Here is a 57,671-nt window from a genome sequence, read left to right as displayed (position 1 = left end):
AGATCATGGCCGAAATTAGTCGCGTTGCCCTGTTTGGTAAGCTCAACAGCCTGTGTTACCGTGCAATAGAAAGCAGTACCGTGTTTTGCAAGCTGCGAGGCAATCCCTATGTGGAGCTGGTGCACTGGCTGCATCAGGTGATGCAGCTGCAGGATTCCGATCTGGCGCGTCTCATCAAGCATTTCGGCCTGGATCCTGCCGGCCTGGCGCGCGACATGACCGAAGCGCTGGACCGTCTGCCGCGCGGCTCCACTTCCGTCACTGACCTGTCTTCGCAAGTGGAAGAGGCAGTAGAGCGGGCCTGGGTATTCGGCACGCTGATGTTTGGCGAATCGCAGGTGCGTACCGGTCACCTGATCGTCGGCATCCTGAAAACATCCTCCTTGCGCAACAGCCTGTATGCGATGTCGCGCCAGTTTGAAAAAATCAAGGTTGATGCGCTGGCAGAAGATTTCGCTGGCTTGCTGGGCGATTCGCCGGAAGCGCAGATGCGCGCCAGCGACGGCTTCCAGGTTGGCGGCGGCGCAGCGCCGGGCGAGGCCAGCGGCGCAGTCGCCCCGGCTGCGATGGGCAAGCAGGAGGCATTGAAACGCTACACGGTGGACCTGACCGAGCAGGCGCGTAGCGGCAAGCTGGACCCCATCGTGGGCCGGGATGATGAAATCCGCCAGGTCATCGATATCCTGATGCGACGCCGTCAAAATAATCCTATCCTGACCGGTGAAGCCGGCGTGGGCAAAACCGCTGTGGTAGAAGGTTTTGCGCAACGCATCGTGGCCGGCGACGTGCCGCCTTCACTGAAGGATGTGGTCTTGCGTACGCTGGATGTCGGTCTGCTGCAGGCCGGCGCCAGCATGAAGGGCGAGTTTGAAAACCGTCTGCGCCAGGTGATAGAAGAAGTGCAGGCATCGGAAAAACCTGTGATCCTGTTCATCGATGAGGCACATACGCTGGTCGGCGCGGGCGGCGCTGCCGGTACCGGCGATGCGGCCAACCTGCTGAAGCCGGCACTGGCGCGCGGTACATTGCGCACCGTTGCCGCCACTACCTGGGCCGAATACAAGAAGCATATAGAAAAAGACCCCGCGCTGACCCGCCGTTTCCAGGTCGTGCAGGTGCCGGAACCGACGGAAGAAAAGGCCATCCTGATGATGCGCGGCATCGCCTCGACGATGGAAAAACACCATCAGGTACAGGTGCTGGATGAGGCGCTGGAAGCAGCCGTCAAGTTGTCGCACCGCTATATCCCGGCGCGCCAGTTACCCGACAAGTCTGTCAGCCTGCTGGACACAACCTGCGCCCGCGTTGCCGTGAGCCAGCATGCAACACCGCCGGCAGTGGACGACAGCCGCAAGCGCATCATCGCGCTGGAAACCGAACTGGAAATCATTGCGCGCGAAACTGCCGTCGGTGTGGACACCAGCGCGCGCCATAGCGTTGCACAAGACAAGCTGGGTATAGAAAAAGCCCGGCTGGACGAACTGGAAACCCGCTGGAATGCAGAAAAAGTGCTGGTCACCAAGATACTGGAGTTGCGCGGCAAGCTGCGCGCAGTGACCGGCAAGGTAGAGGGGGCCGCCGATGCCGCCGTGCCTGCGGACAATGCAGCAGAACGCGATGCCTGGCTGACCGAACTGAAAGGCTTGCAGGCAGAGCTGGCCAGCCACCAGGGCGAAACGCCGCTGATCCTGCCAACCGTGGATCACCAGGCGGTGGCTTCCGTGGTGCAGGACTGGACTGGCATCCCGGTCGGCCGCATGGTCAAGAACGAGATCGAAAACGTGCTGAAGCTGGCCGATACGCTGAGCAAACGCATCATCGGCCAGCGCCATGCGCTGGAGATGATCACCAAGCGTATCCAGACATCGCGCGCCGGGCTCGACAATCCGAGCAAGCCTATCGGCGTGTTCATGCTGGCCGGTACCTCCGGCGTCGGCAAGACCGAAACCGCGCTGGCATTGGCCGAAGCGCTGTATGGCGGCGAGCAGAATATCATCACCATCAACATGAGCGAATACCAGGAAGCGCATACCGTTTCCACGCTGAAGGGCGCGCCTCCGGGCTACGTCGGTTACGGCGAAGGCGGCGTGCTGACCGAAGCGGTACGCCGCAGGCCTTACAGCGTCGTACTGCTGGACGAGGTTGAAAAGGCCCATCCGGACGTGCACGAGATTTTCTTCCAGGTCTTCGACAAGGGATGGATGGAGGACGGCGAAGGCCGCGTCATCGACTTCAAGAACACGCTGATTTTGCTGACCACCAATGCCGGCACCGACATGATCATGAACCTGTGCAAGGATCCTGAATTAATGCCGGAACCGGAAGGCATCGCCAAGGCGCTGCGCGAACCGCTGCTGAAAATTTTCCCGCCAGCCCTGCTTGGCCGCGTGGTGACGATTCCTTATTATCCGCTCAACGACGAGATGATAGGTGCGATCATCCGCCTGCAACTGGGCAGGATTGCGAAGCGGGTAGGCGAGAGCCACAAGATCCCGTTCACTTATACGGATGAAGTAGTGAAACTGATCGCCAGCCGCTGTACCGAACTGGAAAGCGGTGGCCGCATGATCGATGCGATCTTGACTAATTCGGTATTGCCGACAATTAGTGGCGAATTTTTGCAGCGCATGATGGAAGGACGGCCGGTTGTCAAAGTGCACGTAAGTACTATCGACGGAGAATTTTCATACAGCTTTGAATGAATCAGAGCATAGCTGAGATGACTCAAATTTTTTGAGAGAATGACATGCCCCAAAATTTTACTTCCTGGAAAACGATCTATGCCTTGAGCAGGCATAGGGTTGCGAAGTATAAGCAACGCCGCCAACTGAATACCCGGCCGCACCTGAAGGTGTTGGAAAATGTCCAGATTGGCGGCTGCACGGGCTTGTCATTTACGTGGGTGCAGAGACATCAGAAAAATCCGGGGGAGACTCCGTCCCAGCGGATTGAGTATCTGAATACGGATCAGGCCTGGACCAACATTGATTACTTTGCCGGATTTTTCAATAACATCCCCGCCGGAAGCTATGCGGAAAGGATAGAAATCGTTGCACCTGCCAGCGTGGGGATGCAGCGACAGGGTTCTGTGTCGGAACGGGACTACGAAAGTTTTGCCACCGCGCTGGAGCATATTATTGCCAACCCTGGTTATCATTTTGTGATGATGTGCCTCAAAGAGGTGCCGACAAACCATATTTGCGCGCTTTGGTCGGGAGTGAATGGCGTCGTATTCTTTGATCCGAATTCGGGAGAGTACAAAGTAAGCAAAGGAAAGATACAAGCTTTGCTCAAAGCACTTACCGCGCAATATGCAACTTATGTGTCTTCGACTGGCGTCAAGACAAAACTGACCTTCCGGGAAATACAATTCCATCACGTCGGTTGATATCCCGCATTTCATTGAAATCCTCCGTTTGAGGATAAAACTTACATTTAATTTTGAACTCTGATCATGGCTGAAATCATTGCCCCTTTAGCAGATTATCCTGGCATCGCCTGCAAATACGACACGTCGGCCAATCCCTTTTTCGTCCCTATCGTGCGGGAGGCTCTTGGCAAGATTGCAGAGTCTGCCACCGGAGTGAAGTTACTGGATCTGATTGCGAAGGCATCGCCCCGGCAGCGCGCGGACTTTGCGCCATCCATCAATGTAATGGTAGTGCCAGAAGCCATGACCTTTGTCCAGAATGGTCATAAGGCGGTCTTCTTTTCCGGCGGCGGAATGAAAAAAAACCTGGTGCCATCGAATGACCCTCGGCATCAGGCCCCGGCGGAAGCACCCGACGGATGTCAGTTCTACAAGCTGGGAGGCAGCAAAAATGCGGCCAAGGATGCGAATGCGTCTACCACCCAGGGGCAAGGGTCTGTGTGCACCATGTACTTTACCAATGTCGAAGTGATGACGAGCAAAGGAGAGTCAGCTCGGCCTTATATCGTTCTTGCCCACGAATTAATCCATTCCTATCACTGCTTGTACGGAATTAAAAAAGACGGTAAGGACGAGGAATTGTGCACTACCGGCATTGAAGGCTTCGAAGACCAGGATATTACGGAAAACAAGATCAGGGAAGAATTGAAAATTCAAAAACGCATCGCCTACTTTTGATCAGGGGCGGTTCGGTAGATAGACAGTGAATGGATTCTATTTTTTAATTTATGGCACTAAGCATGCCACTCAGGGAGTCACCAAATGCCTCACCATGCAATCCCCTCAGCGCCGCAGGGCGATGACGACAGCAAGCACAAAATCCCGGCGCCACCTTCGGGCATGGCTATCAACAAGCACACCCAGCTTGCCAAGAGGGTCATCAAGGGCGGTGCCAGCGTCGCTGGTGCAGGCATACAAGTAGCCCAGATTGCTACCAGCACCAGTTCGCTGACGGTAGTGGCGGCTGCCGTTGCCGGCGGTTTTGCCGCTACCGGGGTGGGCTTGGTGGTGGCGGGTGGGGTGCTGACCATTGCATCGTCGATTTCTTCCGGGCGCGCTGCGTATAAAACGAAGCAGCATCTGAATGGCTTGGGCGAAATCATGGCGAAGAGGGCTGACTACATATTCAAATGCGCAAGCGCCGATGCCAGTGATTCACAGAATGCACGCCAGATCAGCCACGACGTTATTTCGAAGTCAGTGCTGCCTTACATCATCAGCAAAAAGACAGCCAAGCTGTACCGCAAGGGTGCCAGTGCAATACCCGGCGTGGGCTTGCTGGAGACGATACGCGCAGTCGGCAAGAAGGGATATAAATACGCGTCCGGCAGTCTGGGCGTGCAAAGGGAACGTGCCGCCGCCCATCTGGCCAGGCATCTGCACGAATGCAACTGCAGCCTGGTCGAGGATATTATTGCCGAGCTGTACAGTGTGGAAGAAATGCAGTGGCTCAAATATCACACCACGCACGCCGTGGCGGTGGAATTTTTGATGACAAAGCTGAAATCCACCTGAGCCGCCGTGGCGAAAGCCGGTTTCATTGGAGCCGCTGGAATACTAAGGGGTACTGTTCCCCAAATAGGCAGGCGGCACCCGTTTTTCAGCCAGCCGTTAAGCAGCTTGTGACGATCAAGCCGGAAACCGGAACGCCACCTTCGTTGCGCAGTGTGCCGTATTCCATCCTATATTTCTTCAGGCCGGCTTGTTCCAGGCTGGCGCGTACATAGTCTTCCGAATGGGCGTAGCGGCCATGTATACCGAGCACGTAGTCTGCCGGCTGTGTGGCGAGTTCCAGCGTAAAGACCAGGCAGGCTCCGGGTTTGAGCGCCTGGGCTGCCGCGCCGAATGCGGTATCCAGCCTGCCGAAGTAGCAGAAGGTGTCGGCAGCCGCGATGAGATCGAAGCTTTGATGCTGCGACGCCAGGTAGGCAACCAGTTCGGCCTCCTCCAGCTTGTCATACACATGCAACCGGTCCGCCAGTTTCAGCATCGCGGGTGACAAATCCATACCCGTCAGCGAAGCCGCGTAGGGTCGCAGTAGCGGCCCGCATAATCCGGTGCCGCAGCCGGCGTCCAGGACCTGCAGATCTGCATGGGCCTCGCCGTAATGCCGGAAAACGGCTTGCTGCACCAGTTGCGGCGCCTGGTATTGTAGTTTTTCCAGCGTCGTATCGAAATTTCCGGCAAAACGGTCAAAGGTCTCGCGTACATATCCCTCGCTGGCGGCATCAGGCGTTTCAGCGGCGCCCAATGCTGCCAGCATGTGCGTTGCCACCGGCTGGCCGGGTTCCAGTTCCAGCCATGTCCGCAAGGACTGGACGGCGGCATCGTGCCGGCCCGCGGCTTCCAGCGAGCGGGCCAGCGCTTCCCTGGCGGCCGGCGACGCTGCTTCGATCGCGAGCGAGCGGCTGTAGCTGTTAGCCGCTTCGTCGGGTCTTTGCAGCGTCTCCAGCACCTTGCCGAGATGGAAGTGGGCGAAAGCATCGGTGGGCGCAATGTCCGTCACTTTGCGGTATGCCGCCAGCGATTGCGGCAGCAGACCAAGTTCAAAAAAGACGTCGCCCAGCACCGCGTTTGGTCCAGGAACGGACGGCATCAGTTCGGTGGCTTTCATCAGCACCGCGATGGATTGTTCGAATTGCCGGGTATCCTGCAGCAACCGGCCCAGGTTGAAATAGGCATCGGCAAAATCCGGTTGCAGCTGGATCGCCAGAAAATAGTGGTGCTCCGCTTCTTTATGCGAGCCCTGCTTATGCAGCAGGCGGCCGAGATTATGTTGTATCGGCGCCTCATCGGGAGCGATGGCCAGCGCATTGCGGAAGGCCAGTTCAGCCTGTTCCCATTGCTGGAGTTCGTCTTCGCAGGCGCCCAGGTTGTTATAGGCGCGAAAATGGCCGGGGTCTTGTTCGGTTATCTGGCGGTAAAGGGTGGCGGCGTCTGAAAATCGTCCGGCGTGATGGAGGGTGCGGGCTTGCTCAAACAGGTCGGCGCTCATGTGTTCATAGAAGATATTCGGGTGAAGCGCAAAAGATAGCAGTATTTGCGGTAGCTGCCTATTGCGTCCTCAGCATCGCTGAGGTATTTGACTGGGGCGCTCCTCAATTATTGCTCCGTTGCAATCCGGCTGAACTGCTCTTGCTGGCTGCCGCATGGAAGCGGATTGCTGCGTGGCGGCTGTTACACATCCATGCAAAAAAGGCCGGGCTGCCATAGGGTAAGTTGATTGTCGGTATGGTCGAAATATGCGATGATGCGACAGCTTTGCGGAGCGTACGGCGATGCAAAATGCCGGGCATGGATTTTGCAGATTAGCGGTAGCGGATGCAAGCAGGCGGAGCTGGTGTAAAACCAGGTGTAAAACCCGTGTAAAGCAGACGCGCTGCATGCCTACACCTGCGGCCGATTGACAGGGCCGGGCTTTACACCTACATGTGACGTTGGTACGCAAATCAGCGCGCGAAAGCAGTACGCAAAAGCAGCACGCAGCGACATTACACAACAACGGCGCGTAACAATTGTGCGGCAGCAGCGAACCGGGACAAAACGACAGGACAAAAAAGCATGCCAAACCAAGTTTCCATGGGCGCCCTGCTGCAATGTACCTTTGGCGCCGCGCCGTCTTCGCTGGTTGTCCTGCCCAAGAATAAAGTCATGGGAGAGGGGCCGCCAGCCGCCAATATCATGGATCATATCCCCATGGTGAATATCATGCCTTTCGGTATGTGCAATTCCCCCGCGAACCCCATGGTGGCGGCAGCGACCGCGGCGGCGTTAGGCGTATTGACGCCGATGCCGTGCATTCCTGCGACGTCCGTTCCCTGGGTTCCCGGCGCGGCAACAGTGATGATAGGTTTCATGCCGGCGCTGGATAACATATCCAAATGCATGTGCAACTGGGGCGGCGTCATCAGCATCAATAATCCGGCGACGACCAAGACCATGATTCCGTGAACAGGCCGCGGACTGCCAGCGCAAGCACTTACCCACTGACCAGATAGAAGCCACACATGCCAGCCATCCAGGATAATAGAAGAGTCGTCATCACCAGCGCGCTGGGGGCGAACGTATTGCTGTTCCACCGCATGCGCGGTATGGATGGGCTGGGCAGCCTGGGCGAATACCACCTCGACCTGCTCAGCGAAAAATCCGACATCAAGGCCGACGACATCCTGGGCAAGGACTTGTCGATCGCGCTGGACCGGCCCGACGGAGAACAGAGGGAGTTCAACGGCCTGGTGACGCGCTTCACGATGACGGGCAGGCAGGGGCGCTACGCAACCTACCAGGCGACAGTGCGGCCCTGGCTGTGGTTCCTGACGCGCGCGGCCGACTGCTGCATCTTCCAGGACAAGACCGCAGTCGAGATCATCAAGGCAATTTTCGATAAATACATGGTTGCCGATTTCGACTTCAGTGCGCTGACGGCCACCTATCCGAAGCTGCCCTACTGTGTGCAGTATCGTGAAAGCGATTTCAATTTTGTCAGCCGGCTGATGGAGCGCTTCGGCATCTATTATTATTTCAAGCACGACAGCGGCCGGCATACGATGGTGCTGGCCGATTCCTACTCCGCACATTCGACCATTCCCGGCTATGCGGAACTGGCGTATGTGCCCGACGACGAAGCGGCAATGCGTAATGGCGAGGTCGTCTACAAGTGGCTGATGGGCGGCGAGATCCAGACCGACGCCTATTCATTGAAGGCCTTCGATTTTGAAAAACCGGCCGGCAACCTGCTGGTGAAATCCAAGATCATGCGCACGCATGACCAGAATAACCACGAAGTCTATGATTACCCTGGCCAGTTTGTGGAGCGGGCTGACGGTGAAACTTCGGCGCAGGTCAACGTTGAAGCATTGCAGTCCAATTATGAGACGGTCAGCGCCAGCACCACGGCGCGCGGCGTTTTCCCGGGCGGCATGTTCAAGCTGACCGAACATTCCCGTGCCGACCAGAACGCGGAATTCCTGGTCGTCAGCGCAGAATATGAACTGGCGTCGGATGCCTACCAGAGTTTGCCTGCTGGGGAAAAAGCGCTGTTCCTGGATTGCCGTTTTACTGCCATCGGCAAGGATCACGCCTACCGTTCCGGCATGCGCACACGCAAGCCGGTGATACAGGGCCCGCAGACCGCCATCGTCGTCGGCAAGGCCGGCGAAGAGATCTGGACCGACAAATACGGCCGCATCAAGGTGCAGTTCCATTGGGACAGGATAGGCAAGGATGATGAAACCAGTTCCTGCTGGGTGCGGGTATCGCAGGCGTGGGCCGGCAAGCGCTGGGGCCATCTGTTCATCCCGCGCATAGGCCAGGAGGTTATCGTCAGTTTCCTGGAAGGCGATCCGGACCAGCCGCTGGTGACGGGCAGCGTTTACAATGCCGATACGATGCCGCCTTACAAGCTGCCCGACCAGGCCAGCCGCTCCACCATCATGAGCAACTCGACCAAGGGCGGCGAAGGCTACAATGAAATCCGTTTCGACGATAAAAAAGGCAGCGAACAGCTGTTCCTGCACGCGGAAAAAAACCAGGATAATTACATCAAGAACGACTTGCTGGAATGGATAGGCAATAACCGCCACCTGATGGTGGAAAAAGACGAGATGGAGCAGGTGGGCGGCGACAAGAGCCTGACCGTCAAGGGCGATTTGAATGAAAAGGTCACCGGCACCACGTCGATGGATGCGGGCCAGGACCTGCAAAGCAAGGCCGGCATGAAGTACGGCCTGGAGGCAGGCACCGACATCCATATCAAGGCGGGCATGAATGTGGTGATCGAGGCCGGCATGAGCATCACGCTGAAGGCCGGCGGCGGTTTTATTGTCATCGGCCCGGCCAGTGTGGCAATATCCGGCACGCCGATATTATTGAACAGCGGAGGCTCCGCGGGCAGCGGGGCAGGCGCGGCGCCGAAAGCGCCGACCGCTCCGGACAAAGCAGACGACGGAAGCAAATAGCAAAAAATATGAAGCACACCTTTTTTTCACGACTATTTTCCGGATTGCTGCTGTCAGCGGTGCTGGCGGCGCCGGCTATGGCGTTGGCAGCCTCCTCCAGCGCCAATATCTCGGTGGCGGACAAGCCGGTGCGCATCATCCGCGGCACCGCTGTCTACAAGGCGGGTGTCGGCGTGCTGGCGCAAAAAGAGGATATCGTCGAGACCGGTGCGGCAGGCGCGCAGCTGGAAGTGTCGCCGGACCTGATCCTGGAGTTGGGGCCCGATACCCGCATCTACCTGAACAGCATCGGCGCCGACGGCCCGGTCCGTACCGAACTGGCGCTGCTGAAAGGCTGGGTCAAAGTGATGGCCAAGGGCAGCGGCGCGGCCAAGCGCCTGATCGTCACTTCAGGCTCGATGAAGGTGGCGCTGGACAGCGGCTCCAGCATTGTCCACAGCACAGCCGAAAAGAGCGAGATGTTTGCCGAGGAAGGCACGCAGATCGTCAATGAAATAGACGAGCGCGGCAAGGCCGGCGCGGACACCAAGGTCAATCGCGAGCAGTTCGCGATCAACATCGTGGGGCAGGGGCTGAAAGTGCTGCCGCGGCCGGGCCGGGATTTCCTGTCCGATATGCCGGTTGCCTTCCGTGACCCGGTGACACCCGCGCCCGACCGCCTCAAGGGTGCGCGCTCACCGGCGACCAAGGAACGCGAAGCCGATTTTGCCGATGTAGAGCCCTGGCTGAACAATAACCTGCCGATGAAAAAAGCTTTCGTGGGCCGCTTCATGCCGCGCATCAAGGATCCGGCTTTCCGCAAGCAACTTGATGAGCAGCTGGGGCAGTCGGCAGAATGGAAAACCATCCTGCATCCACCTCCGCCGCCAGCCAAATAATCCGGCATCAGCGGTTCGCAGCAAAATTGAAAAAGTCGTACTGAATCAACTAAAAAAACGCCCGTCCGCCTCCATGCGGCAGCCAGCTCTTAATCTGAAGGAAACAGCATGAAAATGTCCATCGCCACCAAGTTCAACCTTGTGTTCATCTCCATTTTTGCGATAGGTTTCGTCGCTGCGGGCCTGATCGCCAATGCTCTGCTGAAAGAAAGCGCACGCGAAGAAACGCTGCAAAACGCGCGCTTCCTGCTGGAGTCTGCGCTGGCGGTGCGCACCTACACATCCAAGCAGATCGCCCCCTTGCTGCAAACCCAGATGAAATACCAGTTCCATCCGCAGTCCGTGCCTTCCTATTCAGCCACCGAGAACCTGAATACGGTGCTGAAATCCTACCCGGATTTCACCTATAAGGAGGCAACGCTGAACCCGACCAACCTGCGCGACAAGGCGTCTGACTGGGAGGCCGATGTGGTGCACAAGCTACGCAGCGAACCGACGATGAAGGAATACGTCGGCGAGCGCGACACGCCGATAGGGCGTGCGCTGTATATCGCCCGCCCTTTGCAGATCAAGGATCCGGCCTGCCTGGCTTGCCACAGCACAGCGGATGCCGCGCCTAAAACCATGACCGACATCTATGGCCCCAACAACGGTTTCGGCTGGAACCTGAATGAAATTATCGGCGCCCAGGTAATTTCCGTGCCGATGGCAGTGCCGCTGCAGCGCGCCAATTCCATCTTCAAGACTTTCATGCTGTCGCTGCTGGGCGTATTCGTGTTCGTTTTCATCGCATTGAACATCATGGTGCATTACTTCGTGACCCGCCGCATTACCAATCTGGCCAATACCGCGGACCAGGTCAGCATGGGCAAATTCGATGTGGAGGAGTTCGACGTCAAGGGTAACGACGAGCTGTCAGCACTGGCCCAATCCTTCGGGCGCATGCGCACCAGCCTGTCCAGTGCGCTGAAGATGCTGGAGGAATAAGCCGGGATTGTCTTTTTGGATACATACCGGGTGCATTCCGGTACGTATCCTCAGGGAAAATCTGGGATAATAAGGACTTGTTTCGTCGCGACGGATGACGTGGGTCCTTATTGAGATGTAAATGGCAATGATAGAGCAGCTAGGCAAGTACAGAATCGACAGCGTCCTGGGTACCGGCGCGATGGGTGTCGTCTATAAAGCCTACGATTCGAATATTGCGCGGGTCGTGGCGCTGAAAACCATACGCGCCGAACTGTTCGGCGACCATCAGGAAGAAGAGCTGGTCGCCCGTTTCAAGAATGAAGCCCAGGCTTCGGGACGCCTGACCCATCCCAATATCGTCGCTGTCTACGACTACGGCGAAACCCCGGAAACGACCTACATTGCAATGGAGTTCGTCGAGGGCACGTCACTCAGCGCGCTGCTGGTGGCGGGCACGCCGATGGACCTCAATGCGACCATCACCTGCATGAGCCAGTTGCTGAAGGCGCTGGAATATGCGCATGCGCGCGGTGTTGTGCACCGCGATATCAAACCTGCCAACCTGCTGATTACCTCCGATGCCCAGGTCAAGATCACGGATTTCGGCATTGCCAGGATAGAATCCTCCACGTTGACCCAGACCGGCTCCGTCATCGGCACGCCCAGCTATATGTCGCCCGAACAGTTCCGCGGTGAAACCGTGGACGGCCGCACCGACGTATTCGCTGCCGGCATCGTGCTGTACCAGCTGCTGACAGGCTCGCGGCCTTTTGTCGGTTCTGCGTCCACGGTCATGCACCAAATCATGAATGAAATGCCGGTGAACCCCACCGAGCGCAACCCGGCATTGGGCAAAACCTTCGATCGGATCATCATCCGCGCGCTGGCCAAGCGCCCCGAAGACCGTTTTCCGTCCGCGCAAGCCTTCCTGGAGGCCTTGACTGAAGCGCACCTTGAACATACGGGCGGCGCGCCGCTGACCGAAGAAGACAATGAAAGAACCATCCTGGCCTTCCAGCGCCCGCGCGCCAAGGAAGTGCCGGAAGCTTCACAGCGGCCAGCCCATGCTTCCCAGCCGGGAATGACATCAGCGCGGCCGGCCGACCCCGCGGTGCGTACACAGCCGACCACGTTTTCGGCCGCCACCGTCACGCCGTGGAAGCTGGAAGTGCTGCCGGAATTGCAGGTTGCCCTGTCTACCCAGGTCGGCCCCATGGCCAAACTGCTGCTGAAGAATGCTGCGGCGCAGGCGGTGGACGTGGATGACCTGTGCAACAAACTGCTGCCGCATATCCCTTCCGAGAAGGGGCGCACGCAGTTCCTGGACAGTGCCCGCGCGATCAAGAAAAAACTGGGCATTTCCACGATCAGCTCCTTTACCAGCACCAAGCCGCCCACCGGCGGCACGAGCATGCAGAGTGCGCTCGGCGCTACCCAGACGGCGACATCGGCCAGCCAGTTGCCGCTGGACCAGGCCATTATGGACACGGCCGAACAAAAATTGACCCCTTATATCGGGCCTATTGCCAAGGTCATGGTCAAGCGGGCGGCCAAGGCTACCGGCAACCGCCATGAGTTTTTCCGTATTCTGGCCGACAGCCTGGGGACTGAGCAGGAGCGTTTGAAGTTCTTGCGCGAAGTCGGCGAATAAGCCGGCAAATTAACCTGCCAGCAAGCGCGCGGCGGCCATAAACAGCCGCGCTTTTATTGCATTTCGCCCATAGCCTTTATTGCAGTAAAAAAAATGCCAACATTGCCTGTCTGGCAGGGGTTTGCGGCAGCCATAGCCCTTAAAGTGAAGGTATAATCCGCGAGGGCCTACGCTCCTCAACTACGCCCCACAATTGCTGATTCCCAGGCGATAAACAACCCTGAAGATACGATGCCGATTACCCTGCGCGTTCAAACCTATCGCAATGAAGCTTTGCCGCAGCAGGTGGCCAAGCGTTTTGACCAGTTGGGCGGCGCGATCGGCCGCGCGGTGGGCAATGACCTTGTGCTGGAAGATCCCAGCAAATATATCTCCCGTGTGCATGCCAAAATCGATTTCCGCGATGGCGGCTACTACCTGACAGATGTCGGCAGCAACCCCAGCCTGATTAACGACCGCCCCGTGGGTAGCGGCAGGCAGATGCTGCTCGCCGATGGCGACAGGCTTAATGTCGGTGAATATCAGCTGCAGGTCAGCGTCAGCCCCGAAGCCGTTGCGTTGCCGCCGTCGCCATTGCAGGCAGCGCCGGTTGAACCTGTAATAGCGCCTGGGCTGTCGGTGGGAATAGACGACTCGCTGTCTGGCGCGAAAATCCTCGATGTGGGCGGCAGTTTCGACAACGCCAGCTTCGATCCGCTGGGCGTTAACCTGTTTGATGCTCCCGCGCCGGCTCAGGCTGCCGCATCCAGACCCGGTCTCGATGATGCTGCTTTCTGGGCTCCTGCACAGCAGCCGGCAGCGCCGGCATTCCGCGGCGCGGAGAGCGACCATATCTCACCGGAGATCGAAGCCTTCCAGATGCCGGTGATGACGCCTGCTACGCCCATCATTCCGGCAACGCCCGCCTTGCCGACGGCACCATTGATGCCATCGGCATCGTCGGGAATGGCTATTCCGGATGACTATGATCCGCTGGCCGATTATTTGCCGCCGCGCCTATCGGCAGCACCGGCGCCTATGCCCGCTGCACCTGCCTTTACTACTGTTGCTGCTGTTGCTCCGGCTGCCCCGGTTGAGCCCGTTGTCCATGCCGCGCCGGTTTTCATTCCCGAGTTTTCCTTGGAGCCTGCGCCACCGGCAGCAGATCCGGCAAGCCGCACCATGCTGCCACCCGCAGCGCAGGCCGAACCGCCCTCATTGCGGGAGCAACCGGAACATCCAACCGAATTGCAGACACAGATTGATGCGGCTGCCACCAGGATTTCCGCACAGCCTGTCCTGGCGCCGGCCCCGACTGAGCCGCTTGCAGCTACACCCGTAGTCCAAGCTGCTGCCGTCATGCCGGAGCTGGCGGCACCGCCGTCGCCTGCCGGACCAGCAAATGCCCCGTCTATAGCCGCGGCCGCAGCTGTTGCACCCTTTGCAGTCGCGCCTGCGTCCGACAGCGAAGTTATACAGGCGTTGCTGCGCGGCCTCGGCATGCCGGAGCTGAAGACCAACCGCTCGGCGGTGGAGCTGGCGGAGCTGGCCGGCGCGATGCTGCGTGAAGCCACCAGCGGCACCATGGGCGTACTGATGGCGCGCGCGATGACCAAGCGCGAGAGCCGTCTGGAAATGACGATGATCGCCAGCCAGGCAAACAACCCGCTGAAATTTTTCCCCGATGCCGACAGTGCGCTGAGCCAGATGCTGTCCAATGCACTGGCGGGTTATATGACGCCGGTGCGTTCTTATGCCAATGCGTTTGACGACCTGAAAGCGCATGAGCTCGCGATCATGGCGGGCATGCGTGCGGCCCTGTCCGGCGTGCTGCAAAGATTTGACCCGACCGCGATCGAAGAGCGCCTGCAAGTGCCCACCGTGATGGACAAGATGCTGGCGGCCAACCGCAAGGCCAAGATGTGGGATAGGCTGGTGGAGCTGTACAAGGAAATTTCCAACGAAGCGGACGACGACTTCCAGCGCCTGTTCGGCGAGAAGTTTGCGGTCGCGTACGAAGAACAGATACAAAGACTGCGTCAGAGCCGGAGATAGGTCCGGGCGGGCTGGCGCATGCATACTGCAGCAGCATAATCTAAAAAATGGCGAGGCAAAATGTCGTGGAATAGTAAAGTAATCTGGTCTGAAGGCATGCTGTTGCAGCCTCAGCATTTACAGCAGCATGACCGTTACCTGCACACCTTGCTGGAATCGCGTATTGCCGGATTGCGCCCCTATCCATGGGGCTTCTCCAGCATCAGGATCGATGAGCAGCAATTGGCCATGGGCAAGCTCGCGCTGCAATCGTGCAGCGCCGTCCTGCCGGACGGCACTCCCTTCAACCTGCCTGCCGACGATGAGCTGCCGCTGCCTTTGAACATTCCCGAAGATGCGCGCAATGTGCTGGTGATGCTGGCACTGCCTGCGCGCCGCCCCGGCATTGCCGAGGTTGGCGACGACGACGGGCAGGACAACTTCGCGCGGCACCGTAGCGCTGAATATGAAGCGTGGGACAGCAACGGGCTGGACAACAGCGCACTGATGCAGGTTGGCAAAATGCGCCTGCGCCTGGCGATAGAGAGCGACGTTGCGAATGCGTATACCGGCCTGGGCGTAGCGCGCGTACTGGAACGGCGCGCCGACAACCGCGTGGTGCTGGACCCCGACTATTGCCCGCCTTGCCTGGATTTCCGCGCCGCCCCGCGGCTGGGTGCGTTTGCCGATGAACTGCAGGGGCTGCTGCACCAGCGTGGAGAGTCGCTGGCCAGCCGCCTGAGCCAGCCCGGTGCCGCCGGTGCTGCCGAGATCGCCGATTTCCTGCTGCTGCAACTGGTCAACCGCGCCGAGCCGCTGGTCGCCCATCTGGCCAGCATGACCGGTCTGCATCCGGAAAGCCTATATACGGAACTGGTGCAGCTGGCCGGCGAACTGGCGACGTTTACGCGCGCCGACAAGCGCCGTGTGGATTTCCCCGTGTATAAGCATGACAAGCTGCGCGAGACTTTTTTCCCGGTCATTGATGAACTGCGCAAGTCGCTGTCGATGGTGATGGATTCCCATGCCGTGCCTATCCCGCTGGAAGAGCGCCAGTTCGGCATCCGGGTAGCCGTCGTGCCTGATCCGGAACTGATCAAATCCGCCACCTTCGTCCTGGCCGTCAACGCGCAGATGCCGGCAGAGACGATACGCAGTGGTTTCCCCGCCAAGGTCAAGATAGGTTCCGTGGAAAAAATCCGCGATCTGGTCAATCTGCAGTTGCCTGGCATTGCACTGCGGCCCTTGCCGGTTGCGCCGCGCCAGCTGCCTTTCCACGCGGGCTTTACGTATTTTGAACTGGACAAGAATAGCGAGTACTGGAAGCCGCTGCTGACGTCGGCGGGGTTTGCCATGCACGTGCCGGGGGAATTTCCCGGGCTGCAAATGCAATTCTGGGCTATCAGGAAGTAACAGGATTCTGGTTGTGGTTAGATATTAGCGAAGGGCTCCGCTGACGGGCTTATTCGATGTTTTTGAAAATAGAACAAAGGTAATCATCGTGAGTGGAAATGAGCCGCTAGATCCTTTCCAGGATCCCGACCGTACTGTCCTGGTTCCCGCGCCGGGAGGCAAACGTGCCGCACCTCCTGCCGGTCCGGCGTCTGCGCCGGCGGAAGACCGCACGGTGATGGCGCCTGCTGCTGCGCCGGCCGTTTCTACCCCTGCCCCCGCCGCCAGGGCGCCAGCGCCGGCAAAAATTCCCGCCACGCTGCATGGCGCTGCGCTGAACCCGCTGGTGCGCGCGGCCAATCCGCTGCTGGATCTGGTCACGCCGCTGCGCCACATGACGTCGTATCCCAATGTGGAAGAGCTGCGCGTCCAGCTGATAGGTGCGATCAAAACGTTTGAGACTGAGGCCAAAGCCGCCCAGGTGCCGCATGAGGCTATCGCTGCTGCCCGTTATTCACTGTGCACCTTCCTCGATGAGACCATTTCCTCTACACCATGGGGCGGTGGCGGCGTGTGGGCCAGCCGCAGCCTGCTGGTAACTTTCCATAACGAAGCCTTCGGCGGCGAAAAATTCTTCCTGATCCTGCAAAAGCTGGGACAGGATGCGCGCGCCAATCTGCATATCCTGGAGCTGATGTACCTGTGCCTGGCGCTGGGACTGGAAGGCCGCTATCGCGTGATAGAGGGCGGCCGCGCGCAGCTGGAGATATTGCGTGAACGCCTGCAGCAGCTGATACAGAAGCAGCGCGGCGCTTTCGAGACCGAATTGTCGGTGCACTGGAAAGGCGCTACCGGCAAGGGCGAGCCATTGTGGCGTGTAATCCCGGTATGGGTGCTGGCCGCCATTGCTGCGGTGGTGCTCATCATCGTGCAGCTGTTTTTCAGCTACCGCCTGAACCAGGCTTCCGATCCTGTATTCGCCGGCTTGCACCAGATCAAGGTACAGGCTCCTTTGCCTCCCGCCCAGCCTGCACCCGCGCCTGTGGCGGCCAAGCCGGTGCGCGTGGCTGGCTTCCTGGCGCCTGAAATCGAGCGCGGCCTGGTCAGCGTCAATGAAACGGCGGACCGCTCCGTCGTTACCTTGCGCGGCGACGGCGTGTTCGCATCCGGCAGCGCCGAAGTGACGCGCGACTTTATCCCCCTGCTGCAACGCATCGGCGACGCATTGAAACCGGTGCCGGGCAAGGTCATCGTCATCGGCCATACCGACAATGTAAAAGGCGGCATCTCGGCAAAATTCCCGTCCAACTGGGACCTGTCAAAGGGGCGCGCGGAATCGGTCAGGAAGCTGCTGGCCGAAAGGGCCGGACCGCCGGACAGGTACACGGTGGAAGGGCGGGGCGATACAGAGCCGCTGGTGCCGAACGACAGCGCTGCCAACCGCGCCCGCAACCGGCGCGTGGACATCATCGTGCTGACGCCGCCGGTGCAACCGTGAACGACTGCTGTAACGAGGCAGGTGCATGCACCAACAGAACACATTAAAAGCTTATTGACACCGGCGGGCACATCCCTATGAGCTCCAATATCAATTACCGAATTCCTGGAATCCTATGAAGCGAATCTTCTCCTGGCTGCTGAAACTCTGGGTGCTATCCCTGCTCGGCGTCATCCTGCTATCGCTGATACTGTGGTTTGAAGGCCCGCTGCTGGCGTTTAACGGCAGCGAACCGTTCGCTTCCGAAGGCGTGCGCTGGACCTTCATCCTTCTCTTCTTTGCGGTCTGGGCCATCTACTTCATCTGGAAATTTGTTGCCGCAAAAATCGCCAACGCCAAGCTGATGAAAAGCGTGGCAGGCGAGGACCAGCCTGCCCCGGCGCCCGGCGCCAAGGAAAGCGCGGCTGAACTGGCGGCATTGGGGAAACGCCTGCAGGAAGCCATGGCGGTATTGAAGAAAGCCAAGCTCGGCGGCAAGCAGGGCGGCCTGTATCAGCTGCCATGGTATATGTTCGTTGGCGCGCCGGGCACCGGCAAGACGACGGCGCTGGTACAGTCCGGCCTGAAATTCCCGCTGGCGGAAAGCATGGGCAAGAACGCCATCAGCGGCGTCGGCGGCACCCGCAATTGCGACTGGTGGTTTACCGATGAAGCCGTGCTGCTGGATACCGCCGGCAGGTACACCACGCAGGACAGCTATACCGAAGTGGACAAGGCTGCCTGGGGCGGGTTCCTGCAACTGCTGCGCAAGCATCGCCGCCGTCGGCCTGTCAATGGCGTGATCATCGCACTCAGCGTGGCGGACCTGCTGCAGCAGAACGAGGCTGCGCGCCAGGCGCAGGCGCTGGCCATACGCGAGCGCATCAAGGAGCTGCATGAAAAACTGGGCATACGTTTCCCTATTTATGTGATGGTCACCAAGTGCGACCTGCTGGCCGGCTTTGTCGAATTTTTCGACAACCTGGGCCGCGAGGAAAGGGCGCAGGTTTGGGGCATGACCTTCCCGCTGGCGGACGCCAACCAGGTAGACAGCGCGCTGGCAGCCTTTCCGGAAGAATTCCAGCTGCTGGAGCAGCAATTGCAGGCCAGGGTGCTGGATCGCGTGCAGCAGGAGCGCGACCTGCAAAGGCGTGCGCTGATCTATAGTTTCCCGCAGCAGTTTGCCGGCGTCGGCGACGTGCTCGGCCGTTTCCTGAATGATGTATTCCAGTCCAGCCGCTATGAAGAAAAGGCCTTGCTGCGCGGCGTGTATTTCAGCAGCGGCACGCAGGAAGGCAGCCCGATAGACCGTGTGATGGGCGCGATGGCCGCCGCCTTCGGCCTGGATCGCCAGATATTGCCACCCAATGCTTCCAGCGGCCGCAGCTACTTCATCACCCGGCTGCTGCAGGAAGTGATTTTTCCCGAGGCGAACCTGGCCGGCGTCAACCTGTCGCTGGAACGCAAACGGCGCTGGGCGCAATGGGGCGCATCGATTGCCATTGCCGTGGTATTCGTGCTGCTATGCGCCGGCCTGCTGACCAGCTATTTCCGCAACCAGAGCTACGTGGCCGACGTCAACCAGAAGGTGGCCGACATCAGCAAGCTGGCCGCGGCCTTGCCGGCCCAGGGCAGCGAGTTGCAGACCCTGCCTTTGCTGAATGCCATTCGCGACCTGCCGGGCGGTTATAACGAGCGCGACAAGGGTGCACCGCTGCTGATGCGCTTCGGCCTGTACCAGGGCGACAAGCTGGGCGCGGGCGCACAGGCTGTTTATCAGAAAATGCTGAGGGAAACCCTGCTGCCGCGCATCATCAACCGCATGGAAGAACAGCTGCGCCGCGACAGCGCCAACAATACGGACTACCTGTATGAAACCTTGCGTGTGTACCTGATGCTGGGCGATGCCACGCATTTCGATGCGACATCGGTCGGTGTTTGGCTCGACTATTACTGGTCGCGTAATCTGAAAGACGCCAGCGATGCTCAGAAGCAGGCGCTGTCCGACCATGTACAGGCGCTGCTGGAGCAATACAACCGCGGCGCCGATGAGCCACCCAGGCTGGATGCTGCACTGATCAGCGACACGCGGCTGACGCTGGCCAAGGTGCCGGTGCAACAGCGTGTCTATAACCGCTTGAAGCGAGAACTGTCGCGCAGCAAGCTGCCGGAATTCAGCGTGACCAATGTCGGCGGCCGCGATGCGCCTCAAGTGTTTATCCGGCGTAGCGGTGAACCGCTGACGCGCGGCATCAACGGCATGTTCTCGGTTGCAGGCTATGGCAAATTTCTGGAACAAAACGAGCAGGCAATCACCGATGTAGCTAAGGACAGCTGGGTATTGGCGCAGCAGGAACAGGTCGCCAGCGCCGGCAGCACCGAGCAGATCAAGGCGGCCGTGCTGCAGCTGTACTTCAATGACTACATCGCGCAATGGGATGGCCTACTGGCAGATGTCGGTATCACGCCGTTCTCGACACTGGACCAGGGCGCCAGGATCACCAATATCCTGTCCGGTGCAGAGTCTCCGCTACGCAAATTCCTGATAGCAGCTGCCAAGGAAACGACGCTGGAGGGCGCAAAAAGCAAGCTCAGCACCGCTTCAGTCAGCGATGCTGTTAAAGGCAAGCTGGATTCGTACAAGAAAAAACTGGAAAGCGCGATGGGCTCCGGCGCGGACGATGCGCCTGCACCTGTCAAGACGCTGAATCCGGTTGATGCCCATTTCGAAGATTTGCACAAAATGGCCGGAGCAGGTGTGGGGGCAAACGCGGGAGCCCCCGCCGGCGCGCCGGTGCCGCTGGACGCGGTACTGTCCATGCTGAAAGATGTCGCCACCTACCTGGACGCTGCCGGTGCGGCAAAACGTACCGGCACTCCGCCACCGGCCGGCGAAGCGCTGAGCAAGCTGAAAATGGAAGCCGACGGCAAACCCGCGCCCCTGGCCACGATGTTGAAAAACATCGACAGCAGTGGCGCCGGGCTGACCTCCGGCAGCGAGAGGGAGAGACTGAATTCGCTGTGGATAGGCAGCGGCGGCCAGTTCTGCCGCGATGCGATCGCCGGCCGTTATCCGCTGGTGCGCAATGCCACCAAGGAAGTGACTGCTGACGATTTCGGCAAGTTCTTCGCTCCGGGCGGCCTGATGGATGATTTTTTCCAGAAAAATCTGCTGCAGTATGTGGACATGGGCGGCAGCCAGTGGCGCTGGCGCGCAACGGCGAACAATGCGTCGCTAGGCATACCGCAGGAAGTGCTGAATGGCTTCCAGCGCGCTGCGCGCATCCGGGATGCCTTCTTTGGCGCAGGCGGTAGACAGGTATCGATGCGCTTTGACCTGAAACCGGCCATCGTGGATCCCGCCTTGACCAAACTGGTGCTCGATATCGACGGCCAGCAACTGAACTACACGCCCGGTACGACCGCCTCCATGTCCTTCCAGCTGCCCAGCGGCAAGGGCAACGGCCAGGTGCATGTGGAAGCAAGCCCCGCCAGCGCGCATTCCAGCCTGCGCACGGATGGCAGCTGGGCTTGGTTCCACATGATAGACAAGGGCGTGTTGGAACCGAGCGCACAAGGCGAACGCTATAAGCTGAGCTTCGATTTCGACGGCAAGAAAGCCGCATTCGACTTGACTGCCAGCAGCGTCATCAATCCGTTCAAACGGGACACGCTGGAACAGTTCCGCTGCATGGACAGGCTGTAATGAGCCAGCCGGATACCGCACCCGGTTTTTTCGGCAAGGTCACCAGCCATGGCGATTTTGTGTCGCGGCGGCTGCCGCCGGCGTTCCTGGAAGTGTGGGACAGCTGGCTGCAGCACAGCATGCACGCGAGCAAAACCCAGCTCGGCGCGACCTGGCTGGAAACCTACCTGACCAGCCCTATCTGGCGCTTTGCCTTGTCCAATGGCGTCGTGGACGGCAATTCTTGGGCCGGTGTGCTGATGCCCAGCGTGGACCGGGTAGGGCGCCACTTTCCGCTGATGATCGCAGCCGGCACCTCTTCGCAAGCGCCGCTGTTGCAGTGGCTAGAGCAGGGCAAGACCTGGTACGACGCACTGGAAGACCTGGCGCTGTCCTCGCTGGAGGGCAATTTCCTGCTGGATGATTTTGATGCAGCATTACGGGAGAAGACCATGCTGCCGGGTTCCGCGATGTCCGATTTTGCCGCGGTCGGGCCGGCTGTGGGCTGGTGTTTTCCTAGCGATGAGCTGGAGCAGATGCAGGCCGGCATGCCGGCCTTGACTACTTCTATTGCAGAGAATTTGCTGGCTGGGCACAGCCTGTGGTGGACCGATGGTTCGCAGCGGATATTGCCTTCTGTGCTGGTGTGCAAGGGCTTGCCTGAGCATGCGGGGTTTGCGGCTATGCTGGATGGGAGTTGGGGGCGGGATGGGTGGCGGGTGCCGTCGGCTGTTACCCTCTGAGCGGGTTGATTTCCAGGCTTTTGTTTTTTTTTGATTGCTGGCCGCGGGTAGCACCGACCGGCAATAACAAAGCTACCTGATTGTCAGACGAATCAGACAGTAAAAATCACGGATTGCAAATCACCAGCACCGCTGTAATATTATCCCGGCTGCCATGTTCCTTGGCGAGCTCAATCAAATCCAGGCAAGACTGCTCCAGGCTTTGCGGATGCGTACGCCGCATGATTTCTTCTATGCCGGAATGTGGCGTGTTGCCGTACAGGCCGTCGGTGCAGAGCAGAAACAGGTCGCCTGGCTGGTACGAGTGGGATTTCACATCAGGCTTGATGGTTTCGGTCGGGCCGATGGCTTGCAACAGCAGGTTGCGTGCCGGCAGGTTGTCGACGATGCCTTCTTCTATCGCCTGCTGGTACAACGTCTGGTCGCGGGTCAGGATGCTGAGCTCGCCGGCGCGGTAGCGGTACAGGCGGCTGTCGCCAACGTGGAATACGACCAGCAGGCCCTTGTCCAGGTATTGCCAGATGCCAGTCAGTGTCGTGCCCATGCCGTGGCCGCCGCCGTTGTTGTTGGCGAGGTTTTGCGAATACAGCAGCGCGTTGGCTGATTCCACAGCATCAAACAGGGTTATCACTGCCGGCATGGTTTCGTCGGACCAGGTGGCGTCCGGATCATGTTCTGCTGCCACCGGCGCATTGCCGTCATTCTTGGACTGGATAAAGGCACGGATGTAATCGCGCATCGCGAGGATGGCGTTGGCGCTGGCAATTTCTCCGCCTTCATGGCCACCCATGCCGTCGCCGACGACCACCAGGCCGAGCTCTTCGTCGACCAGGAAATTGTCTTCGTTGGATTTGCGCACGAGGCCGACATCGGTCACGCCATAGGCCTGGCCTAGTGCAAGTTGATGGTACAGGCTGGGGGAAAGTTGCTTCCAGTTGCTCAAGATGGCTCCGGTGTGTGCCTGCCAGGATTTTGGCAGTGGATGCATGTCATTATGGTAGCATGGAAGGAAATGACATCAGTGCAAATTCAGCATTTCAGCACGACTTTAATATCTGGAATTTGCTCAAAATTACCGCTATGATGCATCGCAATAATAGCTGTCTGCACAGGCTGATACGCAGCCGGGGATGAGAACAAACATGAATGAAGGTCCGGACACGATAGAGTCTGCCAGCCTGTCTTTGGACGGGCAGCAGTTTGCCGGGCTTCACGCAGATTATGTGCCAACCGTGCACGCTGAAAACACGGCAAGACCGGACATTTCTTCTTCGCCTGCCGGTATTGCTCCTGATAATGCGGCGGATACCTTTACGCTGGAAAAGCGGGTACGCGCGCTGGAGACGGTGGTGGAACTGGAACGCAAGCTGCGCCGCGTCAAGGAAATGGAAGTACAGGAACTGCTGGGCAAGTCGCAGGCAGTTGCTGCGCCGGCAGAAACTGTTTCATCGGAAGCGCGGGTTTTGGTCCCCGCCGCGCCCGAAGCTATGTTTGACGACGACATGACTGTGCTGCATGTTCCGTCGGCTGTTCCGGCTGTCTTGCCTGCCTCCGGCCCTGCTACCGAGCCGTCCACGACGACGTCAGGCATTTCCCACCTGCTGGCGCCGGCTGTTCCGGGTGTGGATGACATCCTGCCGCCAGCAGGTCCGGCCGAAAGCGGCACCGACATGCTGGCGCTGCCGCTGGGCTTCCACCTGCTGGAATACCGTATTGACAGCGTGCTGGGACGCGGCGGTTTCGGCATCACGTATCTGGCGACCGATATCCACCTGAACGTCAAGGTGGCGATCAAGGAATATCTGCCGGGGGATTTTGCCTATCGCGCTTCCGATAAATCGGTGACGCCGCGCTGGCCCGAGGACCGGGAGTTTTACCAGCACGGACTGGAGAGTTTCCTGGTCGAGGCGCGCACGCTGGCGACTTTCCGCCATCCGAACATCGTCCGTGTGGCCCGCTTTTTCGAGGCGCATCGCACCGCCTACATGGTGCTGGAATACGAACGCGGCAAGCCGCTGAAGGAATGGTGGCCGCGTCACAAGACCATGCAGGAAGCGGACCTGTTATTGTTGTTGCAGCCTTTGCTGGAAGGGCTGGCGGTAGTGCACGGCACCGGTTACCTGCACCGTGACATCAAGCCCGATAATATCTATGTGCGGCATGAAGACGGCAGCCTGGTGCTGCTTGATTTCGGCGCTGCGCGCCAGGCCAGCGGCGAGCGCGGCAAGCTCGCCAACGTGGTCACGCCCGGCTACGCTCCCTGCGAGCAATACGAGGGAGGCGATGAAGGCCCCGCGACCGATATCTATGCGCTGGGCGCAAGCTTGTACTGGATGATTACCGGCGCCAAGCCCATGCCCGCGCCGGAGCGCCGCATACAAGACGGCATGCTGCCGGCGGTGCAGGCCGGCAGCGGCCGCTACAGTACAGAGTTTTTGCAGGCGATAGACTGGGCGCTGAAGCTGGATGCCAAGGACAGGCCGCAAGATCTGGCGGCATTCCGGCAGGCACTGTTTGCCGCCCACGCCGGCAGCCTCAGCTGGCAGGACGCCTTGCGCTCCGGGGATAACGAAAGCCTGGTCGGCGAGAGCTGGCGTACGCTGCTGGAGTCTCCCAAGCTGCTGAAGTCCTGGCTGTCCCGCGCCGCGCACGCGGCGGTGCGTCCGGCCTCGTGGCCCATGGTCGTGAAGATGACGCTGGCGATGGTGCTGGCGGCGCTGCTGCCGATGCTGATCGTTGCCTACTACAACCTGAACGCCACGATGGAGACGGTATCTGCCAGTGAACTGCGCAACCTGGAACAGCATGCGCAAAGCTCAGCCGGACGGCTTTCCCAGTTGATCAACGACAGCCGCAACCTCGCCACCTATCTGGGCACGGACCAGGATTTCGTCAGCTTCCTTGAACATCCGGGCGATGCCGGCAAGGCGTCGCTCGACAGCAAGCTGGCGGGGCTGGCCAAATCCAACCCTGACGTGCACCCGCTGATCGTCATGGACAAGGACGGCAATGCGCTGGTGTCCAATGACGTCGGCGTCACCGGCCGAAATTTCAAGTTCCGCGAATATTTCAAGGAGGCAATGGCGGGCCGCAAATACATGACCGGCATGGTGGTCGGCGCCACTGCCGGCGCAGCCGGCGTGTATTACTCCAACCCGGTTGTCGGCGCCGACGGCACGGTGATAGGCGCGGTGGTGCTGCGCATCAAGGGCTCCAGCATTGCCAGCATACTGGCCGACGTGCACCGCGCGAACCTGGTGCCTTTCCTGGTGGACGGCGACGGCGTGCTGATCTACCACCCGGACCAGAACCTGCTGTACCGCAGCCTCATGCCGGTGCCGCCGGCCACGCTAAAGCAGATCGTTGCCGACCAGCGTTTCCGGCGCGACAGCATACAAAGCCTGAACATGCCGGACCTGGCCAAGGCAATGACAGGGGCAAAGGAAGCGGGCAATATCAGCTATTTTTCGAGTATTTCCAAAGCGGGCGAGATCGCCGGCTACGCGCCGGTCAGGGGACACAACTGGGTGGTCGGCATGACCGAGAAGCAGGACTCCTTCGAGCAGCCGTTGAACCGCTTGTTTACCAATGTGCTGTACAGCGTCATTGTCGTCGGCGTGGTATTCATGCTGCTGGCGGTATGGTTTGCACGCAGCATCGTCAGGCCGATAGAAAGGCTGACCGTTGCCGCGCATGCGCTGAAGAGCGGCGACTATGAAAAAGCCAATATCAAGGTGACGTCCAACGATGAACTGGGACGCCTGGCCCGCACCTTCAATGTGATGATAGATGTGCTGCGGCAGCGGGATCGGGAACAGCAGCGCAGGAAGACAGGGCAGCGCGGCGATGATGCCGGCGTGGACAAAGAAGCCGGCTGAGTGTCGGCCTGGACTCGACTGAGCTCTGGTGTAGTTACGGCTTTAGACCGGATAGCCGTAATGCAATTGCCAGCGATTGCCGCTCTGCGAGCATGCGTACGCCGTTTGGCCAACGGCTAACGCGGCCTGGTTTGCTGCCCTGTCGTTGGTATCGATCTTTTGCTCCAGCGACCAGGCCGGCATCGCATCGTTTAAATCCCTTTTTAGCACCAGGCGCGCCAGGCCGCCGTACAGCATCGCAAAATTCGTCACCAGGAACCTGGATTCCAGCAGGCCGCGCAGGCTGGCGATATTTTCCGGGGATACGGTAGCGCCTATCAGGCTGCGCCCCACGGTTCGAGCATGATCCAGCCGCGCCTGGATAGACGCGCGATGCAGGCCGTAACCACGCCAGTCAGGCAGCGCTGCCACGCCGTCCAGTATCGCAAAGCGGGCCCGGTCTGCCGGCGCAACGCATAGCAGTTCAGCCATGTGCGAGCTTGTGGATGAGTCCGTTCCCAGCACGCCGTACGCAAGCATTTGCTCATTTCCATCCACTTCGGCAAAGCAGCCCACGATGGCGCCGGCTGCGCCGGTATGGGCGATGAAATGGGGCAGTTCGTCAGGACGCACCAGGCCGAAAGCCTGGTCGGCAATGGCGGCCAGATGGATGCAGTGCGCCGCCTGTGCTTCATGCGGCTGCAGCATGCGCCAGCTGAACCGGTCGCCGATGTCTTCATCCATCAGATCATCTCCGCATAGTTGATGACCTTCAACGGCGGATAGACGTCCAGGCTGGCGGCAATCGACATATTCACCAGATAGGAGAAGCGGGCCAGGGTTTCAATCGGTATATCTTGCGGGCGCATTTTTTTCACCAGTATCTGTTCTGCCATACGTGCCGTCAGCCGGCCTACCGCTTCATAGCGCGACACCAGGCCAAACAGGGCCTTGCCGTTGCGCAGTGCAATTTCAGTTGCAGAAAAACAGGGAAGCCGGAACTTCAGCGCTGTTTCGGTGATCACTCCACAATTGGCGCCGATAAAGCTGTCTGGGCCAAGATACAGCAATTGCGGATCGCGCTGCGACAGGTTTTCCACCAGTTGAGGCAATGCCGCAACAACGGCCTGGCCTTTATCATCCAGGGGCACGGGCTGCTCGAACAATGGAAAACGGCCACGTACCGAGGCAGCGCGCAATTCTTCCACATTCAGGCGCGAATTGGGTTCCGCCGGATTATAAATCACCGCCAGCTTCTTGAGTGGGCGGTAGGCGCGAATCGCACCTAGCTGCTGGTCCAGCGGCACCACGTGGCTGGCGCCAGTGATATTGCGGCCTGAAGACTGCCGTGAATCGACCAGGTTCGCTGTTTCAGGCGAGGCCACCATTGTAAATACCAGCGGAATGTCGGTAATGTTTTTGGCGGGATCGACGGCGCGCCTGGCCCCTGCCACGGCCAGCGTGACCGGCGTACCCCACGTATACACAAGATCTGCCCGCAGTGCGCGTGCTTCTGCGATCAACGCCGGTACCTTGCCGATGTCCTGCGCGACGTCCCGGACGATCAGTTCCACGGGGATGTTGCGGCTTGCCAGGTAGCTGCGGAAGCCTTTTTCCACTTCGGTTTCGCCGCGGTACAGCATCATGAAGATACGATAAGGGCGGACGGGCCTGTCTGCTGCCGCGATGGCCGGCGCGGCGCTGGCGGTATCCAGTCCAGGCAGCAGCGCGGAAGCCAGGCCGGCCTGCAGCAGTTGACGGCGTGTCAGGCTCATTGTGTATTCCCCTGTGGTCCTTCCAGCCGGGCGCCCGGCGGCGGCTCCGGATTTTCCTCGCCTGCATCTGAGCCGTCTCCGGCAACGGCAAACAGCAGTGCAAACAGGCAGGCTGATACCAGCCCGAAAATGCCCAGTATCGCCATCGCCATTGTCGTGCCCTGCGAAGCAACCAGTGCGGCTGCAAGCGCCGGTCCGGCCGCGGCGCCAAGGCGCTCTATCAGGCGGAAGATGCCCAGTACCGTGGTCGGGCCGCTGGCCTGCGCTTCTTTTCGTGTCAGCCTGGCCACCAGCACCAGCTGGGCGGAAATACTCATCGCCTGGCCTATACCCAGGCAGCTTATGCCGAGCAAGACCATCGCCGGCTGAGCGGACAGCAGCACCGGCAATAAACCGGCGCCGGTAAGGATGCCGCCTGCCGCCACCATGCCGGTGTGGGCGCGGTGGCGGTCTGTAAACCTGGCGAACAGTGGCGACAGCAGCAAGGCGGCAAAGCCGTAGAGCATCGCGTAGCGGCCTATCTCGGACTTGCTGCTGCCGAGGTCGGCCAGCAGCATCGGCACCAGGTAGATCAGGAAGCCGGAATAGATCAGCTTGGCGGGGATGCCGGTCAGCAGCGACATCGCTACAAAACGGTAGTTACCGGCCAGGCTCAGCAAGCCTTTGCCAAACGAGCCGCGTCGCGCGCCGTCGCCACCACCACCACCGCCTTCTTCTGCCGGCCGGGCGCTGCGGTTGTCGAGGATGCTGACGGCGAGGCCTGCCGCCGTCAGCGCCACCAGTGCGCCGACGATGAATACTAATTGGTAGCCGATGCGGTCGGCCAGTATGCCGCCGACCGCCGGTGCGCAGATTTCCGCCACCATGATCGCGCCGACAAAAGAAGCCATGCCGCTGGTGCGGTTGCTGGCATCGGTATGGTCGATCACGTAGCCCTGGCAAGCCATGAACATAACCGCATAGCCGACGCCGGTCATCGTGCGCGCCGCTACCAGCGCGCTGAAGTCGGGCAGCAGGCCGGTCAGCAGCATGCCTGCCGCGACCGTCAGTGCGCCGAGCATGAAGCTGCGCCGCCGCCCCAGCCGGTCGGACCAGCTGCCGGCGAAAGGCATGGATAGGGCCACTGCCAGCAGGAAACAGCTGATCGGCAGGCTGGCCTGCATGCTGGCCGGCAGTCCGGCAAAGGAAACCGGCAGCGACCCCGCATACAGCGGCAGGAACGGGCGCGACAGCATTTCCGCAAACATGAACAGGAAGGTCAGGATGCGGATGGCATTTACACGCGGCTGCGCCAGTTCGCGCACGTTGCCGACTTCGGCAAAACTGTGACGGGAGCGCAGCTGCGCCAGCATCGCCGACCAGGATTCACGCATCTGCGCGCTTTTCTCCACGGCCGTGCCGGCGAGCTGCACGATGTCGTGGAAGGCATGGTTGATCCTGGCTGCCAGCGCATTAAGCCCTTCGGCAATGATGCCCAACTGCTCGCTGCTGCCGGCAGTCAGCCGGCTGCTGAAATTATTGGCTGCCATCTGCTCCATCATTTCCGAGATCTGGTGTATCGGCGTAGAGAAATGGCGGGCGATGATGAATTGCAGGATTTCAAACGCAATCAGCAGGCTGGTCAGCAAAATGATTCCGATGTCGTAGCGGAGTTCGCTGATGCGGCCGGCGATGTAGTGCTGCTCCACGCCTATATGCACGACTCCCAGCAGTTCTCCGTGGTACAGCACAGGCAGCGAGGTATCCACATAGGCTTGTTCATTATGCGACAGGTCTTCTGCCGTGATCCTGAAGCTGGCCGCATTTTTTTGCATGCCGCCGTAACGGTTGATTTTTTCAAACGCCTTGCCGGCCTGTGCGGCGCCTATGCCGCTGGAGAACAGCACCTTGTCCCTGGCATCGCACAGGGCCAGGAAGGCGATGTCCGGATTTTGTTGCAGGATGTCGTCGAAAAAATCTGTGACGCCCGTAATTTTTTCAAATGGCACGCGGTAGTCCAGCGCATGCTGGATCTTGCGTGCGACAGAGTCGCCCACTGTCGCGGCCTTGCTGTCCAGCACCGGCAAAATTCGTTTCTCTATCGCCGACCATGCGTACAGCGAAATGGCTGCCTGCGACAGCAGCAGCACCAGCAATGAAAACAGGAACAAATTCCTGACCGGGCCCAGGTAAATGGCGCGCGTCATGGCTGCTCCGCAGATGTGTGCGGTGTTGAGTCTGGCCTTGAGTCCGGCCCTGCTGTCTGCACGGCTAACGATTCGGTCAGGGTTTTCCTGACCAGCGACAAATCCTGCATCGCAGAGCCGGAAGAGTGGATGACCTGGCTTAACAGCATGTCTTCTTCGGTTTCGCTGCGCGCAACGGGAGCAGGGTCCATCAGCGAGCGTTCCAGCGTCTGCGCGATATGCGCCAGCCTGCGGTTGGTCTTTGCGACCAGCAGGTTGATTCCCAGCAAGACCAGGCCCGCCGTGACAGCGATGGCCGCCAGCGAGGCCAGCACCAGCTCTCTGGTCAGCGACGCCACGGTTGCATCATGTGCGGACCGCGAATAGCGCATGACAATGTGGCCGGCATCCTGTTTGATGTTGCTGGCCAGCGGCACGCCGACGATCAGCATGCCGGCTTCCGCCAGGTACCAGCTATGCCCCGGCTGCGATTGCATGGCACGCTTCCATGATGGCGGGATTTCCGGGCTACCGGTATCGGGGCCGGTCTCGAATACGCCGGCGCCGGCATCGTCATAGATATTGATGGACAGGATGCTTGCGTCCTGCTTTCTTGTCGCATCAATGACGGCCTGGGCGTTGTCCAGGCTGTTCAGCGCCAGGCCAAGATCCAGGCCGGTTTCCAGATTACTTTTCAGGTCTCCCAGCACAAACTGCAGGCGTGAGCTTTCCAGTTCCGTCAGCGAACGTTCGAACTTGCCGAGGTTTAAGAATGCCGTCAGCCCGATTGCCAGCGCGGATATCAACGCGATAGGAACAGTGATCTTGACGCTAAGCTGAGAAAATTTCATATCGCCTGAGAGTGGCTATCCGGCAATCGCAGATACGGAGGCAGTAATGGGCGAAGATATCGGGGATGCATGATTTTTGCTTAATTGAATTAAATCCGAAACAACGGGCAATCACCACTGTGGTCTTGCTTTTTTAGTACGACAAGGCGACAGTCGGCGGCAAAGCCCTATCCAGTCTGGCAACGATAATATTGACACAAAATACTCACTTTACGGGCAAAAGATAATGAAGCAGGGAAATATATCGCGCCCGGGCGACAGGTATGCTGTCCTGCGTTGAAAGCGGCGAGCAGAGGTTTGCCCCCTGCTTTCTGCAAAAGCCCGGTGAAAATTCGGTTCGGCCGCTTATAGAATTGGCGGCCGGCGTTGCCGGAGCAATAGGGGAAAGATTTGCAACAGGCGATTTGTAACGGTTTCCGCGCAGCCACAGAAATGCTGCCGGATTTAGTCATCACGGATAGAATGAGGCAGTTTTTTTAATCCTGTCTTTATCCCTATTCATTAATGCATGGTTTCATGCATTATTTTAATAATAAGAGAGTCTCATGAAGAAAGCCCTGCAGCAAACACTTCAGACTGCGTTCCAGGCCGCCGCATGTGCGTTGCTGCTGGCGACCGCTTTCGCCAATGCCAATGCCAATGCCAATGCCGCTGACGAAAAAGAGTTCACCGTTATCAAGGCGGGCCGCATGGTGGATGTGGAAACGGCCAAGGTGCTGACGGACCAGCTGATCGTCATCCAGGGCGAGCGCATCGTGTCGGTAGGCCCTGCTGCTGCGGGCAAGATTCCGGCCGGTGCCAGGGTTATCGACCTGTCGGCCGCAACCGTGCTGCCAGGTCTGATCGACTCGCATACGCACCTGACCAGCAATCCGCATGAACACGGTTATTCCAGCCTGGGCACATCCACGGTACGCGCGGCGCTGTACGGCGTGCGCGCCGCGCGCGATACGCTGAACGCGGGCTTTACCTCGGTGCGCAATGTCGGAGCCGATGGCTTTGGCGACGTGGCGCTGCGTGATGCGATCAATGACGGCGATACGCCGGGACCGCGCATGATTGTCTCCGGTTATGCGATAGGCATACAGGGCGGGCATTGCGACGACAATCTTTTGCCGCCGGAATATAACGATACCGGCCGAGGCGTGGCCGACGGCCCGTGGGCTGCCAGGGCCAAGGTCAGGGAAATGGTCAAATACGGCGCCGACGTGATCAAGATCTGTGCTACCGGCGGGGTACTGTCCAAGGGCGATGCGGCTGGCGCGCAGCAATACACATTGGAAGAAATGCAGGCTATCGTGGCTGAAGCGCACAAGCTGGGCCGCAAGGTGGCAGCGCATGCGCACGGCACCAGCGGCATCAACGACGCGATACGCGCGGGTGTGGATTCCGTGGAGCATGCCAGCCTGATCGATGCCGAAGGCATTAAAATGGCGCGCGAAAAGGGCACCTGGCTGGTCATGGATATCTATAACGACGACTATATCCTGGGCGAGGGTGAGAAAGCAGGCTTCTTGCCGGAGTCGCTGGTGAAGGAAAAAGAAATTGGCCAGCTGCAAAGGGATAACTTCCGCAAGGCCTTTGAAGGCGGCGCCCACATGGCGTTCGGCACCGATGCAGGCGTTTACCCGCACGGCGACAATGCGAAGCAATTTTTCTACATGGTCAAATACGGCATGACGCCGATGCAGGCCATACAGGCCGCCACGATCAATGCGGCTGACCTGCTGGGCAAGAAAAAGGACGTAGGCAGCATCAAGGCCGGAAAGTATGCCGATATCATTGCAGTCTTTGCCGATCCGCTGGCCGACGTCACCAGCCTGACCAAGGTCGGTTTCGTCATGAAGGGCGGCCAGCAGATCAAGATGGCCAGGCCGGACTGATGGCCTGACCCGGCGCCGGTCCGCCGGCTACCGGACGCTGGATGCCGTTACTTATTTAAATATGATAGTGAACACGAATAAAAAGAAGGAACACTCTTGAGACGACAGACATTTGGCCAGCAATTGCTCAGGACCAAGCCTATCAGCGGTGGCGAGCAGGGCGATGACCACGAGTTGAAACGTTCGCTGGGTTTGTTTGCGCTGACGATGATAGGCGTAGGCGCAACAATAGGCACCGGCATTTTTTTCACGATGGTGGAAGCCGTGCCCAAAGCCGGCCCCTCGGTAATCCTGTCATTCATCATGGCAGCCGTCACCGCAGGACTGACTGCACTGTGTTATGCGGAGCTGTCGTCGAGGATACCTGCTTCGGGATCTTCCTATTCCTTTGCATATGCCACGATAGGCGAGTTCGCCGCGTTCATCGTGGCCGGCTGCCTGCTGCTGGAATATGGGCTGGCCGCCAGTGCAACGGCAATAGGCTGGTCCGACTACCTGAACAATTTTCTTGTCAACGCGACCGGCTGGAAAATTCCAGAAATCTTGCGGTCGCCGATGATTGCTTCCGGGCCCAAAGGCCTGGAAATACACGCGGGACACTTTAACCTGCCGCCGGTGGCGCTGGTGATAATCTGCGGCTTTCTGCTGCTGCGCGGCGCGAAAGAGTCGGCGACAGTGAACGCCGTCATGGTGTCGATCAAACTGATCATCCTGACTTTCTTTGCCGTGATTGCATTCTCCGGATTTGATGCCGCCAACTTCACGCCGTTTTTCATGGCGGACAGTGTCAAGGGACCGGGCGGCATGTCTGCCGTCACAGCTGCCGCCGCGACGGTGTTCTTTTCGTTTATCGGCCTTGATACCGTCGCGACGGCCGGTTCGGAAGTACGTGACCCCAAGCGCAATGTACCGCTGGGCATACTGGCGGCACTGATCATCGTCACGGTGTTTTATCTCGTGGTTGCGGTAGCCGCGATGGGCGCGCAGCCGGCCAGCAAGTTTGAAGGGCAGGAGGCCGGTCTGGCGGTAATCCTGCAAAACGTTAGCGGCAAGGCCTGGCCCGCACTGGTGCTGTCCGGCGGCGCCGTCATTTCCGTCTTCAGCGTTACGCTGGTGACGATCTACGGCCAGAGCCGGATCTTGTATGCGATCAGCAAAGACGGCCTGATCCCCAAATCCTTCCACGCGGTCAGCGCGCGTACCCGTGTGCCGGTCAACAATACCGTCATTGTCTGCATGGTGGTGGGCCTGGTTGCGGGTTTTGTCGATTCCACCTTTCTGTGGGACATGGTCAGCATGGGTACTTTGGTCGCCTTCATGGTGGTATCCGCAGCGGTACCTGTGATTCGCAAAAAACACGTCGACCCAAGCCAGGATTTAATTCAGGACGCTGGCGGTTTCCGCGTGCCGTTCGGCCCCTATCTCGTGCCGGCGCTGAGCATCATCGCCTGCCTGTATATCCTGAAGGATCTGTCGAAGCTCACTTACTGGGTATTTTTCATCTGGATGGGCATCGCCATTGCCGGTTACTTTATCTACGGCATGCGCAATTCGCGCCTCAATATCAATCATGAGGCTTAGGCATCAATTTACTGTGAGAACATCGATGAAATCATTGAAACTGGCGATCGTCGGCGCATGTCTGCTGGGCAGCGTCGCTCAAGCCGAAACCATCGGCAGCGTGGATACCGCCTTCAAGCTGATCGGTCCCGACCACAAGATCGTCGTTGAAGCTTATGACGATCCCAAGGTGGACGGCGTCACCTGCTATATCTCTCGCGCAAAGACGGGCGGTGTCAGTGGCGCGCTGGGTTTGGCGGAAGACAAGGCGGAAGCTTCCATCGCCTGCCGCCAGGTAGGGGCCATCACTTTCAAGAAGAGCCTGCCGGTGCAGGAAGAGGTATTCAACGAACGTCTGTCCGTGATGTTCAAGAAATTGCGCATCGTGCGCATGGTGGACAAGTCGCGCAATGCGCTGGTGTACCTGACCTACTCAGACAAGCTGGTGGACGGCTCGCCCAAGAATAGCATTACCGCAGTGGCGGTCGACAGGGGCACGGTAATCCCACTCAAATAATTCTGCCTGCATAACCGAACCCCGGAGCGACGATATTGCGCCGGGTTGGTTTCGCAAAAAATCGCACGCCACAAGTCGCCCGCTGGACGTGCGAAAACCCCGTCGGGGCGCCCGCTCCCAGCTATCCGCACCAGCTCTTTTGCCCGTAAAAAATTAGAGCAAAACTTCTAAGCTATTGCCTTGTTTCTGGCGCTGGATCCTCCGACTGTTTTTTTCTTGAGCAGCTTCTTCGCAATTCTGTTTTTCCTCTCCCTATAATTGGGAATTTTCCGAAAGTATTGCACCGCGGCAGCCCAAGGTTTGCACTGTTTTCTTTCAAGAAATTTTCACGTTTGCGGCTTTTCAGCATTAATACCACACGACCTTTGCGTTGCCAAAAGTCTATGCTACCTTAGCCCACGGTTCGCCAAACAATATGAATAATTTATAAGAAAGCAGCCTGCCGGGGCGGCGCAAACAGCGCTGCTCCGGCAGGCTGCTTCAGGGCCCGGGCCGGCACAGGTTCCGGGTTCAACTCCTTGGGAAGGTTTAAAAAAAGATGCAAGTTCAAAAAGGGAAACTGGTTTTTCTCGCCGCAGCAATCTCCTCCATATTTGCCGGCCCGGCATGGGCGCAGCAGGCCGCGGATTCAGTCCCGGCTGCAACTCCGGCAACATCCGGCAACGCAACAGCAGGCAAGCGTAGCGAGCAGATAGAGACCGTGACGGTGACAGCGCAAAAGCGCAAGGAAGACGCGAGCAAGGTACCCCTGAGTATTTCCGTGATGACCGGTGAAGACCTGGTCGGCCAGCACATCAGCGATGTCGGCGACGTAACCCGCGCCATCCCGAATATTTCCTACTCCGGCGCCAGCGGTTCCGGCGCCGGGCTCAGCAATATAGAAATTCGCGGCGTGAGCTCCGCAGCCGGTTCCGCTACTGTCGGCATCTACATGGACGACGTGTCAATGACGACGCGCAACCTGTACAGCCTGGGCAGCGCCGAGCCGAAGCTGTTCGACCTGGACCGCATCGAAGTCTTGCGCGGCCCGCAGGGCACTTTGTACGGCGCCAGTTCCATGGGCGGCACGCTCAAGTTCATCACCAACCAGCCCAATTTCAACGAACGCGAAACCAACGTCTATTCCGAAGTATCTTCGACCAAGGGCGGCGGCACCAATTACACGGCCAATGCCGTGTTCAACCTGCCTATCATCAAGGATGAAATGGCGTTGCGCATAGGCGTGCAGAAAGGCCGTGACAGCGGCTATATCGACCAGGTATCGCCATTGACCGGCAAGGTCATCGCCTCCGACATCAACTCGCAGGAAAGCTCGGTGTTGCGCGCGGCATTGAAATGGCAGCCGACCCGCGGCCTGGTGATTACGCCTTCGATCTTCTACCAGGACGTCAAGAGCGATGATATCGATGCTTCATACACGGCACTGCCAAAGAACCAGACCAGCAAGATCGTCAGGGAGCCGGGCCGCGACAAGCTGACCATTCCTAGCCTGACCGTCAACTACGACCTGGGTTTTGCCGACCTGGTATCCGTGTCCAGCTACTTCAAGCGCGAGTTTGACCGCACGCAGGACGGCACCGTTGTCAACAGCAGCTATATCGGCAGCGTGATCAACGATTCCGGCAATGCGCCTGCAGGTCTCGGCGATACGGTAGCCGGGTTGCCATCTGCGGTGTACCTGAACAACGAGGTCAGGCAGTTCTCGCAGGAGATACGCCTAGCGTCCAAACCGTATGACCCGAAAGTGTCGCCGTTTACCTGGATAGGCGGCGTGTTCTATTCGAACCTGCGTACCAATGTCGTGGATAACGAACCTGTGTTCGGCATCAACCAGGCTTTCACCGCAGCCGGGGCCAGCATTACTGACCCGGGCATCCTGGGTTCCGCTTTCCCGCAGGATAATTCATATTTCAGCGCCCGCCACTATCACACTACGCAAACTGCTGTGTTTGGCGAAACCAGCTACTACTTTACGCCGGCCGTACAGGCGACAGTAGGTGCGCGCTATTTGCGCGCATCGGATTCGCTGACGCGTGACGGCGATTTCTTCTTTGCCGGCGGTCCTGCGCATTCGTATGCATCGTCCGACTTCAGGGCATTCACGCCGAAGTTTGCCGTTACCTGGCAGGTGGACCCCAGCAACACCGTGTATGCATCTGCGACCCAGGGTTTCCGCCTGGGCGGACAGAACCGTGCAATTCCCAGCGACGTCTGCCGTTCCGACCTGAACAACCTGGGCATCAGCGATGCGCCTACATCGTTCACACCGGACAAATTGTGGAGCTATGAAGTCGGCAGCAAATCCCGGCTGCTGGGCAACCGCCTGTCCGTCAACCTGGCGGCGTTCTACATTGACTGGAACAAGCTGCAGCAAGACATCACCTTGCCCGGCTGCGGTTTCGACTATGAGACCAACGTCGGCAAGGCCAAGAGCTATGGTCTGGAAGTGGAGATCAAAGGCAAGCCTACCGCCAATATCGTGCTGGGATTCTCCGGCGGCTACACCGATGCCACGCTGGACAGCGACGTGCCTTCGCTGGGCGCCAAAGCCGGCGACCAGATCCAGGGCGTGCCTAAATACAATGCCAACCTGACCGGCCAGTACAACTTCAATATCACTGAAGATACCTACGGTTTTGCGCGCGCCGCCGTGCACTGGGTAGGCAGCAGCCATGGCAGCCTGGTGCGCACCGATCCTGATTATGTGCGTCCGTCGTATAGCTCCGTGGATGCCAGCATCGGCGCTACGTATGGCGCCTGGGAATTGTCGCTGTTTGCAAAAAACCTGCTGAACAACGACAAGATCATCCAGCGTCCTAATGTGCAATCCGTCAGCGAAGGCTATCGCTTGCGTCCGCTGACAGTGGGCCTGAGCCTGTCCGGCAAACTGTAACGCTGTCAATAAAAAGCGGGTAGTGCTGTTCCGCTTGCCCGGCCCCGCTCACGCGTGGTCGGGCGTTTTTTTATCGGGCCCGGCATGGCGGCAACATGGCAGCGGGTGCTGCTGTTCTGCGAAGCGTGCTTATGCTACGCTACAGGTCCGTTTCCCCCAATTCCGTTTCCCCCATGAGAAGAAGAAAAACCGGACGCCTGAAGCTGTTGCTTGCCGCTTCCGTGCTGTTCATTGTCTCTGCTGTGATTGTGTTGTCGTACGGACTGCAGCGCGCTGCAGTCACGCCGCGCGCGCTCGGCCCCTATGTCGAACACCGTACGCAGGGGCACAACCCCATGATAGAAAAGACCGGCCAGACGGTGGCGGCAGTGCTGACCAGTCTGGACCGGGGCGACGGCGACGATCCTTATGTATTCCCGGCGCTGAAGATAGGCGCGCAGGCTACGGCTGCGGATGCTGTATCGGCTGCATCAGGCAAGCCGGTATATGTGGCCTCCGCAGCGGAAGCGACGCGCGCGATAGCCCAGGCCAGGCCTGGCGATGTCATCAGCTTCCTGCCGGGCACATACCGCTTTGAAGGGCAGGGCTCGATCAAGGTCACGCAGGCCGGTAGCGCAGCGCAGAGGATCACGGTTACCGCGGAACGCCCGGGCACGGTCATTCTGGAATTCAATATGGTGGAGGGTTTCCGGGTCGCCGCACCCTATTGGACTTTTGAAAACCTGACCATCAAGGGCATATGCGCGAATCACAGCGATTGCGAACATGCTTTCCACGTCGTCGGCAGGGCTGCGCATTTCATCGCCCGCAACAATACGATCACCGATTTCAATGCGCAGTTCAAGATCAATGGCGAGGACGGCTTCATGCCGGACGACGGCCTGATTGAATCCAATTCACTGAGCAATTCCAGTGTGCGCAATACCGCCAACCCGGTCACGATGATGGATATGGTGGCAGCCAGCCGCTGGGTCATACGGCGCAACCTGATCACTGATTTCATCAAGGGTGACGGCAACAAGGTCAGTTACGGCGCGTTTGCCAAAGGCGCCGGCATCGACAACCGCTTCGAGGAAAATATCGTCATTTGCGAACACCGGCTGAAAGGACTGCCCGGCGCGCGCGTGGGCCTGTCTTTCGGCGGCGGCGGCACCGGCAAGGAATATTGCCGGGACAAGCGCTGCATTACCGAGCATGAAAGGGGAACGATGCAGGCCAACCTGATCATGTCCTGTTCGGATGAAGGTATTTACATCAACCGCAGCGCGACCAGCAAGCTGATCCATAACACGCTGGTCGACACCAGCGGTATCGCCGTGCGTTTTCCGGAAAGCAGCGCCGATCTGGAAGGCAATCTGGTCGACGGCAGGATACTCGGGCGCGACGGCGGCATCCTCCGCGGCGAGGACAATATCGAGACCTCCGTGGCCTCGCTGTATATCGGCAGGCATGGCGTGCGCCAGTTGTTTGCCGGCGCCTCGCATTTGGATTTCGCCTGGGCGTCGACGCCGCCGCGCCGCAAGGCAGCGCAGCCGGGTATCCTGGATTTATGCGGCGGCCCGCGTCCTGGCCAGCCGCCTCCCGTATATGGCGCTTTCGAGGATTTTTCCGGTTGTTATCCAGCGGCCCCGGCCAAACCGCCGCTGAATGCGGCGCGCTGATGCATGCCGCGTGCCGGCGAGGTATTTATGCCGTGTGGGAAGACATGCTGATGCGGTACCACAGCAAGCCCACCCATTCATAGATGGCGTAGTGGGAGCGGCGCAGGCTTTCCACACCGGGAATAAAGAAATTGCCGGGGCGGAAATCGTAAGTGTTCAGGAACATCGTCGGTGCAGCCACCACCTGCAGCCCCTGTTGCTGGAAGGCCAGCTTGGCGCGCCGCATGTGCATCGCGTCCGTCACCAGCAGGATGCGCGTGACGCCGGCAGACTTTAATATTTTTGCGGAAAATTCCGCATTTTCAGCGGTGTTGGCGGATGCCGTCTCCAGCCATTTGACCGGCGTCGCAAAATCTTCCTGCAGGCCCCTGGCCATGCCCTGGGCCAGCGGCTCGTTGTTGCCGAAGGCCTTGCCCAGGCCGCCCGTCACCAGCACCGGCAGCATGCTTTCCCTGTGCAGTTTTGCCGCATAGCGCATGCGTGCCAGCGCAATGTAGTCGGGGATATCCTTTTTGCCGTATTCAGGCGCCTCCGCTACCTTGCCGGCGGTAAGCACCACTATCGCCTGCGCGCCTGTATTGGCGGAGGATGCAAGCGGTGCCTCCAGTTTTTCCAGTGAATTACCCAGCAGGCAGGCGCCGATGTCCGTGCTCAGTATGAACAGCAGCAAGACCGAGCCCACGCACAGCGTATGGCTGGTGCGGGGCCACTTTTTTCTGACAATCAGACCTAATGCGAAAAGGACAAACAGGCAGGCGGGTGGAAGTATCAAATTCCGGAAGAGAATATAGATCATTCCACTTACGCTCATAGGTAAATCCCTTTTTGCTTTAAAATAGGCAGGGTCCGCTCAAGCGAATGGCATCCCAGGCGACATTATATGTTGTCAGCCTGATTCAGGGCAGCGGTAATGTATCGCAGGATAGTGATCGCTAAATGCAATTTTTTGTTTCCTGATAGGTATGGAGCGGCATCCTGGTTTATCCTTAGCGCTCGATCATGGCTTCAACACGCCCTAGACTCCTCTGTCGTATCTGTCAAAATTGATGAAAAACTCCCCGTCACCGAGTATAAATACTGAAAAGTCAGTAGATGCGCTGGTGAAAACCATACGGATTCCGCCGCGGCCCAGTTTGCTGGCCGACGTGCAGCAGGAATTGTCCGCGCGCGAGCCCGATCCGAAAAAACTGGCAAAAATCATCGCCAATGACGTTGCGCTGGCGGCATCGCTGATGAAGCTGACGAATTCCTCGTTTTTTGGTTTGCGGTTGAAAGCGGGCTCGGTGGAGCATGCGGTGGATTTGCTGGGACTAGACCAGTGCAGTATGCTGTTGACCGGCATCATTGCGCGTCAGACCATGAGCAATGGCGGCGCAGCGATGGCGCGTTTCTGGGATTTTTCCACCAAGAGGGCACAGGCAATGAGCTTTCTCGCGCGACAGATGCGCGCCTGCCCTACCGATATTGCGCACACCTTCGGCCTGTTTTGCGACATTGGCGTGCCCTTGCTGATGGAAAAATTCCCCGATTACAGCAAAAACCTGGAGAAGGCCGCCAAGGACCTCGACCACAAGATCACCGACCTGGAAGACCAGCGCTACAGTACCAACCATGCGGCGGTGGGTTCATTATTGGCCAGGACCTGGGGGCTGCCGAATGAGGTATCAGTCGCTATCCTGCTGCAGCACGATTATTCCAGCCTGCAGGACAAATCAACCGAAGACCGCGTCCGCACGCTGATCGCGCTGGCGCTGCTGGCGGAATACGCGATCCACAAATATCACGGGGAAGACCTGTTTGCCGAATGGGAAAAGGGCGGGGATCTGGCCTGCCAGTTCCTCGGCATGTCGCAGCACGAAGTGGAAGACCGGTTTGACGAGTTGCACGACATGTTTAACGGTATCAGCTAGCGTCCCAAGCGATTCTGCCGGCCTGTTGAAGGCCAGTTGCAGTCAGGGCCTCCCACCCAATACCCTGGCAGGCAGCAGGATAACCGCGCGCAGCAGTTCAAATACTCCCTCCAGCGCAATTCCCAGCAGCCGGAACGGCAACAGCAGCAGCCAGGCTAGCGGGTAGAGCACGATAGCCAGCAGTGCCAGCGGCCAGCACAGGAACAGCAATACCATCCATAATAAAAACGCAAACATAAGACTGGCCCTATCAGGTCGGTTAAAAGTGCATTCTTAAAGCGGCGTGTTGCCTACGCCGCTTTGATTGCAGGAGATGCAGTAGCAGGTCAGGAATCGCCGAGGCGCTTGCCGGTGATGACGACGGTATGCACTTGATTGTCGCTATCGGCGGCGATGATAGTTTTCGGTGCAGGAATGACTGCTGCCATCAAGCCTGAGACTATCGCTGCTGCAATGGCGGCGATGACGACGCCATCCATATTTTCACTGAGTTTCATGATCTTTCCTTTCAGGGCTGCGGTGTATGGATTCACTGTAGACCCGTAGCGGCTGCATTTCCAATGGAATGTGATGAAGCGTATTTTGGGGAAGACAGAATGCACGGATGCGGGATAAAACGGCGGGTTTGCCGTGCTTTCTGACAGCGGCCTGGGATAGCGATCGGCCGGAATTTGGCTGAAAACACGGCGTTGAAAACATCTTGCCAAACGCTTTTGACAGAGGACAACGCTCTCAGAGAAAGCTTATGCAAAATTTTGACCGGCATTTGTAACAAACTCTATTTCCACCCGACATCTTTCTTGACATAAACCGTTCTCGCCAATAATACTTGCCTTCGTTTTACGTTTTCGGCCGGCGCCGCGAAGCCTGCAAGGCTTCGTTCCAGCATCACGGCCCTCTAAGCACCGCCCTCTATAAAAACCCACGGAGTGATGATGAAGATTTTCCCTAATTTCCCGGCTTTCCGGATGACGCTGCTGGCAGCGGCGATAGGAACGCTGGCCCTGACCGGCTTTGCCGCTGACGCAGCTAAAGAGCCTGGCAAAGAGCCCGGCAAAGAAGCAGACAAGAAAAAATGGGACGTCAATCATCCTCCGGGCCCATCGGCCATTGTCAATCTCGATACCCATACCGGCACCTGGATGACGGTGGACGTCAGCCCCGACGGCAAGCAGATCGTGTTTGACCTGCTGGGCGACCTGTATCTGTTGCCGATAGAAGGCGGTGAAGCAAAGCCGCTGACCCATAGCATTGCATGGGAAATGCAGGCGCGCTTTTCTCCGGACGGCAAACAGCTGACCTATATGTCCGACCAGGGCGGCGGCGACAACATCTGGGTGATGAATGTGGACGGTAGCAATCCACATGAAGTATCCAAGGAAAATTTCCGCCTGCTGAATAATCCGGTATGGCATCCCAACGGCAAATACATCGCGGCGCGCAAGCACTATACCGGCACCCGCTCGCTCGGCTCCGGCGAAATCTGGCTGTTCCACGCCAGCGGCGGCGCCGGCGTGCAGCTCAATGAAAAACCGAACTGGCAAAAAGACCTGGGCGAACCGGCGTTTTCTCCCGATGGCCGCTATGTTTATTATTCCCAGGATACGACGCCCGGTACCAGCTTTGAATACAATAAAAATTCCAACAAGCAGATCTACCAGATTTTCCGCAAGGACCTGCAGGAAGGCAAGACCAAGGCTTTCGTCAGCGGCCCGGGCGGCGCGATCCGTCCCGTGCCTTCGCCGGACGGCAAGTACCTGGCCTTTGTGCGACGGGTCCGCAACCAGAGCACGCTCTTCCTGAAAGACCTCACTACAGGCGTGGAAACGCCGGCGTGGAACCAGCTGGACAGGGACATGCAGGAGGCCTGGGCCGTGCAGGGCGTTTACCCCGGCTTCAACTGGCTGCCGGGCAGTAAGGAAATCGTGGTCTGGGCCAAGGGCAAGATCTGGCGCGTGGACCCGTTTGCGCACACTGCGAAGGACATTCCTTTCCACGTCAAGGATACCCGCGAGGTACGCCCGGCCCTGCGTGTAGAAACCGCCGTGGCGCCGGACCAGTTTGACGTCCATCAGCTGCGTTGGGTGAACGTATCGCCGGCGGGCGACAAGGTCGTCTATTCGGCGCTGGGCCACCTGTACCTGCGCGATCTGCCAAACGGCACGCCACGCCGCCTGAGCAAGCAAAACGATCACTTCGAATTCTTCCCGCAATTCTCGCGCAATGGCAATCGCATCGTATTTACGACCTGGGATGACGCCAAGCTCGGGTCCGTGCGTACCGTCGATGTGCGCAGCGGCAAGGAAACCGTATTGACCAATGCGGCCGGCAAGTACCTCGATCCGGCGTTTTCTCCCGACGGCAAACAGGTGGCCTTTGTCAAATCAAAAGGCGGCTACCTGACCACGCCATGGTATGGCATGGAAACCGGTGTCTATACCGTCAGCACGGATGGCAAGACTGCTCCGCACCTGCTGACCGAAGAGGGCAGTGCGCCGCAATTCGGCAAGGACAGCGATACCGTGTTTGTGACCCGCACCAAGCATACCGGCGAAGTGGACTGGACGACGTCGCTGGTGCGCATCAAGCTGGACAAGTCGGAGGCTGAACAGCCGGTGGCCACCGGTGAATTCGTCAGCGACTTTTCGCTGTCGCCAGATGGCGCGTGGCTGGCGTACCAGGAGCGCTTTCATAGTTATGTGATGCCGCTGCCGCTGGCCGGCAAGCCGGTCACGATAGGTCCGAAAGCTGATGCGCTGCCGGTAAAACAGCTGGACGTCAATGAGGGAGATTACCTGCACTGGTCCGGCGACAGCAGCAAGCTGCATTTCTCGCTGGGCGATGAGCTGTTTACAACCGAACTCAAAAACGCCTTTGCCTTTGTGGACGGCGCGCCCAAAGAGCTGCCCAAGCCTGCGGAAAATGGCCTGAAGATAGGCTTCCGCGAAGCTGCCGACAAGCCGCACGGCATTACCGTAGTGTCAGGCGCCCGTATCGTCACCATGAAGGGGGATGAGGTGATAGAAGACGGCCGCATCGTCGTCAAGGATAACCGAATCGTGGCAGTCGGCAAGGCTGCCGATATTGCAGTGCCTGCCGGCGCCAAGCTGGTTGACGCCGGCGGCAAGACCATCATTCCCGGCATCGTCGATGTGCACTGGCACGGCGGCATGGGCGAAGATGAAATCATTCCTCAGCAGAGCTGGATCAATTATGCATCTCTGGCCTTCGGCGTGACGACGCTGCACGACCCGTCTAACCGCACGTCGGAAATATTTTCGCAAGCCGAGATGCAGCGCGCCGGCGAAGTGGTCGGGCCGCGCATTTTCTCCACCGGCACCATCCTGTACGGCGCCAAGGCCAACATCAGTGCTGTCGTCAACAGCCTGGACGACGCGCTGACGCACCTGAAACGGATGAAGGCGGCCGGTGCGATCTCGGTCAAGAGCTACAATCAGCCGCGCCGCGACCAGCGCCAGCAGATACTAGAGGCCGCTCGCGAGACCGGCATGATGGTGGTGCCCGAAGGCGGCTCGCTGTTTGAAACCAATATGACGATGGTCGTGGACGGCCATACCGGCGTCGAGCATGCCATCCCGGTCGCCAATGCGTATGACGATGTCAAGCAGCTGTGGTCGCAGACCAAGGTGGGCTACACGCCGACGCTGATCGTCGGCTACGGCGGGCTGGACGGCGAGACCTACTGGTATGCACATAGCGATGTGTGGCGCCACCCGCTGCTGTCGCGTTACGTGCCGCGTTCCGTGCTGGAGCCGCGCAGCGTCAGGCGTGAGCTGGCGCCGGAAGAAGACTATAACGTTTTCAAGATCGCCAGCACCGCAACCGAACTACAACGTGCTGGTGTGCCTGTCAATCTGGGGGCGCACGGCCAGCGTGAGGGCCTGGGCGCGCACTGGGAAATGTGGACATTGGCGCGCGGCGGCATGACGCCACTGGAAATCATCCGCACCGCGACCTTGAACGGCGCCCGCTACCTGGGCATGGACAAGGACATCGGTTCGCTGGAACCCGGCAAGCTGGCGGATATGGCCATCATTGACGGCGATATCCTGAAAGACATCCGCCAGTCCGACCGCGTCAGCCAGGTCATGCTGAATGGCCGCCTGTACGACAGCGCGACGATGAACGAAGTCGGCGCCACGCCCAAGGCCCGCAAGCCCTTCTTCTTTGAAGGCGCAAGCGGTGCGGCGGCGCCGGTGGAAACGCGCAGCGAAGCGGAAGGGACAGGCGCCGACCTGGACTGACTTCCGTCCTGATCAGCGCGAAGCTGCTGCCAGAAACGGCAGGCTCCGAACGGGGCCTGCCGTTTTTTTTATTTTTCCATGTTCGGCATACGTGCTGTTATGTGTTGGCTATATACCTTTAAATATAACGAAAATCCGCTTTTGGCCATGCCGCACACATCGTAAAAAGAAGGTGTAATATATCTGCGCATTCGAGTCGAGCAACGCATCTACCCGGCAGTTTCCCCCCAAAGATTTCAGCAGAATTTCACACACAGGATTGAGGAGCTCAGGCATGGCAACACTAAATATCAATGGCAAGGCAAGAGAGTTTGAGGCGGAACAGGATACGCCGCTGCTCTGGGTACTGCGCGAACAGCTGGGCATGACCGGCACCAAATACGGCTGCGGCGTGGCGCAATGCGGCGCCTGCACCGTGCACATCGATGGCGTCGCCACCCGCAGCTGCGTGATGCCCGCGTCGGCGCTCACTCCCAAGCAAAAAATCGTCACGATAGAAGGCCTGTCGCCGGATGGCTCGCATCCTGTGCAAAAAGCCTGGGCCGCGATGGACGTGCCGCAATGCGGATTCTGCCAGAGCGGCATGATCATGGCCGCCGTAGCGCTGCTGAAGAATAAACCCAAGCCTACCGACGCCGACATCGATGATGCGATGACCAACATCTGCCGCTGCGGCACCTATAACCGCGTGCGTTCAGCGATCAAGGTCGTCGCGCATGGCGGCGATACCAAGCTGGCCCACCTGTCCATCACTCATGCAGACGGGAGCGTAAAATGAGCCGCGCCCCGATTTCCCTGACGCCGCCTAACCCGTCGCGCCGCCGTTTCCTGGGTACCTCTGCCGTCGCAGTCGGCGGGCTGGTGGTCGGATTCCATATCCCTTTTTCAGGCGAAGCGCTGGCGCAGGCCACTACCGACGTGCCCGAAGTCAATGCCTGGGTCGTCATCAAACCGGACGATACCGTCGTCATTCGCATTGCCCGTTCCGAAATGGGGCAGGGCACGCTGACCGGTCTGGCGCAGCTGGTGGCCGAAGAGCTGGAATGCAACTGGGCCAAGGTCACCACCGAATACCCGACACCAGGCCAGAGCCTGGCGCGTAACCGTGTCTGGGGCAACTTCTCCACCGGCGGCAGCCGCGGCATCCGTGAGTCGCAGGATTACGTACGCAAGGGCGGCGCGATTGCCCGCACGATGCTGATACAGGCCGCTGCCGACGAATGGAAAGTGCCGGCCGGCGAATGCACGGTATCCAAAAGCGTCATCACGCACAAGGCGTCAAACCGCACGACGACCTACGGCAAGGTAGCACTGGCGGCTTCCAAGCTGACGCCTCCCGACAATGTGACGCTGAAAGATCCGAAGGACTGGAAGCTGGTCGGCAAGCGCCTGGCGCGGCTGGACACCGTCAACAAGACCACCGGCAAGCAGATCTACGGCATGGACCTGAAAATGCCGGGCCTGCTGAATGCGGCCATCAAGGATTGCCCGGTATTCGGCGGCAAGGTCAAGAGTTTCGACGCTTCTGCGATAGAAAAACGCCCCGGCATCAAAAAGATAGTACAGGTCGGCGACAGCGGCGTTGCCGTGATTGCAGATACCTGGTGGCGCGCCAAGAGTGCGCTGGACGCGATGACGATAGAGTGGGATTTCGGCCCCAATGCGCAAGTTTCCAGCGCCAGCATCGCCGAGATCAACAAGGCCGGGCTGGATGCGGCGGAAGCTGCCGTCGGTAACGAGAAGGGCGATGCACGCGCTGCAATTGCCGCCTCTCCACGCAAGTTTGAAGCGGTATATTCATACCCTTACCAGAACCACGCAACAATGGAAGTGATGAACGCGACAGCCAGGTGGACGCCGGAGCGTTGCGAAGTCTGGACGCCGACGCAGAATGGCGAAGCCGCACTGGCAACCGCGGCGGAAGCGGCAGAGCTGCCGCCCACCAAGTGTGACGTATACAAGCTGCACCTGGGCGGTGGATTCGGCCGCCGCGGTGCGGTGCATGACTGGGTCAGGCAGGCAGTATTGATTGCCAAGCAGATGCCCGACACGCCGATCAAGCTGCTGTGGACGCGCGAAGAAGACATGACGCACGGCCGCTATCACCCTATCACGCAATGCAAGCTCAGCGCAGGCATGGATGCGGACGGCAATGTCACCGGCTTCCACATGCGGCTGTCGGGCCAGTCCATCGTGGCCAGCATTTCGCCGCAAAGCATCAAGGACGGCAAGGACCCGGTCGTCTTCCAGGGTCTCAACCCTCCCGGCCCGGAAGCCTCGTTCGGCTACGGTTTCAACGACCTGCTAATCGACTATGCAATGCGCAACCACCACGTGCCGGCAGGTTTCTGGCGCGGCGTGAACCTGAACCACAATACCATCTACTTCGAATGCTTTGTCGATGAGCTGGCGCATGCAGCCAAGCAGGATCCGCTGGCCTTCCGCCGAAAATACCTGGCCGGCAGCCCGAAAAACCTGGCGGTGCTGAATGCTGTTGCAGAGCGCGCCGGCTGGGGCAAACCAGCGCCCACGGGGGTGTTCCGCGGCCTCGCGCAGACCATGGGTTTCGGCAGCTATGTGGCCGCATGCGCGGAAGTGTCCGTCAACAAGGAAGGCGAGGTCAGGGTGCACCGCATCGTGGCGGCGACCGATCCCGGTTATGCCGTCAATCCGCAGCAGATTGAGGCGCAGGTCGAGGGCTCGTTTGCCTATGGCCTGTCCGCGGCGCTGTATGGCGAATGCACGGTCAAGGACGGCCGTATCGAACAGCAGAACTTCGATACCTATCCGCCGATGAAGATGGACAGGATGCCGAAGGTGGAAACCATCGTCATGCCGTCCGGCGGATTCTGGGGCGGTGTCGGCGAACCGACGATTGCCGTCGCCGCGCCTGCCGTGCTGAATGCCATTTTTGCCGCGACCGGCAAGCGTATCCGCGAACTGCCGTTGAAAAACCATAGCCTGAAGGCATAGCGATGTGCGATGCGCAAGCCGGAAGCAGGCGTCCGGCCTGCGCGCGCGCGGAAACCGGCAGAAATGCTGCAGGCGGGGCCATACTGGTCCGGTCTGCGGCATTTGTATTTTTACTGACGACTTATGGCGGCGTGCAGGCGCAACAGAGCGCAGGCGCAGCGGCCGCATCCTTGCCGGCGCCAGCCACTGCCCGCGCTGCCCTTACGGTCTATGCAGTGGAGGGCGACTCTATTCCGCTGTCGTTGACGGGTACAGCTGGCGACGCTGCCAGGGGCCGGGCCATCGTTGCCAGCCGCCAGCAGGGCTTGTGCCTGTTGTGTCATACTGGTCCCATACCGGAAGAGCGTTTCCAGGGCAACCTGGCGCCCGATCTGGCCGGGGCCGGCAGCCGCTGGTCCGAAGGACAGCTACGGCTGCGTATCGTCGATGCGCGCCGCTTCAATGCCGCAACGATCATGCCGTCCTACTACCGCACGCAAGACCTGGTGCGCACGTCGGCGGCATGGCAGGGCAAGCCTGTGCTGTCGGCGCAGCAGATAGAAGACGTGGTGTCCTTCCTGGTCACGCTGAAGAGTGATGGGGATAGCGGCAGTAACAAGAAAGATGGGTCTGAATAAAATGAGCGTCATCGATTTTTCCGTATATCCGCAGCGCCAGGTGGTACGGCGCAGGCTGCTGAAGGCCGGTGCGGCGCTGGGCGCTTGGCTGATCATCCGTCCTGCGATATCGGCCTCGGAAGACCTGGCCAGTGCGATACGCGGCTATACCGGGGGTGCAGTCGCATTGCCGGGCAAGGTCAAGCTGGATGTGGCGGCCCTCGTGGATAACGGCAATACGGTGCCGCTCAGCGTCGCCGTGGACAGCCCGATGACGGCCGCCGACCACGTCGTGAAGATCGCTATATTCAATGAAAAAAATCCGCAGCGCGACGTCATCAAATTCACCCTGGGTGCCAGGGCCGGCAAGGCGGAGGTAGTCAGCCGCATCCGGCTGGCGACTTCGCAAAAGCTGGTGGCGGTGGCACAGACCAGCGACGGCAGGTTCTGGTCCGACAGCGTGGACGTCATCGTGACGCTGGCCGCCTGCATAGAAGGAGACGTATAAACCATGGCAAGCACCGTCATTAATGTCCCCGAAAAAGCCAGGCGCGGAGAAGTGATAGAAATCCGCACGCTGATCCGGCATACGATGGAAACCGGTTTCCGCCCCGGTGCGGACGGCAGCATACAGCCGCGCGACATCATCCAGCGTTTCAGCTGCCGGTACAACGGCGAACAGGTGTTTGGCGCGGAACTGTTTTCTGCCGTAGCTGCCAATCCCTACATCGCTTTCCACACGGTCGCGACCGACAGCGGTACGCTGGTTTTCCACTGGGAAGGCGATAACGGCTTCAGCCAGACCGAGACGGCGAAGATCACCGTCACCGACTGATGCACTGAGCATGGAACACCTGTCCAGCTGGCGAAAAAAGCTCGCGCTGCCCAGATTTTTCGGGCTGGCTGCAGCCTTGCTGTATTCCGTCGTTGCAGTATTTACCGCCGGCGCAGCAGGCCAGGGTGTGCCGTCTGCAAAAGACGAGCGCCGTTCCGGCTTCGAATTCATGGGTGCATCCACGCAGGCAATGCAACTGAGCGAAGCGCTCAACCCCGGCATGCTGTGGGTCAAGGATGGGGAAGTATTGTGGGGCAAGGCCATGGGCAAGAGCCAGCTCTCCTGCGCTTCCTGCCATGGCGATGCCAGGACCAGCATGCGTGGCGTAGCCGCGCGTTATCCTGCGCTCGACGAAGGCCTGAAACGCCCGGTGGACCTGATGCAGCGCATCAAGATGTGCCGTACCGGCAAGCAGCTGGCTGAGCCTTTACGCGCCGAGAGCCAGGAACTGCTCGGCCTGGAGGCCTATGTGGCTTATCAGTCGCGCGGCATGCCGGTGGCGCCGCCGGCAGATGCGCGGCTCAAGCCTTTCATCGCCAGCGGGCTGCAACGCTTCCAGCAGCGCATGGGCCAGCTGGACCTGTCCTGTGCGCAGTGTCATGCCGAGCGGTCGGGGCAGCGCCTGGGCAGCAGCCTCATTCCTCAGGCCCATCCTACCGGCTATCCGCAATACCGGCTTGAATGGCAGGGCCTGGGCTCGCTGCAGCGGCGCCTGCGCGGCTGCATGAGCGGTGTGCGCGCCGAGCCGTTTGCCTACGATTCGCAAGAACTCGCAGAACTGGAACTCTATCTTGCCGTTCGCGCGAAAGGCATGCCCATGGAGGGCATAGGCGTGCGTCCCTGACCGTGAATAGCGTAGGGCTGCCGCCGGCAATGTTACAAGTGTAAATAGTGCCGCCTCGTTTTTCTCCCCGTCTCTTTTTTGCCGCAATTTGTAGCTGCGGACACCCCTTTTTTCATCGCTCTTTCACTCGCGTGGCGACGCTGCCCGACGCTTTTCTTGTACATTTGAAAAGCCGCTAATTGAAGGTGTTTACTACACCTGTTCCTCGTTTCTGTTGAGTAATAATGACGTTAGGATAGAAATGTTGCCAATCTCCAACTCCTATCCGGTGCATTAAAATGAACCTGTTTGCGCGCACGACGACAGTAATAACCAGCAGCACTGCGGTACAGACTGAACAGCCTACGCATCGCGACGTAGTCAAGGAAATGGCGTCCTATGCGACGCCGGACACCCGCAAGGGCCTGAGCATTTTCATTGCGGATTTCAGCCTGTTTTTTGCTTCTTTTGCCGCCGTATTATTTGTGCCTTCGCTGGCATTGAAAATCGTCGCATCGGTGATTGCCGGCATCAAGCTCGCCAACCTGGCTGCGATTGCGCATGACGCCGCGCACAACAGCTTGACGCCATCGCGCCGCCTGAACTGGTGGATCAGCGTGCTGTCCTTCATGCCCTGCCTGTTCAACTACCGTCTGTGGGTATACGACCATCACGCGCTGCATCATCCGCATACCAACGGCGAGCACGTCGATTCCTATCAACCCTTGTCCAAGCCTGCCTACGATGCGCTGTCGTCCATGCAAAAGCGCTGGTACAGGTTTACCCGTTCCGGCAATCCGCTGGCGTTTGGCTGCTACTACATCCTGCAGCGCTGGTCGCGCGTCAAATTCATGCCTGGCGCCTTTTTGCCGAAAGCGCACCGCGCTTCAGCGTGGAAGCACACCGCTTTTGTCGTAGCCTACTTCGCCATCATGATGACGGTGCTGGTCACCGCGCCGCTGTATGCGCCGGTTGGCTTGGTGACAGCCGTGGTGCTGGGGTTTGCGCTGCCGTTCTTCATTTTCCAGTCGCTGCTGTCCGCCTCGCTGTACATCAACCATACGCACCCCGATATTCCCTGGCTCAACGGCGATACCAGTCTGAGCAAGAAGCTGAAGCCAGAGCACATGACAGTGCATCTGCGCTTCCCCAAATGGTTTGCTGCACTGATACACAATTTCTACGAACATCCTGCGCACCACGCCTATCCGGCAATTCCTTGCTACCGCTTGTGGGATGCGCAAGCCCGACTGAACCAGATGCTGGGCGCGCGCGCCATCGTCATGCGTTTTTCGTTGCCGGCGCTGAAAACCGTTTTCGAGCAATGCAAACTGTACGACTATGAAAACCATTGCTGGCTCGATTTCAACGGCAGGCCGACGACGCCGACCTGCCGCCTGATCCTTGAAAACCAGCAGTCCCTGATTGACGCATAAGAACATCCGAGGAAGACTAAAATGGATTTTAAAAACCACCCCGATTGCCGTCCCTTCACTGAAGCCGGAACCCTGTCCCAGGTCACTGCCTGGTACGAACAAGGCCGCAATGTACTGTGGGTCATGCTGCACGGCCATCCACGCCCATGCTTCAATCCGGAACTGTTGCGGGATATACGCCTGTTGCGCACGGCAGCCAAGGAATGCGGACTGCCTATCGATTTCTGGGTCACCGGTTCCAGCGTGCCGCAGATTTTTAATGTGGGCGGGGACTTGTCTTACTTTGCCAAACACATCCGCGCCGGCGAACTCGATGCCTTGCGCAGCTATGCGCACGATTGTGTAGATGCGGTCTATGCCGCCACTGTCGGTTTCGATATCGGCGCCATTTCCATTGCGATGATAGAAGGTACGGCCATGGGCGGCGGCTATGAGGCAGCGCTGGCGCATGAATACGTCGTCGCACAGAAAGAAGCAAAGATGGGTTTCCCGGAAATCGCTTTCAACCTGTATCCCGGCATGGGCGCCTATTCGCTGGTCACGCGCAAGGCCAACCGCGCACTGGCGGAAGAGCTGATCAGCAAGGGCGAAGCGCATACGGCGGAATGGTACAAGGAACGGGGCCTGGTGGACCGCGTGTTTGAACAGGGCGACGCACAGAAATCAGTGCGCACGCTGATTGACGAAATTCGTCCGAAAATCAACGGCATACGCGCAATGCTGCGCACGCGCCGCCGCGTGCTGCCGGTCGACAAAGCTGAATTGCTCGCCATTACCGAAGACTGGGCGCAATCTGCTTTCAAGCTGGAAGAAAAGGATCTGGCGTATATGGAGCGCCTGGTCATGCTGCAAAACCGCCGCACGGGCGCAGTGGGCAACACTGCTGCAGCAGTTGCTGCCGCAGCCTTGGCCGTTCCTGCAAGCGCGTCTGCAACCGTCCTTGCTGCCGATCAGGCCGGGCTAGTCGTGGAAGAATCGCTGCTGGTTGCTGCCTAAGACTTGTCGGTCATGTCCCCGGCAGCCAGGCTACCGGGGCATTTATCGCATTACCGCACTATCAGGCGACCGACTTCAGCTGCCTGAACTGCTTGAACCACTCCTCAAATTCCGCGACGGGCATGGGCCTGGCAAACAGGAAGCCCTGTGCCAGATCCACGCCTATGCTGCGCAGGAATTCTGCCTGGTCCTGGGTTTCCACCCCTTCCGCAACGATCTTCAGCTGCAGCTCCTGGGCCACTGCCACCATGGAGCGCAGCAGCCTTTGCGCGCGCACATCGTCGTGGATGGAACTGATGAAGCTGCGGTCCAGCTTCAGCACGTCCAGCGGCAGCCGCGACAGTTGCGACAGCGATGAGTAGCCGGTGCCGAAATCGTCCAGGTGCACCTCGGCGCCCAGTTCCTTGAACTGGCTGATCAGCTTCAGCGCCAGGGTTTCGTCTTCTATCAGGCAGCTTTCCGTCAGTTCCAGGTCCATGATGGAAGGGTAGATGTCGGCCGCCAGGATCGCCATCTTGAAATCCTCGACCAGCTTGGGATGGCGGAACTGGCGCGCGGACAGGTTGATGGCGACGCGCAGGTTGTAATCCTGCTTTTTCCAGATGCCGGCCTGACGGGCCGCGGTTTCCATGACCCACTTGCCGATAGGCGTGATAAGGCCGGACTCTTCCGCGTAGGGAATGAAGTTCATCGGCTGTATCAGGCCGCGCTCGGGCGAGTTCCAGCGTATCAGCGCTTCCACGCTTTCCACCCGGCCGGTTACCAGCGACTGCTTCGCCTGGTAATACAGCTCAAACTGGTTTTCTTCCAGTGCTTTGCGGATATTGGTATCCAGCCATACATATTCGCTGACCTGCCTGTCCATCTGCCGCGTGAATACGCGGTGGGTATTGCGGCCGGCGTCCTTGGCCGCATACATGGCCATGTCGGCATTGCGTATCAGTTCTTCCATCGACCTGCCGTGTTCCGGGAAGACCGCAATGCCGATGGAGCAACTGGAATAGATCTCTGCGCGATTCAGGTTGAACGGCACTTTCATGCGCTCGTGGATGCGCTCCGCGATGGCTTCGGCGGCGCGCTGGCCCGCTTCCGGGATCAGGATCAGGAATTCATCGCCGCCCAGCCGGGCAATCAGGTTGCCTTCGCGCAGGCAGGTCTGCACTGCTGACGCCGCTGCCTGGATCAGGCAATCGCCCAGCACGTGGCCGTAGTGATCATTGACCTTCTTGAAATTATCCAGGTCCAGGAACAGCAGGCTGAAGGACGGCGCATCGGGCGCCGTGACCGCGCTGGTGATCAATTCCTGTATTGCGTGGCGATTCAGCAGGCCGGTGAGCGTATCTTTGGTCGCCAGTTCCATCAGCCGCTCCTTGGCGCGGCGCTCTTCCGTGATGTCGGTGCCGGAGCAGACCAGAAAGCTCTCATGCTCGCCGCTGCCGCTTTCCACCAGCTTGTTACGCCAGATAACACGGCGTATGCCGAATTTGCTTTGCACCGGGCGCTCCACCTCATACGAGGTCCTGGTGGCAAAAAAATCGCGGATGTTGGCGCGGGCCGAATCATGCTCATCAACAGGCATGAACAGGTCGTGCGCGTTCAGGCCCAGCAAGTGTTCTTCCTTGAAGCCTGTCAGCTCTTCGCACAGGCGGTTGAAGCGCTTGATCTTGCCCTGGCTGTCGAGAATCACCACCAGCGAATTCACTTCCGACACCACTTGTTCGGCAAACATCAGCCCATGTTCCAGATTGCGCGCGACACTTTCCGTGTCGTGGTAATCCGCTGCGGTGCCGGCCCAGTTGTTTTTGTCTGTTTTCTTGCCGACCAGGTGCAGCTTGACGTCGTCGTTGAAAATTTTCAGCATGAAAGTGAGATGAGAAGTGATGCCGGTTAGTTTGCGGATGGAATTTGCCTGTTCGGTCGTGACAGCGATTGCCACAGAAGTAACCTCACCGTCGCCGGACAAATGTAGAGCGTCGCTGTCGTCCCGGAAATGCCAGAGCGGACTTCGGGTACCGAAGTGCTTGAACAGTGCGCTTTCCATATCCTTTTTTTTCATTCCCAACCTTTGCGGCCGTCTGGGACGGCATTTTTATCTGAATCCGAAATTTACACCATTGGGCTCTGCAGACCAAACAGGTTCAGCAAATTAATGAATAAACCGGGGTTCAGGCTGGCTTCTCGCTTGCTCAGAGGCCAGGCAAATTCTATCGACATATTGGTAACGGTTAAAATAATTGAAAATCAATGACTTGTGTGAAACATTTCATTCATTTACTCATATAAGGCCACAAAAATTATTGCAAGGTGTAACTAAAACCTCGCTAAACCGTATTTTTCTTTTAAAAATTGTAATTTTGAGAATATTTTCGGTATCGGTCTCCCCGGGTTTCAGTATGACCCTGTGCGTCCTTATTGGCGAGTGCCAGCGGCTGAAGTGTGCGTCGGATATAAAAAATCATCTGTCGGTACCGGGCAAAACGGAATGGCAAAAAACTTTTTATCGCGCATTTGCAATCATTCGGTTTATCGCCTACACTGCGTTTGTACTGATTGGTAAACAGTTTTCCGATAGGTACAATATTTCTCTTTGACCAGATAAGGTGCCTCAAATGACAACTCGCCCACCCCTACCTCCATTTACCCGTGAAACCGCAATCCAGAAAGTACGTGCCGCCGAAGACGGCTGGAATTCCCGTAATCCGGAAAAAGTATCGCTGGCCTATACCGAAGACAGCTGGTGGCGTAACCGCGCCGACTTCGTCCAGGGCCGCGCTGCCATCGTCAGCTTCCTCAGCCGCAAATGGGTACGCGAGCAGGATTACCGGCTGATCAAGGAACTATGGGCGCATGACGGTAACCGCATCGCCGTGCGTTTTGCCTACGAATGGCATGACGATTCCGGCAACTGGTTCCGTTCCTACGGCAACGAAAACTGGGCGTTCGACGAATCCGGCCTGATGCGTACGCGGCATGCATGCATCAATGACCTGCCGATCAAGGAGTCGGACAGGAAGTTTCATTGGGATACCAGCGGCCCGCGTCCCGCAGACCATCCCAGCCTGACCGAGCTTGGACTCTAGCAAGCCGCAATTTACAATGGCGTTTTAAATGCACACCTTATTTAACGCAGGACCTGCTCCATGGCAAAACTGATCGCGGAACGCGCCGACGTCATACCGCAGCTGGCGGAAATCTTCAGAACCTATGGTTTTGAAGGCGCCAGCCTGGCGCGCATTACCGAAGGCACCAAGCTGGGCAAGGGCAGCATCTATCATTTTTTTCCCGGTGGCAAAGAAGAAATGGCGGCGGCCGTGCTGAGCGAGATAGACGGCTGGTTCAGTGTCAATGCCTTCCTTCCCTTGAGGGAGGAAGCGTTGGCCGCGCAGGGAATCAGCCGCATGTTCGATGAGGTGCAGCGCTATTTCCTGTCCGGCCGCAAGGTTTGCCTGGTGGGTGTCTTTGCGTTGGGGAACGAGAGGGACCGCTTCGGCGCTGCCGTAAAAGCCTATTTCAAGGAGTGGGTGGAGGCGCTGACGGCGGCGCTGGTGCGCAATGGGAGGGACGCCGCCAGCGCGACGGACCTGGCCGAGGAAGTGGTGGCCGGCATCCAGGGTGGCCTGGTGCTGGCGCGGGCGTTGAACCAGCCCAAGGTGTTCGTTCGCATGCTGGACCGCCTGAAACTGCGATGCGCCTAGTCGGGGATGAGTGGGTGCCTCAGGAAGAGGGCGGAAGACAGTAAGAGTCGAACTTACGAGGGAATGATCGACATCCCCTGACGGGTTTGAAGCCCGCCCGTGCCACCGGACACGTGTGCCTTCCATTTTGATGTAGCGCTTAAAAATTTCGCTGCGGCCGGCCTTGTGCCGCATTTTCCGGTCTAGACATCTGCCTGCCACTGGCTGTCGGCCCGCACAATATGGGTATCCCGCAGCCGCCGAGTATAGCCGACGCGGTCGAAGAACTCCAACAGTTGCACGGCGCGTTTTCGCCCCAGCCCGGTGGCGTCGCGGAAGCCGGCGGCATCGATTGCTGCGTTGCCCGGCGTTTGTTCTGCCGCGATGTCTTTGATCAATTGTGATAACTCTGCAACCCGCTGCGGGTGATAGAACAGGTCCCGCACAATCTGGTAAGCCTGCGCGCGCATTGCCAGCTTGCGCAGCAGTTCGCGCACCGCAGTCTCCGGCACGCCGTGTTCGCGCGCCAGGTCGCGCACCCACGGCGGGTCATATTGCGCCGCCAGCAGCGAAGCCAGCAGTTTATCCGCCAGCGCCTGTTCCTGCGGTTGCAGATCGGTTGCGTGTTCGGGCAGCCTCAGCCACGGACCTTGCTGCACCAGTGCACCGGAAACGCATAATGCCTGTACCAGGTAGCGCCACAAGGCATCATCGAGATCAGGCTCCACGATGCGCCGCAGCCGCGCAATCTGCGGCCCGATCTCATCCGGGAACTGAGCGTGGAATAGGCGCAAGCTTTCTACTGT

Annotated in this window: 42 protein-coding genes, 1 tRNA gene and 1 pseudogene (1 of these 44 only partly in view); 32 read left to right on the top strand and 12 right to left on the bottom strand. The window is 58.9% G+C overall.

Annotation, left to right across the window (positions count from 1 at the left end; translation table 11 throughout):
• Positions 1-5: 5 nt before the first annotated feature.
• The 4 genes from tssH (at position 6) to ACO0LO_RS22635 (ending at position 4,945) form a co-directional block, all read left to right on the top strand.
• Positions 6-2,702: a type VI secretion system ATPase TssH gene (gene tssH, locus ACO0LO_RS22650; RefSeq protein WP_422967651.1), complete on the top strand. Its 2,697-nt coding sequence runs from the start codon at positions 6-8 to the stop codon at positions 2,700-2,702.
• A 44-nt stretch (positions 2,703-2,746) separates the two neighbouring features.
• Positions 2,747-3,388 carry a hypothetical protein gene (locus ACO0LO_RS22645; protein WP_422967649.1) on the top strand — a complete coding sequence of 214 codons (642 nt, stop codon included), beginning with the start codon at positions 2,747-2,749 and terminating at the stop codon, positions 3,386-3,388.
• A gap of 66 nt (positions 3,389-3,454) precedes the next feature.
• Entirely contained in the window at positions 3,455-4,108 is a 654-nt protein-coding gene (locus ACO0LO_RS22640) for a M91 family zinc metallopeptidase (protein ID WP_422967647.1), read from the top strand.
• Positions 4,109-4,192: 84 nt separating this feature from the next.
• Positions 4,193-4,945, top strand: a complete 753-nt coding sequence (locus tag ACO0LO_RS22635) for a hypothetical protein (protein ID WP_422967645.1) — start codon at positions 4,193-4,195, stop codon at positions 4,943-4,945.
• Positions 4,946-5,030: 85 nt separating this feature from the next.
• Here the strand turns inward: ACO0LO_RS22635 and ACO0LO_RS22630 are convergent, their stop codons facing one another.
• The gene (locus ACO0LO_RS22630) at positions 5,031-6,425 is read right to left on the bottom strand and encodes a tetratricopeptide repeat protein (RefSeq protein ID WP_422967643.1); all 1,395 of its coding nucleotides are present in this window, start codon (positions 6,423-6,425) and stop codon (positions 5,031-5,033) included.
• 566 nt (positions 6,426-6,991) lie between these two features.
• On the opposite strand from ACO0LO_RS22630, the gene ACO0LO_RS22625 reads away from it, so the two are divergent.
• The 10 genes from ACO0LO_RS22625 to tagF all read left to right on the top strand — a co-directional run bounded on the left by ACO0LO_RS22625 (position 6,992) and on the right by tagF (position 22,195).
• Positions 6,992-7,381: a DUF4280 domain-containing protein gene (locus ACO0LO_RS22625; protein ID WP_422967641.1), complete on the top strand. Its 390-nt coding sequence runs from the start codon at positions 6,992-6,994 to the stop codon at positions 7,379-7,381.
• A 56-nt stretch (positions 7,382-7,437) separates the two neighbouring features.
• A complete protein-coding gene (locus ACO0LO_RS22620) occupies positions 7,438-9,387 on the top strand; it encodes a type VI secretion system Vgr family protein (protein WP_422967639.1) in 1,950 nt (649 codons plus the stop codon).
• A gap of 8 nt (positions 9,388-9,395) precedes the next feature.
• A complete protein-coding gene (locus tag ACO0LO_RS22615) occupies positions 9,396-10,265 on the top strand; it encodes a hypothetical protein (RefSeq protein WP_422967637.1) in 870 nt (289 codons plus the stop codon).
• A 108-nt stretch (positions 10,266-10,373) separates the two neighbouring features.
• Entirely contained in the window at positions 10,374-11,252 is an 879-nt protein-coding gene (locus tag ACO0LO_RS22610) for a c-type heme family protein (RefSeq protein WP_422967635.1), read from the top strand.
• Positions 11,253-11,373: 121 nt separating this feature from the next.
• The gene (locus tag ACO0LO_RS22605; RefSeq protein WP_422967633.1) at positions 11,374-12,885 is read left to right on the top strand and encodes a serine/threonine-protein kinase; all 1,512 of its coding nucleotides are present in this window, start codon (positions 11,374-11,376) and stop codon (positions 12,883-12,885) included.
• 231 nt (positions 12,886-13,116) lie between these two features.
• The gene (gene tagH, locus ACO0LO_RS22600; protein ID WP_422967631.1) at positions 13,117-14,919 is read left to right on the top strand and encodes a type VI secretion system-associated FHA domain protein TagH; all 1,803 of its coding nucleotides are present in this window, start codon (positions 13,117-13,119) and stop codon (positions 14,917-14,919) included.
• Positions 14,920-14,979: 60 nt separating this feature from the next.
• Positions 14,980-16,311 carry a type VI secretion system baseplate subunit TssK gene (tssK, locus tag ACO0LO_RS22595; RefSeq protein WP_422967629.1) on the top strand — a complete coding sequence of 444 codons (1,332 nt, stop codon included), beginning with the start codon at positions 14,980-14,982 and terminating at the stop codon, positions 16,309-16,311.
• Between the two features lie 88 nt (positions 16,312-16,399).
• Positions 16,400-17,788 (top strand): DotU family type VI secretion system protein, encoded by a 1,389-nt coding sequence (locus ACO0LO_RS22590; protein WP_422967627.1) that lies wholly within the window; start codon positions 16,400-16,402, stop codon positions 17,786-17,788.
• Positions 17,789-17,903: 115 nt separating this feature from the next.
• Positions 17,904-21,473 (top strand): type VI secretion system membrane subunit TssM, encoded by a 3,570-nt coding sequence (gene tssM, locus ACO0LO_RS22585; RefSeq protein WP_422967625.1) that lies wholly within the window; start codon positions 17,904-17,906, stop codon positions 21,471-21,473.
• Complete coding sequence (tagF, locus tag ACO0LO_RS22580; RefSeq protein WP_422967623.1) at positions 21,473-22,195, top strand: type VI secretion system-associated protein TagF; 723 nt, start codon at positions 21,473-21,475, stop codon at positions 22,193-22,195. The genes tssM and tagF overlap by 1 nt, the downstream gene beginning before the upstream one ends.
• Positions 22,196-22,301: 106 nt before the next feature.
• On the opposite strand, the gene ACO0LO_RS22575 is transcribed toward tagF, so the two are convergent.
• Positions 22,302-23,138 carry a PP2C family protein-serine/threonine phosphatase gene (locus ACO0LO_RS22575; protein WP_422967621.1) on the bottom strand — a complete coding sequence of 279 codons (837 nt, stop codon included), beginning with the start codon at positions 23,136-23,138 and terminating at the stop codon, positions 22,302-22,304.
• Positions 23,139-23,337: 199 nt separating this feature from the next.
• Between ACO0LO_RS22575 and ACO0LO_RS22570 the strand changes: the two genes are divergently transcribed.
• Positions 23,338-26,073: a protein kinase domain-containing protein gene (locus tag ACO0LO_RS22570; protein ID WP_422967619.1), complete on the top strand. Its 2,736-nt coding sequence runs from the start codon at positions 23,338-23,340 to the stop codon at positions 26,071-26,073.
• A 42-nt stretch (positions 26,074-26,115) separates the two neighbouring features.
• On the opposite strand, the gene ACO0LO_RS22565 is transcribed toward ACO0LO_RS22570, so the two are convergent.
• Genes ACO0LO_RS22565 through ACO0LO_RS22550 form a run of 4 tightly spaced genes read right to left on the bottom strand, consistent with a single transcriptional unit; the run spans position 26,116 to position 30,843 of the window.
• Positions 26,116-26,796, bottom strand: a complete 681-nt coding sequence (locus tag ACO0LO_RS22565) for a hypothetical protein (protein ID WP_422967617.1) — start codon at positions 26,794-26,796, stop codon at positions 26,116-26,118.
• Positions 26,796-27,827: an ABC transporter substrate-binding protein gene (locus ACO0LO_RS22560; protein WP_422967615.1), complete on the bottom strand. Its 1,032-nt coding sequence runs from the start codon at positions 27,825-27,827 to the stop codon at positions 26,796-26,798. The genes ACO0LO_RS22565 and ACO0LO_RS22560 overlap by 1 nt, the downstream gene beginning before the upstream one ends.
• Positions 27,824-30,013, bottom strand: a complete 2,190-nt coding sequence (locus ACO0LO_RS22555; RefSeq protein ID WP_422967613.1) for an MFS transporter — start codon at positions 30,011-30,013, stop codon at positions 27,824-27,826. The genes ACO0LO_RS22560 and ACO0LO_RS22555 overlap by 4 nt, the downstream gene beginning before the upstream one ends.
• Positions 30,010-30,843, bottom strand: a complete 834-nt coding sequence (locus tag ACO0LO_RS22550) for a hypothetical protein (protein ID WP_422967612.1) — start codon at positions 30,841-30,843, stop codon at positions 30,010-30,012. The genes ACO0LO_RS22555 and ACO0LO_RS22550 overlap by 4 nt, the downstream gene beginning before the upstream one ends.
• Before the next feature lie 545 nt (positions 30,844-31,388).
• Between ACO0LO_RS22550 and ACO0LO_RS22545 the strand changes: the two genes are divergently transcribed.
• The 5 genes from ACO0LO_RS22545 to ACO0LO_RS22525 all read left to right on the top strand — a co-directional run bounded on the left by ACO0LO_RS22545 (position 31,389) and on the right by ACO0LO_RS22525 (position 39,357).
• Positions 31,389-32,726, top strand: a complete 1,338-nt coding sequence (locus tag ACO0LO_RS22545; protein WP_422967610.1) for an amidohydrolase family protein — start codon at positions 31,389-31,391, stop codon at positions 32,724-32,726.
• A 96-nt stretch (positions 32,727-32,822) separates the two neighbouring features.
• Positions 32,823-34,307 carry an APC family permease gene (locus tag ACO0LO_RS22540; RefSeq protein WP_422967608.1) on the top strand — a complete coding sequence of 495 codons (1,485 nt, stop codon included), beginning with the start codon at positions 32,823-32,825 and terminating at the stop codon, positions 34,305-34,307.
• Between the two features lie 25 nt (positions 34,308-34,332).
• A complete protein-coding gene (locus ACO0LO_RS22535; protein WP_422967606.1) occupies positions 34,333-34,803 on the top strand; it encodes a CreA family protein in 471 nt (156 codons plus the stop codon).
• A 538-nt stretch (positions 34,804-35,341) separates the two neighbouring features.
• Positions 35,342-37,696 (top strand): TonB-dependent receptor, encoded by a 2,355-nt coding sequence (locus ACO0LO_RS22530; RefSeq protein WP_422967604.1) that lies wholly within the window; start codon positions 35,342-35,344, stop codon positions 37,694-37,696.
• Positions 37,697-37,869: 173 nt separating this feature from the next.
• The gene (locus ACO0LO_RS22525) at positions 37,870-39,357 is read left to right on the top strand and encodes a right-handed parallel beta-helix repeat-containing protein (RefSeq protein WP_422967602.1); all 1,488 of its coding nucleotides are present in this window, start codon (positions 37,870-37,872) and stop codon (positions 39,355-39,357) included.
• A gap of 25 nt (positions 39,358-39,382) precedes the next feature.
• Here the strand turns inward: ACO0LO_RS22525 and ACO0LO_RS22520 are convergent, their stop codons facing one another.
• Positions 39,383-40,168 carry a YdcF family protein gene (locus ACO0LO_RS22520; protein ID WP_422967600.1) on the bottom strand — a complete coding sequence of 262 codons (786 nt, stop codon included), beginning with the start codon at positions 40,166-40,168 and terminating at the stop codon, positions 39,383-39,385.
• A 289-nt stretch (positions 40,169-40,457) separates the two neighbouring features.
• On the opposite strand from ACO0LO_RS22520, the gene ACO0LO_RS22515 reads away from it, so the two are divergent.
• Entirely contained in the window at positions 40,458-41,267 is an 810-nt protein-coding gene (locus ACO0LO_RS22515; protein ID WP_422967598.1) for an HDOD domain-containing protein, read from the top strand.
• A 42-nt stretch (positions 41,268-41,309) separates the two neighbouring features.
• Here ACO0LO_RS22515 and ACO0LO_RS22510 read toward each other — a convergent pair whose 3' ends face one another.
• Positions 41,310-41,504 carry a hypothetical protein gene (locus tag ACO0LO_RS22510; protein ID WP_422967597.1) on the bottom strand — a complete coding sequence of 65 codons (195 nt, stop codon included), beginning with the start codon at positions 41,502-41,504 and terminating at the stop codon, positions 41,310-41,312.
• An 89-nt stretch (positions 41,505-41,593) separates the two neighbouring features.
• Complete coding sequence (locus ACO0LO_RS22505; protein ID WP_422967595.1) at positions 41,594-41,764, bottom strand: hypothetical protein; 171 nt, start codon at positions 41,762-41,764, stop codon at positions 41,594-41,596.
• A 435-nt stretch (positions 41,765-42,199) separates the two neighbouring features.
• On the opposite strand from ACO0LO_RS22505, the gene ACO0LO_RS22500 reads away from it, so the two are divergent.
• The 9 genes and pseudogenes from ACO0LO_RS22500 to ACO0LO_RS22460 form a co-directional block, all read left to right on the top strand.
• The gene (locus ACO0LO_RS22500; RefSeq protein WP_422967593.1) at positions 42,200-45,532 is read left to right on the top strand and encodes an amidohydrolase family protein; all 3,333 of its coding nucleotides are present in this window, start codon (positions 42,200-42,202) and stop codon (positions 45,530-45,532) included.
• Between the two features lie 274 nt (positions 45,533-45,806).
• Positions 45,807-46,310: a (2Fe-2S)-binding protein gene (locus ACO0LO_RS22495; RefSeq protein WP_422967591.1), complete on the top strand. Its 504-nt coding sequence runs from the start codon at positions 45,807-45,809 to the stop codon at positions 46,308-46,310.
• The gene (locus tag ACO0LO_RS22490) at positions 46,307-48,505 is read left to right on the top strand and encodes a molybdopterin cofactor-binding domain-containing protein (protein WP_422967589.1); all 2,199 of its coding nucleotides are present in this window, start codon (positions 46,307-46,309) and stop codon (positions 48,503-48,505) included. Before ACO0LO_RS22495 ends, ACO0LO_RS22490 begins: the two co-directional genes overlap by 4 nt.
• A 2-nt stretch (positions 48,506-48,507) precedes the next feature.
• The gene (gene soxX / locus ACO0LO_RS22485) at positions 48,508-49,122 is read left to right on the top strand and encodes a sulfur oxidation c-type cytochrome SoxX (protein WP_422967587.1); all 615 of its coding nucleotides are present in this window, start codon (positions 48,508-48,510) and stop codon (positions 49,120-49,122) included.
• On the top strand, positions 49,109-49,609 hold the full coding sequence (locus ACO0LO_RS22480) for a SoxY-related AACIE arm protein (protein ID WP_422967585.1): 501 nt from the start codon (positions 49,109-49,111) through the stop codon (positions 49,607-49,609). The genes soxX and ACO0LO_RS22480 overlap by 14 nt, the downstream gene beginning before the upstream one ends.
• Positions 49,610-49,612: 3 nt before the next feature.
• Complete coding sequence (gene soxZ, locus ACO0LO_RS22475) at positions 49,613-49,936, top strand: thiosulfate oxidation carrier complex protein SoxZ (protein ID WP_422967583.1); 324 nt, start codon at positions 49,613-49,615, stop codon at positions 49,934-49,936.
• A gap of 10 nt (positions 49,937-49,946) precedes the next feature.
• Entirely contained in the window at positions 49,947-50,780 is an 834-nt protein-coding gene (gene soxA, locus ACO0LO_RS22470) for a sulfur oxidation c-type cytochrome SoxA (RefSeq protein WP_422967581.1), read from the top strand.
• Positions 50,781-51,058: 278 nt separating this feature from the next.
• A complete protein-coding gene (locus tag ACO0LO_RS22465) occupies positions 51,059-52,195 on the top strand; it encodes a fatty acid desaturase family protein (RefSeq protein WP_422967579.1) in 1,137 nt (378 codons plus the stop codon).
• Between the two features lie 21 nt (positions 52,196-52,216).
• Positions 52,217-53,056, top strand: a pseudogene (locus tag ACO0LO_RS22460) (crotonase/enoyl-CoA hydratase family protein); the annotation flags it as partial.
• 196 nt (positions 53,057-53,252) lie between these two features.
• On the opposite strand, the gene pdeR reads toward ACO0LO_RS22460, so the two are convergent.
• Positions 53,253-55,247 carry a cyclic di-GMP phosphodiesterase gene (pdeR, locus tag ACO0LO_RS22455; protein ID WP_422967577.1) on the bottom strand — a complete coding sequence of 665 codons (1,995 nt, stop codon included), beginning with the start codon at positions 55,245-55,247 and terminating at the stop codon, positions 53,253-53,255.
• 553 nt (positions 55,248-55,800) lie between these two features.
• On the opposite strand from pdeR, the gene ACO0LO_RS22450 reads away from it, so the two are divergent.
• Positions 55,801-56,271 (top strand): DUF1348 family protein, encoded by a 471-nt coding sequence (locus ACO0LO_RS22450; RefSeq protein ID WP_422967575.1) that lies wholly within the window; start codon positions 55,801-55,803, stop codon positions 56,269-56,271.
• 60 nt (positions 56,272-56,331) lie between these two features.
• The gene (locus tag ACO0LO_RS22445; RefSeq protein WP_422967573.1) at positions 56,332-56,886 is read left to right on the top strand and encodes a TetR/AcrR family transcriptional regulator; all 555 of its coding nucleotides are present in this window, start codon (positions 56,332-56,334) and stop codon (positions 56,884-56,886) included.
• Between the two features lie 31 nt (positions 56,887-56,917).
• On the opposite strand, the gene ACO0LO_RS22440 is transcribed toward ACO0LO_RS22445, so the two are convergent.
• Positions 56,918-57,010: transfer RNA gene (locus ACO0LO_RS22440), tRNA-Sec, on the bottom strand.
• Positions 57,011-57,068: 58 nt separating this feature from the next.
• Positions 57,069-57,671 carry the 3' portion of a selenocysteine-specific translation elongation factor gene (gene selB / locus ACO0LO_RS22435; protein ID WP_422967571.1) on the bottom strand. Its footprint extends 1,329 nt past the window's final position, so 603 of the gene's 1,932 nt are visible here — the last part of the coding sequence; the start codon falls outside the window, past its right edge; the stop codon is at positions 57,069-57,071.

Source organism: Undibacterium sp. TJN25, assembly GCF_049339885.1.
Taxonomy (GTDB): Bacteria; Pseudomonadota; Gammaproteobacteria; order Burkholderiales; family Burkholderiaceae_D; genus Undibacterium.
This window is presented reverse-complemented; position numbering and strand designations above follow the sequence as displayed.

What these genes read in the sequence shown, in the direction of transcription:
- tssH (WP_422967651.1), top strand. Translation starts at nt 6, where the DNA reads ATGGCCGAAATTAGTCGCGTTGCCCTGTTTGGTAAGCTCAACAGCCTG.
- ACO0LO_RS22645 (WP_422967649.1), top strand. Translation starts at nt 2,747, where the DNA reads ATGCCCCAAAATTTTACTTCCTGGAAAACGATCTATGCCTTGAGCAGG.
- ACO0LO_RS22640 (WP_422967647.1), top strand. Translation starts at nt 3,455, where the DNA reads ATGGCTGAAATCATTGCCCCTTTAGCAGATTATCCTGGCATCGCCTGC.
- ACO0LO_RS22635 (WP_422967645.1), top strand. Translation starts at nt 4,193, where the DNA reads ATGCCTCACCATGCAATCCCCTCAGCGCCGCAGGGCGATGACGACAGC.
- ACO0LO_RS22630 (WP_422967643.1), bottom strand. Translation starts at nt 6,425, where the DNA reads ATGAGCGCCGACCTGTTTGAGCAAGCCCGCACCCTCCATCACGCCGGA.
- ACO0LO_RS22625 (WP_422967641.1), top strand. Translation starts at nt 6,992, where the DNA reads ATGCCAAACCAAGTTTCCATGGGCGCCCTGCTGCAATGTACCTTTGGC.
- ACO0LO_RS22620 (WP_422967639.1), top strand. Translation starts at nt 7,438, where the DNA reads ATGCCAGCCATCCAGGATAATAGAAGAGTCGTCATCACCAGCGCGCTG.
- ACO0LO_RS22615 (WP_422967637.1), top strand. Translation starts at nt 9,396, where the DNA reads ATGAAGCACACCTTTTTTTCACGACTATTTTCCGGATTGCTGCTGTCA.
- ACO0LO_RS22610 (WP_422967635.1), top strand. Translation starts at nt 10,374, where the DNA reads ATGAAAATGTCCATCGCCACCAAGTTCAACCTTGTGTTCATCTCCATT.
- ACO0LO_RS22605 (WP_422967633.1), top strand. Translation starts at nt 11,374, where the DNA reads ATGGCAATGATAGAGCAGCTAGGCAAGTACAGAATCGACAGCGTCCTG.
- tagH (WP_422967631.1), top strand. Translation starts at nt 13,117, where the DNA reads ATGCCGATTACCCTGCGCGTTCAAACCTATCGCAATGAAGCTTTGCCG.
- tssK (WP_422967629.1), top strand. Translation starts at nt 14,980, where the DNA reads ATGTCGTGGAATAGTAAAGTAATCTGGTCTGAAGGCATGCTGTTGCAG.
- tssM (WP_422967625.1), top strand. Translation starts at nt 17,904, where the DNA reads ATGAAGCGAATCTTCTCCTGGCTGCTGAAACTCTGGGTGCTATCCCTG.
- tagF (WP_422967623.1), top strand. Translation starts at nt 21,473, where the DNA reads ATGAGCCAGCCGGATACCGCACCCGGTTTTTTCGGCAAGGTCACCAGC.
- ACO0LO_RS22570 (WP_422967619.1), top strand. Translation starts at nt 23,338, where the DNA reads ATGAATGAAGGTCCGGACACGATAGAGTCTGCCAGCCTGTCTTTGGAC.
- ACO0LO_RS22565 (WP_422967617.1), bottom strand. Translation starts at nt 26,796, where the DNA reads ATGGATGAAGACATCGGCGACCGGTTCAGCTGGCGCATGCTGCAGCCG.
- ACO0LO_RS22560 (WP_422967615.1), bottom strand. Translation starts at nt 27,827, where the DNA reads ATGAGCCTGACACGCCGTCAACTGCTGCAGGCCGGCCTGGCTTCCGCG.
- ACO0LO_RS22555 (WP_422967613.1), bottom strand. Translation starts at nt 30,013, where the DNA reads ATGACGCGCGCCATTTACCTGGGCCCGGTCAGGAATTTGTTCCTGTTT.
- ACO0LO_RS22550 (WP_422967612.1), bottom strand. Translation starts at nt 30,843, where the DNA reads ATGAAATTTTCTCAGCTTAGCGTCAAGATCACTGTTCCTATCGCGTTG.
- ACO0LO_RS22545 (WP_422967610.1), top strand. Translation starts at nt 31,389, where the DNA reads ATGAAGAAAGCCCTGCAGCAAACACTTCAGACTGCGTTCCAGGCCGCC.
- ACO0LO_RS22535 (WP_422967606.1), top strand. Translation starts at nt 34,333, where the DNA reads ATGAAATCATTGAAACTGGCGATCGTCGGCGCATGTCTGCTGGGCAGC.
- ACO0LO_RS22530 (WP_422967604.1), top strand. Translation starts at nt 35,342, where the DNA reads ATGCAAGTTCAAAAAGGGAAACTGGTTTTTCTCGCCGCAGCAATCTCC.
- ACO0LO_RS22525 (WP_422967602.1), top strand. Translation starts at nt 37,870, where the DNA reads ATGAGAAGAAGAAAAACCGGACGCCTGAAGCTGTTGCTTGCCGCTTCC.
- ACO0LO_RS22520 (WP_422967600.1), bottom strand. Translation starts at nt 40,168, where the DNA reads ATGAGCGTAAGTGGAATGATCTATATTCTCTTCCGGAATTTGATACTT.
- ACO0LO_RS22510 (WP_422967597.1), bottom strand. Translation starts at nt 41,504, where the DNA reads ATGTTTGCGTTTTTATTATGGATGGTATTGCTGTTCCTGTGCTGGCCG.
- ACO0LO_RS22505 (WP_422967595.1), bottom strand. Translation starts at nt 41,764, where the DNA reads ATGAAACTCAGTGAAAATATGGATGGCGTCGTCATCGCCGCCATTGCA.
- ACO0LO_RS22500 (WP_422967593.1), top strand. Translation starts at nt 42,200, where the DNA reads ATGATGAAGATTTTCCCTAATTTCCCGGCTTTCCGGATGACGCTGCTG.
- ACO0LO_RS22495 (WP_422967591.1), top strand. Translation starts at nt 45,807, where the DNA reads ATGGCAACACTAAATATCAATGGCAAGGCAAGAGAGTTTGAGGCGGAA.
- ACO0LO_RS22490 (WP_422967589.1), top strand. Translation starts at nt 46,307, where the DNA reads ATGAGCCGCGCCCCGATTTCCCTGACGCCGCCTAACCCGTCGCGCCGC.
- soxX (WP_422967587.1), top strand. Translation starts at nt 48,508, where the DNA reads ATGTGCGATGCGCAAGCCGGAAGCAGGCGTCCGGCCTGCGCGCGCGCG.
- ACO0LO_RS22480 (WP_422967585.1), top strand. Translation starts at nt 49,109, where the DNA reads ATGGGTCTGAATAAAATGAGCGTCATCGATTTTTCCGTATATCCGCAG.
- soxZ (WP_422967583.1), top strand. Translation starts at nt 49,613, where the DNA reads ATGGCAAGCACCGTCATTAATGTCCCCGAAAAAGCCAGGCGCGGAGAA.
- soxA (WP_422967581.1), top strand. Translation starts at nt 49,947, where the DNA reads ATGGAACACCTGTCCAGCTGGCGAAAAAAGCTCGCGCTGCCCAGATTT.
- ACO0LO_RS22465 (WP_422967579.1), top strand. Translation starts at nt 51,059, where the DNA reads ATGAACCTGTTTGCGCGCACGACGACAGTAATAACCAGCAGCACTGCG.
- pdeR (WP_422967577.1), bottom strand. Translation starts at nt 55,247, where the DNA reads ATGAAAAAAAAGGATATGGAAAGCGCACTGTTCAAGCACTTCGGTACC.
- ACO0LO_RS22450 (WP_422967575.1), top strand. Translation starts at nt 55,801, where the DNA reads ATGACAACTCGCCCACCCCTACCTCCATTTACCCGTGAAACCGCAATC.
- ACO0LO_RS22445 (WP_422967573.1), top strand. Translation starts at nt 56,332, where the DNA reads ATGGCAAAACTGATCGCGGAACGCGCCGACGTCATACCGCAGCTGGCG.